The organism is Streptomyces sp. NPDC127092 (genome assembly GCF_042722475.1).
Classification (GTDB): domain Bacteria; phylum Actinomycetota; class Actinomycetes; order Streptomycetales; family Streptomycetaceae; genus Streptomyces.
In genome coordinates, this window is sequence record NZ_JBHXFE010000022.1 from 32,946 (window position 1) to 89,690 (window position 56,745).

The following is a 56,745-nucleotide window of genomic DNA, read 5'->3' on the forward strand; positions in this document are numbered from 1 at the left end:
TTTGGCGTGTGTGTAGATATGGAATTGCGGGTGTGCGTGGGGTGTGATTTCGCGCCGCGGGTCCCGCCGCCCTCTACCCCCCCCCCCCCCCCGCGGCCCGCGCCAGCGGGCCGCCTTGATCCAGTAAAGAAACTTTGGACAGCTCACCCCTTCGGCGACTTCGGCCGGTAGGGAGTGGGCTGTTTGCCATGCTTCGCCCCGATCACCTCGTAATCGGTCGCTTCATGCCGGTCTGTTCGCGGGATCGCCGAAAGATATCCACAGGCTGACCGTTGCATCGTTATGGCCTGCGGAAGAGTCAACGGCCCACCTGGCGAAATATGGCGCAGGTCACAACGTGGTGGTGTCACACCGGTAGGGCTTTTCGGCACCTGTCCCCAGTGCAGGGAGCGATTCGTCGCGGCGAAGGTGTCGGCTTTCGATGGCCTGCTGTCGCACGCCGTGGAGGGTTCGGAGGCACTAGCCGCGGAAGAGGTGAGAGGTGATCGGCGTCACATTCACTCGGGGTCACACACACCCCGGGAAACCGACCTCTATAGGCGATCCCTGAAACCGGGGCGGCGAAACATAGCCGACGATCGCCGGTTAGCCAAACCGGCGATTCTCCAGACCCTTGATGTGCGAGCCGGACGACTGGGAGGACAAGCGGCATGAGGGCACAGAAGAGGTCCACGCCCGTACGGCGGGACGTGAAGGAAGGTTTCTGCCCACCCGGCGGGAGCGTTGGGCCATGGCCCTCGCACCTGTCCGGTCCGGCCGGTAGACCTGGCTCAACGGCTGCGGTGACGGCTTGCGGCACGGCACGGGCAAGCCCTCATCCGCCGGCGGATCACCGCTGGGCAAACCTCCGGCGGTTGGCCGGCCTCGACACGCAACAACGGCACGACGACGAACGGGTGGAAATGAACGAGCGGGAGCAGCAGGAACTGGCCAGGTATCTGGCTCGGTTGGGCGAGCAAACGGAGCGCTTGGCCCAGTTGGCGGAAGAGGTGGCGAGCGTGCTGGGCGTTATGACGGGTCCGGCTTCTGCACTGCCTCAAGAACCTGCCGGAAAAGCTGCTCAAGCTGGCCGACCTGCTGCGTGAGAGTTTCCACCTGGCGGGCCAGGGCGTTGAACTCCGGGCTGGCGTCCGGGCGGGTCAGCGTTCCCGGTTCGCCGGTGGCCGGCAGTTCCGCTGGCTGCGTGGTCGACTCGGCCTCGCCGGTATCCGACTCGCGCCTGAACAGGTCGCGCAGTGAGGGCGGGCTTTCGGGACGGGCCCACACATCTTTGCGGCCGATCGGCGTCGTGTACCAGGCCGGCGGGGTGTAGCCGCTGGCGGGCTCGCTCGGGTGTTCGGCGTCGCCGGCCTCATCGGTTCGGGGGGAGAGGACGAAACTGCCCCGGCCCTGCACGGTGTGGATCAGGCCCTCGTCCCGCAGGACGCGCAGTGCGCTGCGGGCGGTCATGTTGGCGACCTCGAAGCGCTCTTGCAGTTCGCGGTGAGAGGGGAGCTGCTGGCCGGGCTTTAGGACACCCCGCTCGATCTCGTCGCGCAGCACGTCCGCCATCCGCCGGTAGGGCGGTCGCGTGTCGCTGGAGGGCCGTTTCGTCATGGTCCCAGGGTAGCGACCCCTAGCCCAGCTATCCCGTGTTCTACCGAGTCTGGCCAACCCACCTAGCTGGACATAGCTAAGTGGCTCATCCTTATTGCGTTGACCTAGCTAGCTGGGCGAGGTACTTTCTTACTCGTCGGGCCCACCAGGGGCCCCGAATCCCAGGAGTGAGCACATGGCTCGTATCCCGGTCCTCGTCAAGCCGACCGACATCTATATCACCGGCACCGGCAACACCCCGAAGATCAAGAACCCGGAGACGGGAGAGATCGCGACCGACCGCGACACGGGGGAGGCCCTCCACACGGTCACTGTGATGCAGATGTCGGAGGGCCGCGCCGAGATCCTCAAGATCACCGTGCCGGAGTCCGGTGTCCCGGCGGGTCTGCTGCCGGGCGTCATGGTCCGCCCGGTGGACCTGATCGCCACCCCGTGGGCCCGCATCTTCAACGGGAGCCTCTCCGACGGCGTCGCCTACCGGGTCACGCGCCTTGAGCTGGTCCAGGCCCCCGCCATGGCCGCTCCGGCCGAGACGGCCACCGAGCCGGCCGCTGCGGTCAAGAAGGCCGCGTAATGGGCGCCACTGCCGGGCGGGGTTCCATCACTCCGCCCGGCGGCGGCAAGGGGGCTTCGTCCCTCTCCGCTGACGTGCTGGCTGTGTTCACCGCCCACGGGATCGAACTGGACTGGATCGCCCAGGGGCACGTCTCCCGCGCGGTTCATGAGGCTCGGATGTCGGTCTACGGCTACGGGATCTGCGCGGACATCAAGGCGTCCATCGAGGACATGAACGAGCAACGGAAGGGGAGGGCACGATGACTCCGGAAGAGATCAACAGCGGCCCCGCTCGGAAGGCCGGTACCCCGGAGGTTCCCGGTTACCCGGTCCTTCTCCCTGAGGAGGGGGACCCCCGGTTCAGCGAGCGGCTGCTGATGGACGTGCACGCTGTGCTGCGGGCACACGGGTATCCCGAGCTCGGCGATGAGTGGGACCTGGAGCACCTGGAGCTGACGCTCCACTGGTTCCTGTACTCCGAACAGATCAGCGAGCGCACTCGCGCACTGTGGGACCTGATGCGGTCCGCGTCCGACGGGGCGGGGCTGCCACTGGGATCCAAGCGGCGGGCACTGGCCACCGCACTTCTGGCACGGCTTGAGGCCGGACAGGACATCAACATCCGTGACGGCAAGCTGGCCGTGGAGGGGGCGAAGTGAGCCCGGAAGAGATCATCGGGTGGCTGCCGGTGGTGATGGTGGTCTGCGTCGGGCTGCTGACGGCGTGGGCGATGGTCAAGACGGTCCGCTACGTGCAGGCGGACAAGGAGATGCGCCGGAGCATCCGGCAGGCCGTGAAGATCCGGATGACGTGGGCACGGCTGGCGAAGATGGCTGGCCTGTCGGTCACCGACCGCACCCCGCCCTGGCTGTCCTCCCTCAACACGAGCAAGGGCGCTCCGGAGCCCAAGCCGCGCGAACTGGTCCCGGTGATCAAGACGCAGCCGGACCAGTACGGAGTGATCGTCCACGTCAAGCTGCTGCCGAAGGTCGGGATCAAGGAACTCCAGGACAAGGCCCGGTTCCTGGCCGATGCCTGGGGCTGCGTCCGGGTCGCCGTCGAGGCGGGCAAGCCGGGCCTCGCAACCCTGCGAGCGATCCGTCGCGACCCGCTGACCGGCCACACCCAGTACGTGCCGACCGGGGAGCCGCCCGCTGACCTGACGGTGTGGCCGGTCGGCCGGGACGAGTACGGTGCCCCGGTCCACGTCGAGCTCAAGAACAAGTCGGGGGCGGTGGTCGCCGGTGGTGTCGGCGGCGGCAAGTCCAACCTGCTCACCGCGCTGGTCTCCTATTTCGGGCCGTCCCCGGCCGTGCAGTTCGCGGTGATCGACGGCAAGGTGTCCGACGCCGCCCACGGTGACTACGCGGACGTGCTGCCCCGTGTGTTCGCGCACGCCGGTCATGACCTGCGGGAGGCCAACGCGCTGTTGCGGCGGCTGGTCAAGCTGCTGCACGACCGCGCCACGATGGCCCGGACGGTGCTGGGCACGTCGAACATGTGGAACGTCGGCCCCAGCGAACAGTGGCCACTGGTGTTCGCCGTCATCGACGAGTCGCACACCTTCTTCCACGACCACAAGGGCAGCGACAAGGAGACCCGCGCACTGGCCGCCCTCGCGGCGGAGAACATCCGCCTGACGGGTCTGCTCGTCAAGGGCGGCCGGTCGGTCGGGATCTACACGGTGCCGGCCACCCAGAAGGCGACCGGCGACGCCATTCCCACCTCGATCCGGGACGTGTGCAGCGCCGCCCTGTCCTTCTACCAGCGCACCACCGAAGCGTCCGTCGCCGCGCTCGGGGACGACATCCGCAACTGGCCGGACATGGACCCGATCAACCTCCAGGGATCCCAGTACGTGGGTGTCGCATCCATGGCCGCCGAAGGACGCCCCGGCTTCGTCCGCGTCCGCACCCCCTACCTCGACCCCGCCCACGCCGCCGCCGTCGCCAAGCTCACCGCCCACCTCACCCAGGACCCGACCGTACTGCTGGCCAACCTGACCCCGCCCAGCCTGCGCAAGGACGAGCCTCTGGAGGACGACGCCCCCGCCGCGGCCTGAACTCCAAGCTCACAGCCGCACCCAACTCCCTCAGGAAAGGAGGTGAATTACGTTGACGGAAGACCGGACGACGCAGCGCACCATCACCGTGGTGATGATCTTGATCGCCGCCCTGGCGTTCGTGTTCTCCTTCGGGAACGTGTGGGCCCTGGCCCTGCGCCTCGGAGTCCCGGCCCCCATCGCTCCGCTGATCGCGCCCATGGTGGACCTGTCGGTGGTCGGGCTCCTGGTCGCACTGCGCTCCCTGTCCCTGCGCGGAGTCCCGGCCGGCGACCTGCGCTCGGCAACTCGCCTCATGCACCTGTCCGGCCTACTGACCCTCGCCCTCAACACCGCGCACCCGATTCTGGCCGGACACTACGGACGGGCCGCCCTCGACAGCGTGGCCCCGCTCCTCCTGCTCGGCTGGGGCGCGGTGGGCCCCACTCTGCTGCGGCACTTCCACTCCATCACCCCCGCCGCCCCGAGTCCCGCGCCGGCCCCGGTGCCCGAAACGGTCACGGCACCGACACCTGAGCCGGACATCCAGCCGGCCCCGGCCGTGATGGAACCCGTCGCCGAACCCCCGGCCCCCCTCGCCGACCCGGCCCCGGTCGCTACTGCCGCACCGGCCCCCATGGTGAAACCCGCACCGGCGCAGGCGTCCCCTGCGGTGCCGGAGCCGCTGATGAACGCGGCCCGCACCATCGCCGCATCCCACCTGGCCGCACACGGCGAACCCATCACCGCGGTCCAGCTCCGCACTCGGCTCGGCATCGCCCTGCCACTCGCCACCGCCGCGCACGCGGCCCTGTCGGCCTGACCCTCCGCCGGCCTCCCGGCACCTTCCCCACCCCTGGCCCCCTGGGCCTGACCCGTCATGCCCTCGGGCAGCACCACCGCCCCTCGCCCGGTGCTGCCCGAGGGCCCTTCCACCAGCGGAAAGGATCCTCCTGCCGATGCCCCGCGACCTCGACCTGCGGCACGTGATCAGCCCCGCTGTCCGGGACCTGATCGAACTGGCCAACCTGGGCGACTTCGACCGCACCCGCGAGCAGATCACCCGCCTGCGCGGCTGCGCCCGACCGATCAACCTCGTCGGCCACACCACCACCCGCGACCACACCACCGGCGAAACGATCCGCTCTTACTCCACCAGCGACGAACCGACCGGACGGCTCCTGACCCCCTGCGGCAACCGCCGCGCCTCCCGCTGCCCCGCCTGCTCCCGCACCTACGCCGCCGACACCTACCACCTCGTCCGCGCCGGACTCTGCGGCGGCAAGAACGTTCCCGAAACCGTCCGCACGCACCCCAGGGTGTTCCTCACTCTCACCGCCCCCTCCTTTGGCCCCGTCCACAACCGGACCACCGACAAGAACGGCAAGCCCCGCGCCTGCCGCTGCGGTACCCACCACCCTGAGGGAGCCCCCGAACTCGGTACCCCGCTGGACCCGAAGACGTACGACTACACCGGCGCCGTGCTGTGGAACGCCCACGCCGGAGCCCTCTGGGCACGCTTCACTCTCAACCTCCGCCGCGCCCTGGCCGCCCACTTCCTCATCACCCAGAAGGACATGAAGCAGCTCCTGCGCGTCTCCTTCGCCAAGGTCGCCGAGTACCAGCAGCGCGGCCTGGTCCACTTCCACGCCGTCGTCCGCTTCGACGGCCCCGACGGCCACAACAGCGCCCCGCCGGCCTGGGCAGGCGTGGACGACCTGCGCACCGCCATCGCCACCGCCGTCAAGAACACCACCCTCACCGTGGCCTCCGACACCATCGGCGACCAGGAGATCAAGTGGGGCAAGAAGTTCAGGGCCGACGAGATCACCGCCCTGGGCGACGGCGAACTCACCGACGCCGCCGTGGCCGGATACGTCGCCAAGTACGCCACCAAGAGCGCCGAGGACTCCGGCACCGTGGACCGGAGCCTGATCTGCCGGACCTGCTCCGGCCGAGGCACGATTGGCGGACGGGTGAAGGACCTCTGCCCCGACTGCGATGGCACCCGACAGGCCGAACCCCTCCGGGACCTGCCCGTGCACCGGCACGTCCGGCAGATGATCCGCACTGCCTGGGACCTGGGCGGCCTGCCCGAATTCGCGGACCTCAAGCTCTGCAAGTGGGCCCACATGCTCGGCTTCCGCGGCCACTTCTCCACCAAGTCCCGCGCCTACTCCACCACCCTCGGCGCCCTGCGCGACGTCCGCCGCGCCTGGCGGCTCGCCCAGGCCGACGCCGCCCGCGTCCGCGCCGGCCACCCCGTACCCGCCCCGGACACCGTGCTCGTCACCGAGTCCTCCTGGGCCTACCTCGCCTCCGGCTACCGCCCCGGCGAAGAACTCCTCGCCAACCAGACCCGCCACGACATCGACCAGGCCCGCGACGACAAGGAACGGGCCAAGACCGAAGGGGAGGTCTGGCAGTGACCGCCGCACCGACCACCCGCATGCTGACCCTGGGGGAGGCCCTGGCAGAGCTGCGCATGTCCCGGGCAGCCTTCTACCGGCTCCGCGCACGTGGAAGCGCGCCCCGCTGCCTCAAGCTCCCCAACGGTCAGCTCCGCATCCGCCGGGCCGACCTCGACGCCTGGTTCAAGGGCTGCGAGGTGCCCGCGTGCTGACGTACGACGTGAAGATCTGGAGCATCCGCAAGCGCCCCGACCGCGCTGCCGCCTACCAGCTCCGCTGGCGGGTCGGTGCTCAGCCGTTCTCCAAGAGCTACAAGCTCAAGGCCCAGGCGGATGGCCGACGCTCCGAACTGCTCACCGCGCTGCGCAACCGCGAGCAGTTCGACACCGAGACCGGCCTGCCGGCCTCGGAAGTGCTGGCGGCCCAGTCCCCGACGTGGTTCGCCCACGCGCGGGAGTACGTGGTGATGAAGTGGCCGAACGCCTCGGCCAAGCACCGTGCGAGCATCGCGGACGCCTTGGCCACTGTCACCCCGCGCCTGGTCAAGGACAACCGCGGGGCACCCGCCCCCCGGGTCCTGCGCGCCGCGCTCTACTCCTGGGCCTTCCGCCTCGTCCTCGACCAGGACGGCGAGCTCGTGGCCCGAGTCGACGCCGAGGAAGCGCCGGAACCCATCGTGGCGGCCCTCGACTGGATCGGACGCAAGTCCGTGGACATCTCGGCCTTGAACACACCGGCCGTCGTCCGGTCCGCCCTGGATGCGCTGGCCCGCAAGATGGACGGCACCGCTGCGGCGGACAACACGGTGAACCGCAAGGTGCCTGTGTTCAGTAACTGCCTCCGCTATGCCGTCGAGTTGGAACGCCTGCCGTCGCTGCCCCTGGCCAAGGTGGACTGGACTCCGCCCGAGACGGACGACGAGATCGATTTCCGATACGTGCCTGGCCCGGCTCTCGCCAGGAAGCTGATCGATGCCGTAGGAGCACAAGGTGATCGTGGACAGCATCTCAAGGCGTTCTTCGGGTGCATCTACTACGCGGCAACCCGCCCCGGCGAGGCCGTGACGCTCCAGGAGTCCGACTTCACCCTGCCCGAGGAGGGCTGGGGCCAAGTCGTCCTGTCGTCCAGCTCGGCGCGTGTCGGCTCCGGCTGGACCGATTCGGGCGAGTCGTACGACTCCCGCGGCCTCAAGAAGCGCGCCCGGCGCGCGACCCGCGAGGTGCCCATTCCCCCGGTCCTCGTCCGCCTGATCCGTGACCACATCAAGGAGTTTGGTACGGCCGAGGACAGACGGATCTTCCGAGCCGTCCGCAGCGGCGGCCTACTCAGCAAGGAGTACGGCGACATCTGGAAGGCTGCTCGGGAAGCCGTCCTCACCGAGCAGGAAGCCAAGACGCCGCTCGCAGAGGTCCCGTACGGACTCCGTGCCGCCTGCGTCTCCCTCTGGCTGGAGTCCGGCGTCTCCCCGGCCGAGGTCGCCCGCCGCGCCGGCCACAGCATCGCCGTGCTGTTCCGCTTCTACGCTAAGAGCCTCCACCGCAACCAGGACCACGCAAACCAGCGGATCGAGCAGGCGCTGTTGGCCCAAGAAGTAGATTCGACAGACTGAGCCGCGGCAACCGCAAAGGTGCAGCTGGTGTGGGTGGTACAGCCGTACTACTCACACCAGCACCCTGATGGTCGGCATAACTGATGACCCTCAGACAGCCAATGGCTAGGCTGAGTACATGGCAGCCAAGAAGCAACCCATCAACCCAGACGTGCTTGTCTGGGCGATGAAGCAGGCTGGCATCAGCCGGACGCAACTCGCAGGTGATCTTGGGGCAGACCCCACAACGGTCAACTCCTGGATGACTGGGGATGAGACCCCTGGTCTGACGCAGCTACGGCTAATCGCGAAGAGTCTCCGTCGTCCAACGTCTCTCTTCTTCTCACCCAACGTTCCTACGCAGCAACCACTACAGGCAGCGTTTCGCAAGCCTTTCGGTTCTCACGGCACCAGAACCCTGACGTCAGAGGAACGGGCAGAACTTCGACTCGCTGAGCGGCGACAGAAAATTGCCGTTTGGGCAGCCGAGAGGGTTGAAGAGCATCACCCTGTCACCTTGCCCGCACGACAGGGAACACCAGAGGCAACCGCCAAGAGTGCGCAGCATTGGCTTCACTGGAACGTCGACATCCAAGTCAAGTCGAGTAAGCCTGCCATCACCAAGATGGTGCGGAGATCCCTAGAGGATCAAGGCATTATGGTGCTTCAACTGTCACTGAATAGCGACGCCTGTCGAGGTTTTTCCTTGCGCAGCGAAACGGTGCCGTTGATTGCATACAACAGTAGTCAGGTAGCCGCCGCTCGCACTTTCACGATCCTCCACGAACTCGGGCACCTGATCTCTCACGAGCAAGCCGTATGTGACAAGCCGGAGGATTCCGAGGAGCGATGGTGCGATAGGTTCGCAGCAGCATTCTTGATCCCGGAAAAGCACCTACGCGAATACATCGCGAAGTACCTTAAAGTCACTCGCATTGAGAACGAGGACTTCGATTCCGTACGCCGGATCTCGAATCGCTACGGAGCGAGCTTCCAATGCGTCGCATTGCGGCTAATTCACCTCGGGCTTGCCCCTCAGTCGCTATATCGGGCCATATCTTCAGGTTCGCCAGAGGTGGATTCTCCTGGATTCGGTGGTGAGCCCCAGACTACCCACCTTGTCCGAATGCGCGAATACGGAGTCACCTACCCAAGGCTCCTTCTGGCTGCTCGCGAGCGGGGGAAGCTGCACGACATCGATGCCCGCAAGTATCTAAATGTCAATGGTGAGCAACTCAAGAGTCTCCAGCAGCGCATAGCGGAAGAGGTGTAATGCCGCCTCTGTACGTCATAGATGCGCATGCATTGATGACTCTTCCGGCACTCTGCTCATCCGAGGAGCGCATCTACCCGTTCTTTGACCGACTCACCGATCAAATGTCTGCCGGAAACCTCACTTTTCCGAATCAGGTACTGCAAGACTGCAAGAAGTTCACCGAAGGCGAGTTTCTCTACACCTGGATCAAGGCGGCATCGGCACACAGGAAGCACTACCGCGTAGACAACGGCTGGCAGGAAGAAGTGCTCGGGGCCTGTGAGGATCTTGCCGACTTCGACGACGATTGCGAACAGACACAGGTAATCGTAGCCTCGCTCGCTCTGATGATTTGCGAGACGGGAAGAGAATGTGTTGTCGTCACAGAGGATCGACTCGAACTTCCCAACCGCCGATGCCTGAGCGACGCGTGCATCACCCTGGGGCTCGAATCGATGGGTGCCACTGAAATGCTAGAGGCTATGGGCATGTCCGACTTCCTCTAGAGGTCGAAGAGCTCCAATGCCGGACCCTGCAAGTAGTGATGGAGCGTCGGTTCAGGCAAGCCGGCACGCTTGCTCAACTCAACGAGAATGATCGAGCAGAAAAGCAGGAGAGCCCGGCCAGGTTCTCCGATGATTCTATCTGCGGCCTTCATACTGGTGCGACCAACGGGATACGGGATCCCTCCCCGAAGCGCAACCCTTCCCCGTTCACTGGACTCCGGCCGCTGCCAAGATTTCGACTCTCTCCCTCCGGAAACATCGAGAGAATGCAGCGCGGCCAGACCGATTGCATAGTTTCCATTCCCTCCAGGGCTTCCGGGGAGCGACGCTCCGGCCAGAATTCCTGGGTTCACCACGCAGAGGGCATCAGCCCGGCCAGGTTCCTCAACCTTCCGCAACTGCTCGGCAACTGTCGACAGCATCGATGTGGCGTTATAGGCAAGAACCATCATCGGAGGCGCATCACTCCCCGCTGCTGAACGCAAACCCCTCTGCTTAACGGCCTTGGCTGCGCAGTCAGCAAGCTCATCTTCATCGAGGGTCGTCTTCACCTCGATAGTCATGAGCACGTTCTCTACTGGGTAAATCGCTTGCGTTGTCTGTGCGAGGATAGAGGGCTGGCTGGCAGAGCTGTAGATGATGATATCTGTCTGCTTCGAAACTCCACCGAAAGAGTCAATAATCATCCCGCTACCGACCCCTACGCTTGCAGGGAGAAGGTTTTCCATAAGTCGAACCAGAGAGAGTTCGTTTTCCCTCCCCTGTTCGCCAGCGTGACCAATCAGCTTATTGAATGTGTCCACTTCCTCTTGGAGGCGACGAGCTACACCGGACCAATACTGCTCAACGATTTTGCTCATCTTCCGCACCCTCGCTTCGTGTCACGCAGTCCACGCACTCTCGTGGGTTACAGAACCGCCTACGCATCCTGAACACGGTTCGATGCCGGCCACAAGGCACTGCGTAGATCTTACGGACGCCAACTGGTCGGCCTGAGGCCGTCGCCGAGGTTCCGCCACCGGTCCACGCCTGGTCCACACGCAGTGATCCAATGCGGCACACAGGCGGTGCAGGGTGAGACAGCTCCTACGACGAAAGGGTGCCCCTGGTCGGGACACCCCTTCTGATCAGCACGTTCTCTGACCTGCTGCGGTGGGTGTGGGATTTGAACCCACGGTGGCTTGCGCCACGACGGTTTTCAAGACCGTTCCCTTAGGCCGCTCGGGCAACCCACCCTCACCCCACGTCACCTGGCGTGGAGCGGCTACAGCCTACCGGCTCGCCGGGCCCCGACGTATGGCTGCCGTAAAGGGCGCGGTCGCCGTGATGTCGTCAGTTGTCGCCGGTGCGTTCGCCGAGGGTGACCGTGGTGGTGGCGGGCTTGCCGTCGCGCTCGTAGGTGATCTTGATGGAGTCGCCGGGCTGGTGGGTCCAGATCTCGCTGATCAGGGTCGGGCCGCTGTCGATCTGGCGGTCGTCGAAGGCGGTGATCACGTCGCCCGGCTTCAGGCCGGCCTTGGCCGCGGGGCCGTTCGGGGTGATGGAGGGGGTGCCACCGGTGCCCTGGTCGGCGATGGTCGCGCCCTCGCCGCGGTCCTGCATGTTCACCACCGCACCGATCACCGGGTAGACCGGCTTGCCCGTCTTGATCAGCTGCTCGGCGACGTTCTTGGCCTGGTTGACCGGGATCGCGAAGCCGAGGCCGATCGAGCCCGCCTGGGACTGGCCGAAGCCGCTGCCCGCCGACTGGATCGCCGAGTTGATGCCGATCACGGCGCCGCTCGCGTCGAGCAGCGGGCCGCCGGAGTTGCCCGGGTTGATCGAGGCGTCCGTCTGGAGGGCGCTCATGTACGAGTTCTTGCCGCCGGAGCCGTCGCCGGACGCGACCGGGCGGTTCTTGGCGCTGATGATGCCGGTGGTGACCGTGTTCGACAGGCCGAAGGGTGCGCCGATCGCGATGGTCGAGTCGCCGACCGCGACCTTGTCGGAGTCGCCCAGGGGCAGCGGCACGAGGTTCTCGGGCGCGTTCTTCAGCTTCAGGACGGCCACGTCGTAGCCCTCCGCGCGGCCGACGACTTCCGCGTCGTACGTCTTGCCGTTGGAGAAGGTCGCGGACAGCGTGCCGCCGTCCGCCGCCGACGCCACCACGTGGTTGTTGGTGACGATGTGGCCTTCCTTGTCGTAGACGAAGCCGGTGCCCGTACCGCCTTCGCCGTCCGAACCGCCGGACTTCGCCTGGATGGTGACCACGCTCGGCAGCGCCTTGCCGGCGACCGCCGCGACCGTGCCCGGGTCGCGCTTGAAGGAGGACGGCGCGTCGCCCGCCGAGACCGTGGTCGAGCTCCCGGAGTCACCGTCGCGCTGGGACGCCGCCCAGTAGCCGATGCCGCCGCCGACACCGCCGGCGACCAGGGCCGCGACGAGGACGGCCGCGACCAGACCGCCGGCGCGCTTGCGCGGGGCCTCCGGGGCGGGCGGGACGGGCGCACCCCAGGCCGGGGTCGCGGGCGGAGCGGGCGGCCATCCGCCGGCAGCCGCGGCCGGCGCCGGGGCGTGGGCGGGGGCGGGGGCAGATACGGCGGCCGGGGTGGTGTTGGGCGCCGGCGCCGCGGCGGTCACCGGTTCCTGGACCGCCGTGACGGGTTCCTGGACCGCCGTGACCGGCTCGGTGACCGGCTCGGTGACCGGCTTCTGGAGCGCCGTGGTCGGCTCGGCGGCCCCCGGCTCCTGGGCCGAGGCGACCGGCGGCGCCGGCTGCGGCGCCGGCTCGGCGGACGGGTGTGCGCCCTGCGCGGGCTGCGCCGGAGGCGTGGACGGCGGCGTGGCGGGAGCGGGCGGGGCGGGCGGAGGCGTGGGAGGCGTGGACGGGGCACTCTGGTCCGCCGGAACCGCCGCGCCCTCGTTCTCGGTGCTCACAGCTCTCTCCTCGCTCACTGTCCGACCGTCGCACGGTTTGCACGGTCGCTGCGGTCAGCTTTTCCCACAGCACGTCAGGCCACTGTAAGCCGGAGCTGTGTGTCCGCACCCCCTATCTTTATATGAGGCCATAACGGACACCCGTACCATGACGCGGTGACCCACGCACCACACCAGCCGAGCCGCCGAGCCTCCGTCCAGGTGGTCGCCCACCGCGGAGCCTCCGAGGACGCCCCCGAACACACCCTGGCCGCCTACGTGAAGGCCATCGAGGACGGCGCCGACGCCCTGGAGTGCGACGTCCGGCTCACTGCGGACGGCCACCTGGTCTGTGTCCACGACCGCCGCGTCAACCGCACCTCCAACGGCAAGGGCGCCGTCTCCGCCCTGGAGCTCGCGGACCTCGCCGCGCTCGACTTCGGCACCTGGAAGGGACGCGACGAGGCCGGCGAGAGCCCCGACTGGGGCGACCCCGGGGCCACCTCCGTCCTCACCCTGGAGCGCCTTCTGGAGCTGGTCTCCGACGCCGGCCGCCACATAGAGCTGGCCATCGAGACCAAGCACCCCACCCGCTGGGCCGGCCAGGTGGAGGAGAAGCTGCTGCAGCTCCTCGACCGGTTCGGTCTGGCCGCGCCCGCCGCGCCCGAGGAGTCGCCCGTGCGCGTCATGAGCTTCTCGCCGCGTTCGCTGCACCGCATCGCGAAGGCCGCGCCGACCCTGCCCACGGTCTCGCTCTCCCAGTTCGTCTCGCCGCGGCTGCGCGACGGACGGCTTCCGGCCGGCGCGCGGATCGCCGGTCCCTCGATCCGGATCGTGCGCCACCACCCCACCGTGATCCTGCGGCTCCAGAAGGCCGGCCACCAGGTCCACGTGTGGACCGTGGACGAGCCGGAGGACGTCGAGCTGTGCGAGCGGCTCGGCGTGGACGCGATCATCACGAACCGGCCGAAGCAGGTCCTGACCCAACTGGGCCGCCTCTGAAGCCCCCCTTTGCACCGCTCGTCACGGGTGTGCGGGGTGTGCACCGGCGCGTTCGGGACGTACGCGATCGTCACGAGTGCGTCACCGGAGGCGTACTGGCCGGTTTCCGGTCCAGGCCATTGGGGCATTCACCTCGTGGCGTGGGGCAAAGGAGGTCTCGGGGGTGGCGTTGGTGGTGGCACAGGAGGTGCCCACGTCGTCGAGCATGGCCGTTCCCCATGGCCCTGCGGGCGTGGGTGAGGCGCGGCACCGGATGCGGGAGCAGCTGAGCCGCAGCGGAATGGCCGAATCGGTCGTCGACGACGCGGTACTGATCCTTTCCGAACTGCTGAGCAATGCCTGTCGGCACGGCAGACCGCTGGGTTGCGCGGACATGGGCGACGGTGACGTCCGCGCGGCCTGGAGCATCGACCGGTCGGGCGGACTGCTGGTGGAGGTGACGGACGGCGGCGGTCCCACCCGTCCCGTTCCGGCCACGCCGTCGGTCACGGCGCGCGGCGGCCGCGGGCTGAACATCATCAGCGCGCTCGCCCAGGACTGGGGCGTACGGGACAGCGCGACCGGCGAGGTCACCGTCTGGGTGCAGGTCACCGGCGGCCACCGCCGCGAGGACTTCGCGGCCCGGGTCGGCGGCGGCTCCGGACTCGACTTCCTGGACGCGTACGACGAGCTGGAGTGACGTCCCCGGGTGCGGCGCCGCGCGGCGCATCCCGCGCGACCGGCGCTCCCGTACGGCGAGCTGGAGTGACGTCGCCGAGTGCGGCGCCGGGTGGCACCTCCCCGGGACCGGCGCTCCCGTACGACGAGCTGGAGTGACGTCGCCGGGAGCGGCGCCGCGCGGCGCATCCCGCGCGACCGGCGCTCCGTACGACGAGCCGGAGTGAGGTCCCCGGGTGCGGCGCCACGCGGCGCCTCACCGCGACCGGTGCTCCCGGAGGAACCGGCACCGCCCTACCCGCGCGCGGGACCGCGTACGGCTAGGCTCGCGCCCGAGACAGCACCGCCGCGATCGGGAGAAAGCCACACCATGGCCAAGAAGCGCCCCCAGACGAAGCCCGCCAAGGCCGGCACCACCGGCCAGGCACAGGTCACGAACGGGGAGATCCCGGTCGTCGGCGCGCGCGAGCCCTGCCCGTGCGGTTCGGGCCGCCGCTACAAGGCGTGTCACGGCCGCGCCGCCTCGCACGCGGTGACCGAGCACGTGCAGCGCCCCTTCGAGGGCCTGCCGGGCGAGTGCGACTGGGTCGCGCTGCGCGAGCTGGTGCCCGCGGCGACCGTGCCACTCACCCTGAAGGGCGGGCTGCCCGAGGGCGTGCCGTCCGTGGCCCTCGCGACCGTGCTGCCGATGGCCTGGCCGGCGCTGCGCCGCGACGACGGCTCGGTGCTCGTCGCGCTGCAGAACGACTCCTCGTCCGGCGACCTGGCCCGCGACCTGGCCGACACCCTGGAGCGCGCCCTGGTCGCCGAGCCCGGCACTCCGGTCGCCCCCCGGCGCGTACCGGCGGAGGGTCCGCGACTTCAGGATCTGCTCGACACCGACAGCGATTTTTCGCCGGTCGTGCACTCGGGATTCGAATTCTGGATTCCGGAGTCCGCGGACAATTCCAACCCGGAGGTCACCGCCTCCCTGGAGCGTGCCAACGCCGCCGCGATCCCCACCGTGAAGCTCACCGGTGTGGACTCCGCGTACTGGTGCGAGACGCCGGACAAGAACCACCTGCGCTGGGTCATGCCGCACCCGGAGGAGAAGCTGCTCGACGCGCTCGCCCGCCTGCAGGCCGCCGGCACCTCCTCGCTCGGCCCCGACACCCGCCTCGTCGGCTCCTTCCGGGCCCACGGGCTCATGGTGCCGGTCTGGGACCTGCCGACCTCGATGACCGCGGAGGACTGCGAGAAGCCGGCCGCCGAGTTCGCCGAGCGCCTTGCCGCGGCGCTCGCCTCGGACGCCCCGCTCACCCCGGAGGAGCGCCGTGCGCGCGGCGGCCTCACCAACCGTCAGGTGACGCTCAGCTGATACCCGGGGCGGTATCCGTGACTGACAGACCGACCGGTCGGTGACGTCCGCCACAAGCCCCCCTCGGAAGGGCTAAATCCCTGTCCGAATAACCGAGATCGAATTTGCGAACGGCAGATCTCTTGTTACCGTTCTGGAAGCCCGGTCGCTGGTGCATCCCCCGTCGCCAGCGATCGGGCGTTCTCATGTCCGGGATCCTTCCGGAGGGACGGGCGCGCGCCCGTCACGGAATCCTGGATTCCGCGTTCTTGGATCAACTGCCGTCCGGATCCGCCACGTTGCTTCCCGAGCGCAGCAGCAACGGCGTGTTGCCGCCCTCTCCCGCTCCGGCGAATTCCGCGACCGCCGTATAAGCGTCGGCTCCGCCCCGTACGGGTTCCTTCGGCGTCTCGCACGTGCCCGGTTCGTCCCGCGCCTCGACCGCGCACCGCACCTGTACGGTCCGCCCGCCGGGCGCCATCAGCGTGAGTACGGCGTCGAGCTCGCGGCCCGTCGTGTTGCGGTAGTAGGTACGGGCCCAGGTGCCGGCGCCCTCCGTCACCACACAGGTCTGCGCCTCGACCCCGTCGGGAGAGGCGAGTTCGGGTCCGCAGCGCGTGGCGGAGCGCGGCTCCCCGGGATCGGCGTCGGCCTCCGGGGCGGCCTCCGCGGCGGCGTCCGAGGAGGTGTCCGGCGCGGTACCGGCGGCGGCGTCACGGGCGGGCCCGAGGCTCAGCTCCGGGAACAGCCCGTTCCCCTTCCCGTCCCCAGCGGCCCCGGCGCCGCTGCCGGCGGCGGTCGCGCCCCGTGCCGGTCCTCCCGCGGGGCCGGCCGACGCGGCGATCGGCACCAGGACGGCGATCAGCACGGCGGCACCGAGCCCCAGTCCACGAAGCTGTGCCGGACTCATGCGCCCCATACGTCGGCTCACCTGCTTCTCGGGAACGGATCCCACGGGAACGGATCATCGGGAACGGATCCTTCCCGCGAAGATATCCGCGGCCGGTGGGCTCCCGGCCGGGCGCGCGCCCGTTTCGCCTGGATGACAGGGTGTTCCGCACCCGTTCGGGTGAACCCGGCGCGCGGCGCCCGAGCCCTCGGCCGGCACCGCTCCCCGTACGAGAGCTCAGTACGCGATCTCCGTACGAGAGCTCAGTGCGCGAACTCAGCACGCGAGCTCCGTACGCAAGCTCCTACGCGCGCTCAGTACGCGAGTCTGCTGCCGCCGCCCGGCATGCTCGTGCTCGCCTCGACCAGCGCGTCCACGACGGCCTCCACGTCGGGCAGCCACGGTCGCGCCGAGCCCTCCAGCGGCGCCCGCTCCCAGCGGACCTGTCCGGTGCCGGTGGTCGAGGGCGGCAGCGGCAGATAGCCGCCGTCGCCGTGGAAGCGCAGCGAACTGGGCACGCAGTCCTTCGTGTACAGCAGCTCGCCGAGCCGTTCCATGCCGTACGGGGCGACGAGGATCGCCCAGCGGGTGGGCGTGGCCACGACCGGGCCGAGCCGCATGCCCAGCGCGTCGAGCGCGGTCAGCGCGTGGGCGCCGGCGACGGCCGGCAGGCTGACCGCGCAAGGGGCGCGGCCGCCGGTGGCGAGGAGGACCGGGGCCTCGGGCCGGCGGCTCCACCACCAACGGATCATGCGGGCGTCGGTGGTGGCCGCGAGCAGGCCCGGGTCGAAGGGGTGCGCGCCGGGCACGACGCACTGGGGATCGGGGCAGGCACAGCCGACGACGGCGGGCAGCGGCCCGGCGCCGACAGTCCTGGACCGCATGCCCGTCCTGGACGTCAGGGCCGCCCACAGACCCGTGGTCGACACTCCCGTGGTCCACGGCCCGGCCGCCCACCACGGCGTCCTGCGGCGGTCGGTCTCGCGCCCGCCGGCGCCCGCTTCCGCACCGGGACCGCCCGCCTCGGCGCCGGAACCGCCCGCTTCCGCCTCCGCCCCGGCTCTCGCCGTGGTGCGCGTGTCGCCGGACGGCGACGTCTCGCCCGACGCTCCGCTCACGCGCAGGCCCACGCCGGGCAGGACCGGCCAGTCCCACTCCGTGGCGTACAGGAGCGCCGCGCCGAGCCGGTCGTCCGTCGTAGGCGCCGTGGACGCCGTGCGCGCCCGGCGCGCGCCCCTTGCGCCGCGCGCTGCCGGCGCCCAGCGACCCGCGCCCTGAACGTCCGCCGCTTCCGCTGCGTCCGCCGATTCCGCCGTGCTTACCAGGTCCGACGCGCCCGCCGGGCCCCCGCGCCTGCCGCGCCCGAACCGGAGCCTGCGTCGCCTTCCGAGGATCTCGCGCATGAGCGCTCGTTCCTTTCCGTTGAACGCCGAATCCACATCACACCACGTGCACGTCACCGTACGCACACATGTCTTCACCGTGCGTATCACTCGCGCCTCAGCGCATACGAGCCGCGCCCGGACTCGGCGGGCGCTCTCGGCGGGCGTTCCAGGCGGTCGATCCTGCCGGAACACGTTCCCCGCCACTCGGGGTAGGGGTGCGGCCTGCGGTGATGAGGACGCTCGGGTTCCGCGTCCGTATTCAGGGGCGTCTCCAACTGCCCCTGCCCGTCACCGATTACGTACCCGTCACGCTCAAAATGACGCGCTTTCAAACGACGCCAGTCGACCGCAAATGGTGCACACCGGGGGCAATTTTCGGCCAACTTCCCCTACTCTTCAACCCTCTCGCCAGATCTCACGGACACCAGAAGTCCCATGGTGACAATGCTGGACATCGATCCACATGTGCGTGTAGATGTGGATCGATGGATAGCGGCGCAGAATGACTTGGGGGTTTGCGATGCTATTGCATGAAACGCGCAGGTCGGAAAGCCGAGTGCGATGAGTACCCCACGCGCGCCGAAAGTGGCCGGAATCGATTCCACTGTTCCTTCTCCCCCGCACACTGCGGCCGCGATCGGCGCGCCGCTCTCCGCAATGTCCTCCGCGGTGTCCGCCGCCTCCGGTCCCGCCGGGCCTTCCGGCGGACCGCTCCAGGACCGTCTCGCCGGCTGGGTCTCCGACCTCACCCTGCTCCACGAACTCACCGAGTCCCTGATCAGGGCCGGCTCGCTCGACGACGCGCTGCGCGAGGTGCTGCGCGCCGGCGCCGCCCTCGTCGGGGCCCGCCGCGGCATGGCCGTCCTCGAACCCGCCGACGGCCTCGGCCCGGCGCTCACCGTCGGCCTCGGCCTCGCCCACGCCGAACTCGGCACCATCGAGACCGTGCCCCGCAGCGTCACCTCGTACGGCCGGATCCTCGACGGACTCGATCCGCTCCCCGAGGGCGCCCTGCCCCGCCCCGTCGCCATCCCCGACCTGCGCGGCGAGGAGGACCTCGACCCGCGCCACCGCGAGGTCGCCGCCCGCCTCGGCTACGCCGCCAGCTACGCCCTGCCGCTCGCCACCGAGCAGGCCGGGAAGCTCGGCGCCCTCGTCTGGCTGTACGACGAGCCGGCCGAGCCCGCCGAACGCCAGCGCCATCTCGTCGGCCTCTACGGCCGCTTCGCCACCGAGCACCTCGCCCGCCTCCTGGAGGTCGAGCGCGCGCGGGTCCGCGTCGCCACCGTCGCCGAGGAACTGCTGCCCAGCCGGCTGCCCCGGGTCCCCGGCGTCCAGCTCGCCGCCCGGCACCGCACCGGCCCGCGGGGCGGCGGCGACTGGTACGACGCGCTGCCGCTCCCCGAGGGCGCCCTCGGCCTCGCCGTCGGCTCCGTCACCGGGAGCGGGCCGAGCGCCCTGGCCGCCATGGGACGGCTGCGCGCCTCCCTCCGCGCGTACGCCGTCATGGAGGGCGAGGACCCGGTCGCCGTCCTCTCCGACCTGGAACTGCTGCTCCGCCTCACCGAGCCCGCCCGCTCCGCGACCGCCCTCTTCGCCTACTGCGAGCCGGCCGCACGCCGGATCGTCCTGGCCGGGGCCGGTCACACGCCGCCACTCGTCGTCGGCGAGCACCGCACCGAGTACGTGGAGACCTCGCTGTCCGCCCCGCTCGGCATGCTGTCCTGCTGGGAGGCGCCCAGCGTCGAACTGTCGCCCGCCCCCGGAGAAACGGTGCTGCTCTACACCGACGGGCTGCTCCGGCGCACCGGCGACCCTATGGACCGGGCCTTCGCCCGGCTGCACGCCGCTGCGGCAAGCGTGCCGAAGGCGGACCGGGCCGATCCGGGCGCGGTCGCCGACCACGTGCTGCGGACCGTACTCCCGGAAGGCCTCGACGCCCCCGCCGCCGACGGCGACGGCGACGGCGACGGCGAGGACGTGGTGCTGCTGGCCGCCCGCTTCGAGTGAGACGGCAGTGAGGATGCTCACCGCCCGGCGCGGGTGACCTGCCGGTAATGGGTCTTCCGCCTCTGGGACCCTTCCGCACGACCGTACGATGGTGAAGGTTCAGTGTCGTACCACTGTCGTACCCACAAGGAGGCAGACCCGTGGCCGAGGAGCTCACGCCGGAGAACCCGGAGACCCCGGAGGATTCCGAAGAGCAGCCGATCAAGCAGCGCAAGAACGGCCTTTACCAGGGCGTCTCCGACGAGCTCGCCGAGAACATGCGGTCCGGCTGGGCCGACACCGAGCTGCACGGCCTCGAGCCGATCGCGCAGGCCGCGCAGACCGCCGCCCGGCGTGCCGCGCTCTCCGCCCGCTTCCCGGGCGAGCGCCTGGTGATCCCGGCCGGCAACCTGAAGACCCGGTCGAACGACACCGAGTACGCCTTCCGCGCCTCCACCGAGTACGCGTACCTCACCGGCGACCAGACGCAGGACGGCGTGCTCGTCCTGGAGCCGGTCAAGGACGGCCACCAGGCCACGATCTACCTGCTGCCGCGCTCGAACCGCGAGAACGGCGAGTTCTGGCTCGACGGCCAGGGCGAGCTGTGGGTCGGCCGCCGTCACTCCCTCGCCGAGGCGGAGCAGCTGCTCGGCATCCCGGCGAAGGACGTCCGCGAGCTGCCCGAGTGGCTGAAGGAGGCCACCGGCCCGGTCCGCAACGTCCGCGGCCACGACGCCGGCATCGAGTCCGCGCTCGTCGACAAGGTCACCGCCGAGCGCGACGAGGAGCTGCGGGTCTTCCTCTCCGAGGCCCGCCTCGTGAAGGACGACTTCGAGATCGCCGAGCTGCAGAAGGCCTGCGACGCGACCGCCCGCGGCTTCGAGGACGTCGTCAGGGTCCTCGACAAGGCCGAGGCGACCAGCGAGCGCTACATCGAGGGCACCTTCTTCCTGCGCGCCCGCGTCGAGGGCAACGACGTCGGCTACGGCACCATCGCCGCCGCCGGTCCGCACGCCTGCACCCTGCACTGGGTACGCAACGACGGCCCGGTCCGCTCCGGCGACCTGCTGCTGCTCGACGCCGGCGTGGAGACCACCGAGCTCTACACCGCCGACGTGACCCGCACCCTGCCGATCAACGGCCGCTTCACGGACGTCCAGCGCAAGATCTACGACGCCGTGTACGAGGCGCAGGAGGCCGGCATCGCCGCGGTGAAGCCGGGCGCCGCCTACCGTGACTTCCACGACGCCGCCCAGCGCGTGCTCGCCGAGAAGCTCGTCGAGTGGGGCCTGGTCGAGGGCCCGGCGGACCGGGTCCTGGAGCTCGGCCTGCAGCGCCGCTGGACCCTGCACGGCACCGGTCACATGCTCGGCATGGACGTCCACGACTGCGCCGCCGCGCGCACCGAGGCGTACGTCGACACGACCCTGGAGCCGGGCATGTGCCTGACCGTGGAGCCGGGTCTCTACTTCCAGGCCGACGACCTGACCGTGCCGGAGGAATACCGGGGCATCGGCGTCCGGATCGAGGACGACATCCTCGTCACGGAGGACGGCAACCGGAACCTCTCGGAGGCGCTGCCGCGCCGTTCCGACGAGGTCGAGGCGTGGATGGCCGGCCTGAAGGGCTGATCCCGCAGTTTGTGAAGGGCCCCCGCCGATTCGGTTCGGCGGGGGCTCTTCTGTTGTCGCCGGTCGGCACCTCCGCCGGTTACGTCAGTGCCAGCGGCGCGTCCGGGCGCCACTTGATGATCTTGTCGAAGCTGACCAGCGCGCCGCCCCGGCCCGTGCGGCCGAAGTGGACGTGGTCGGCGAGCTCCTCGATCAGCCGGAGCCCGCGCCCGTTCTCGGCCTCGTCGGCCGCCACGGCCCGCTGCTCCGTCGGGGCTCCGGAGAACCCCGGGCCCGAGTCGGCCACCTCGATGCGACAGGTCTCGCCGTCGAGGTAGGCGGTCACGCGGTACGCCTCGGAGACCGGGCCGCCCAGGCCGGGGACGGCGCCGCCGTGCTCGACCGCGTTGGCGCAGGCCTCCGTGAGGGCCACCGACAGCTCGTACGAGACGTCCGGGTCGACCCCGGCCGTCTCCATCGTGCCGAGCAGCAGCCGCCGGGCGAGCGGGACGCTCGCGGCCTCGCGCCGCAGATGCAGGGACCACCAGATGCTCATGCTCCAGCCTCCTGGCTGCGGCTCGACATGCTGCGGCACGACATACCGATACGTATTGCCGTGGCGCGTGGTCCATAAGCCCCCTCCCACGGCAACAGCCCCCGTTCGGCGGATGCGCGATTCCGGACGCCGGTGTATGTCGGCCCGGTGGGGCGGTGCGCGGCGGCCGACGTGCCGGGCCATGTCGGCCGGAAGGACCCCAAGAGCGACCTTCCGGACCTGCCGCGTGGCAGGGGTGGGGCTGGTGCGATGATGGGCCCGCCATGTCTGCCCCCGCGCTCGCGCCACGCCTGCTGAGGGCCGCGGTGTTCACCGCGGTCTGCGTCGTGCTGTCCGCGCTCGGCCACGCGCTGGCCGCCTGTGCGGGGATCGCCGCGTGGTCGCTGGTCGCCGGGTTCCTCGGCGTCTTCGGGATCACGGTGCTGTTCGCCGGACGCGAGCGCTCGCTGCCCGCGATCGTCGGCGCGCTGGCGGTCGGACAGTTCGGCCTGCACGCCCTGTTCGGGCTCGGCCAGCGCCGGATCACCGTGCCGCCGCAGGGCGACGACACCCTGCTCCGGCTCGCCGCCAAGCTGGTCTGCGGCGGGACCTCCGCGCTGAACCCGGCCGACGCGGCCCGGATCGTCCGCGAGGCCGGCCTCGCGCCCGCGGTCGCCGGCGCGCCCGGGACCACCGCGGGCTCCGGGGCGCACGAGCACCTCGCCGGCGCGGTCGGCGCGACGGGTGCGACGGACGCGGCGACCGCGACCGCCCGCGCCGCCGAACTGGTGCCGAGCCTGCCGATGCTGCTCGGCCACCTCCTGGCCGCGCTCGCGACCGGCTGGCTGCTGCGCCGGGGCGACCTCGCCCTCGGCCGGCTGATGACGCTGTCCGTGCAGGGTGCCGTCGAGCTCGCCGAGTGCGCGCTCGTCCGCTCGCTGCGCGCGGCGCTCTCGCTCGTACGGACCCTGCTCGCGGGCCTGCCGGGCGCTCCGGCCACCGGGCCGCGCGGGCCCGCCCGTACCGCGGCCGACTCCTCGCCGCCGCCGGTGGCGGAGGCACTTCAGCACACGGTGATCAGGCGCGGCCCGCCGGCCGCCCACTGCGTCCTCGCAGCCTGACGCGGACCGCTCCCCCGGGGCGGCTCCGCGGCCGTCCGCGCCTGCCCGCCCGCCGACACCGTCGCCGAGACCGTCGCCGAGCCCGTCACCCCGTCCCCTGACCGGGACCGGGAACGGGCCCGTCGTCCGGACGCGTCTCCCGATGTCCGTCGGCGCCGGCGCAAGCGCGTGGACCGCCCGTACCTGTCTCGCGGATGTCTTCCGCATCGCCTCTCCGAGCTGGAGTGTCTTCTGCCATGAGCGTTTCCCGTACGCACCTGCCCCGTACGTTCCTGTCCCGCGCCGCCCTCGCCGGCGGTGTCGCCGCCGGCTCCGTGCTGCTGCTCTCCGGCACCGCCTTCGCCCACGTGAGCGTGCAGCCGCAGGGCGAGGCCGCCAAGGGCGGTTACGCCACCGTCAACGTGAAGGTGCCGAACGAGCGCGACAACGCCTCCACCGTCAAGGTCGAGGTGAACTTCCCGACCGACCACCCGCTGGCCTCCGTGATGCCGCAGCCCGTGCCCGGCTGGAAGGCCGAGGTCACCAAGGCGAAGCTCGCCAAGCCGCTGGAGCTGCACGGCAAGAAGATCAACGAGGCCGTCGCCAAGGTCACCTGGACCGCCGACGGCTCGAAGATCGGGCCCGGCCAGTTCCAGCAGTTCCCGCTCTCCCTCGGGCAGCTCCCCGAGGACACCGACCGCCTCGTCCTCAAGGCGATCCAGACCTACGACAACAACGAGGTCGTGCGCTGGATCGAGGAGCCCAAGGAAGGCGCGGCCGATCCCGAGAACCCGGCGCCGGTCCTGAAGCTGTCCGCCGCGACCGGCGACCACCACGGCGGCGGCGCCACGCCCGCCGCCGACGACAAGGCCGCCGACAAGGCCGGCCACGACGACCAGGGCGGCAAGCACGAGGAGGCCGCCGGCTCGACCGACACCGCGGCCCGCGTGCTCGGGGTGATCGGCATCCTCGTGGGTGTCGCCGGAATCGCCTTCGGCGTCCTGGCCGGGCGCCGCCGCTCGGCCTGACGGCCGTCCCCTCACCGAAAGACACACCCATGTCCGACAAGAAGACAGCTGTTCAGACCTCCGGTGCCGAGGGCGGGACGGACGGCGGCCGCCCCGGCCGCCGGGCCCCGCTGATCATCGCGACGGCGGCCATCGTCGCGGCGATCGGCGTCACGGCCGCGGTCGGCCTCGGCGGCGACGGCGACACCCCCGGTTCGCAGAGCGTCGCGCCGGTCGCCGAGATCTCCGGCGGCACCGACAACACCAAGGCCGCCACCGTCCTCGACCGGCCCTTCACCAAGCCCGACCTGGTCCTCACCGACACCAAGGGCCAGAAGTACGACCTGCGGGAGAAGACCAAGGGCAAGCCGACCCTGATCTACTTCGGCTACACGCACTGCCCGGACGTCTGCCCGCTGACCATGAGCAACATCGCCATCGCGCGCAAGCAGCTCCCCAAGGCCGACCAGGACAAGCTCCAGGTCGTCTTCGTCACGACCGACCCGGAGCGGGACACCGCCGCCGAGCTCGCCAAGTGGCTGCCGGCCGCCGGTGACCCGAGCTTCACCGGACTCACCGGCGACTTCTCGGCCATCCAGGCCGGTGCCCGCTCCATCGGCATCGGCATCGACCCGCCGAAGAAGGAGAAGGACGGCTCGGTCGTCTCCATGCACGGCGCCCAGGTGATCGCGTTCTCGCCGACCACCGACCAGGGCTACGTGCTGTACGGCGAGGACACCACCGCCGACGACTACGCCAAGGACCTGCCGAAGCTCATCAAGGGGGAGAACCCGTGAACCGCCGCACCACCGCCCTGTCCGCCGCCGTCGCACTCGCCGCCGCGCTCGCCCTGACCGGCTGCTCGTCCGAGGACGGCGGACCCGAACTCAAGGTGAGCGGCGCGTTCATGCCCCAGCCCGTGATGGACATGGCGGGCGGCTTCCTCACCATCACCAACAGCGGTGACACGGCCGACAAGCTCACCTCCGTCACCAGCGGCATCTCGGACGACGTCCAGATCCACGAGACGAAGAACCAGAAGATGCAGCGGGTCGACTCCTTCGACATCCCCGCGAACGGCGAGCTGAAGCTCGAACGCGGCGGCAGCCACATCATGTTCATGGGCCTGAAGAAGCAGCCCAAGCAGGGCGAGAAGGTCGCCATAGAGCTGCACTTCGAGAAGGCCGGCCCCATCAAGGTCGAGCTTCCCGTCGAGGCGCCCAACCACAACCCGAAGCAGCACTGAGCTCGCCCCAGGGAGTGACACACACCGTGACGACCACCGCCCCGCGCCTCGGGCCCGCCCTCACCAGGCTGCTGCTCGTCGCCGCCGCGCTGCTGGCCGCCCTGCTCGCCACGGCGGGCCCCGCGTCCGCGCACGCGGCGCTGACCGGCAGCGACCCGCAGGACGGGGCGGTGGTCGCCACCGCCCCCAAGGAGGTCAACCTGACCTTCTCGGAGCAGGTCGCCATGAGCGACGACTCGATCCGGGTCCTCGACCCCTCGGGCAAGCGGGTCGACACCGGGGAGATCCGCGACCTGTGCAGCGGCTCCGTCGTCCGCTACGGGGTCGCGCTGCTGCCGGGACTGCCCGACGGCACCTACACCGTGGCCTGGCAGACCGTCTCCGCCGACAGCCATCCCGTCGCCGGCGCCTTCACCTTCTCCATCGGCGCGCCGTCCACCACCTCCGTCGCGCTGCCCGACACCGCGGTCGGCGGCGGACTCGTCGGCACGCTCTACGGCATCGCGCGCTACCTCGCGTACGCCGGCTTCGTCGTCCTCGTCGGCGGCGGCGTCTTCGTCCTGGCCTGCTGGCCGCGCGGCGCCTCGGTGCGTCCGGTGCAGCGGCTCGTCGTGCGGGGCTGGCTCACGCTGACCGCCGCCACCCTCGCGCTGCTGCTGCTCCGTCACCCGTACACCAGGACCGGGAAGCTCGGGGACGTCTTCGACCTCGGCGGGCTGCGGGCCGTCCTGGAGACCAAGACCGGCGCCGCGCTCTCCTCGCGCCTGCTGCTGCTCGGCGCGGCGGCGCTCTTCGTGGCCGTGCTCTTCGGCGCGTACGCCCGGCGGACGGACGAGAAGGAGCACAAGGACCTCACCTTCGGCCTGGCCATCGGCGGCAGCGTGGTCGCGGCCGGCATCGCCGGTACGTGGGCGCTCGCCGAGCACGCCTCGACCGGGCTCCAGCCGGGCATCGCTATGCCGGTCGACATCCTGCACCTGCTGGCCGTGGCCACCTGGCTCGGCGGGCTCACCGCGCTGCTCGTGGCGCTCCACCGCGACCCGTCCGTCGAACGCCGGGCCGTGGAGCGCTACTCGAACCTCGCCTTCGGCTCCGTCGTCGTCCTCGCGGCCACCGGCGTCTACCAGTCCTGGCGGCAGGTCGGCACCTGGTCCGCGCTGACGGACACCCGCTACGGGCAGCTGCTCCTGGTCAAGATCGGGCTGGTCGCCGTCCTCGTGGGCATCGGCTGGGTGTCACGGCGGTGGGTGCGGCGGCTCGCGGAGCGGACGGCCGCGACCGCAGGGGCCGAGAGCGACGCGGACGCCGACGCGGACGCCGACGCGGATCACGTGGTCGCCGACGCCGACGAGCCGGCCGAGGAAGCGGCGGGGGAGGCGGCCGGGACCGAGGCCGACGCCGACGCCGACGCCGAGCGGGCCGCGCAGCTCGCGCGCCAGCGGGCCGCCGTCGCCACCGCGGCGCGCAAGAAGGCGCGGGACGCCGATCCCGAGCGGGCCGGGCTGCGCCGTTCGGTGCTCACCGAGGCCGCCGTCGCCGTCGTCCTCCTCGCCGTGACGACCGTGCTGACCTCGACCGAGCCCGCCCGTACGGAGGAGGAGGCGGGCCGAGGCCGGGCCGCCGCCGGCTCGGCGGCGGTGCCGAACCGCCCGATCGACGTACGGCTGCCCTTCGACACGGGCGGTGTGGACGGCAAGGGCACGGTGCAGCTCACCCTCGACCCCGGCCGCGTCGGCGCGAACGCCCTGCACATCTATGTGCTGCGCCCCAATGGCCGCGGTCTCGACGTACCCGAGGTGAAGGTCGCCTTCACCCTCAAGGAGAAGGACATCGGCCCCCTGCCGGTGCTGCCGGACCGCGTCCAGACCGGACACTGGACGGCGACCGGCGTCCAGCTGCCGATGCCGGGCGAATGGCTCATGCAGGTGACCGTCCGCACCTCCGACATCGACCAGACCACCATCGAGAAGAACGTGAAGATCGGCTGACCGTGAGCAAGTCCGAGAACAGACTCGTGAGCGAGCCCGCGAACGAGCCCGTGAGCGACTCCGAGAGCATGACCGTGAACAAGCCCGGGAGCGGCGACAACCTCGACATCTCCCGGCGCCGGCTCCTCGGCACCGTGGGGGCGGCGGGCGCGGCCGGCCTCGTGATCGGTGCGGCCGGCGGCGTGGGGATCTCCGCCGTCGGAGACGACTCCGGCTCCACCGGCTCGCCGGCCCTCACCACGGTCGGTTCGACCGAGGTGATGTTTCACGGGAAACATCAGGCGGGGATCACCACTCCGCTGCAGTCCCGGGGCCATCTGGTCGCCTTCGACCTCGCGCCCGGCGCGGGCCGCAAGGAGGCCGCCGCGCTGCTGCGCCGCTGGTCGGCCACGGCGAAGGCGCTGATGGCGGGCAGGCCGGCGGCCACCGGCCCCGACACCGGCATCGCGCTCGACGCCGGTCCGTCCTCCCTGACGGTGACCTTCGGCTTCGGGCGCACCTTCTTCGACCGGACCGGGCTCGCGGCGCGCCGCCCCACGCAGCTCGACCCGCTGCCGGCGTTCTCCTCCGACATGCTCGACCCGAAGCGCTCGGAGGGCGATCTGTGGGTGCAGATCGGCGCGGACGACGCGCTGGTCGCCTTCCACGCGCTGCGCGCGATCCAGAAGGACGCGGGTGACGCGGCCCGGGTGCGCTGGCAGATGAACGGCTTCAACCGCTCGGCCGGTGCCACCGCCCGCCCGATGACGGCACGCAACCTGATGGGGCAGATCGACGGCACGGGCAATCCGAAGCCGACGGACCCCGACTTCGACCGGCGGATCTTCGTGCCGCAGGACGCGGCCGGCGCCCAGGACTGGATGGCGGGCGGCTCGTACGCGGTCGTCCGACGGATCCGGATGCTGCTCGACGACTGGGAGAAGCTGCCGCTGGACAAGCAGGAGAAGGTGATCGGGCGGCGCAAGTCGGACGGTGCGCCGCTGACCGGCGGGACCGAGACGACCGAGCTCGATCTGCACAAGATCGGCCCGGACGGCAAGGTCGTCATCCCCGACAACGCCCACGCCCGGATCTCCGCCCCCGAACAGAACGGCGGCGCGGCGATGCTGCGCCGGCCGTTCTCCTTCCACGACGGGATCGCCGCGGACGGCACTCCGGACGCCGGACTGCTCTTCGTCTGCTGGCAGGCGGACCCGCTGCGGGGCTTCGTGCCGGTGCAGCGCAAGCTCGACCGGGGTGACGCGCTGTCGCCGTTCCTCCGGCACGAGGCGAGCGGTCTGTTCGCGGTGCCGGGCGGGCCGGCCGAGGGCGAGTACGTGGGCCAGCGACTGCTGGAGGCCTGAGAGGAGGGGCCTCCTGGGGCGCGGGGCCGTTAGGGTGACCGTATGTCCGCCACCCGGTATACGTATCTCGGTCCCGAAGGCACTTTCACGGAGGCCGCGCTGCGTACGCTGCCCGAGGCCGCGACGCGGGAGCTCGTTCCGATGGTCTCGGTCCCGGCCGCGCTGGACGCCGTGCGCAACGGCGAGGCGGCGGCGGCGCTGGTGCCGATCGAGAACTCGGTCGAGGGCGGGGTGACCGCGACACTCGACGAGCTGGCCTCGGGCGAGCCGCTGATGATCTACCGCGAGGTGCTGCTGCCCATCACCTTCGCCCTGCTCGTACGGCCCGGCACGAAGCTGTCGGAGATCAAGACGGTCACGGGGCACCCGGTGGCCCAGCCGCAGGTGCGGAACTGGCTGCGGGACAACCTTCCCGACGCGCTCTGGGAGTCGGCCGCCTCCAACGCGGACGGCGCCCGGCTGGTCCAGGAGGGTCGTTTCGACGCGGCCTTCGCGGGCGAGTTCGCGGCGGCGACGTACGGTCTCGAGGCCCTGGTGACCGAGATCCACGACGCGGCGAACGCGGAGACGCGCTTCGTGCTCGTGGGCCGGCCGGCCCGGCCGGCGGCGCCGACGGGCGCGGACAAGACCTCCGTCGTGCTGTGGCTGGGCGACGACCACCCGGGTGCCCTGCTGGAACTCCTGCAGGAATTCGCGGTGCGCGGCGTCAACCTGATGCTGATCCAGTCGCGGCCGACCGGCGCCGGAATCGGCAACTACTGCTTCGCCGTCGACGCCGAGGGCCACATCTCGGACCGGCGGGTCGGCGAGGCGCTGATGGGCTTGAAGCGCATCTGCCCGAACGTCCGCTTCCTCGGTTCCTATCCGCGGGCGGGCGTCTCGCGGGAAGACGTCCGGCCGCTGCGGCGCGGGACCTCGGACGTGGAATTCATGGACGCCTCCGACTGGCTGGCCCGCGCCCAGGACGGCCGGGCCTGACCGCAGCGGAAGCCCGGGCCTGAGTCGAACCGGCGGCCGGGCCTGACCCGGCCCGCGAGGCCTCCGGAGTTACCCACAGGAGTTATCCACAGGTGCGCTCCTCGACCTGGGGACAAGTCGACAAGGCGGGCGGGTCCGGTCGACAAATCCGCACCGGCCAGCCGTCAGCCCAGCTCCGGGACCCCACTCTTCGGAGTGTGCAATTCCCACTCGAAGGAGTGGGAAAATGAAAGCGATCTTCGTGGTCCACAGATCTTTCGCACAGCCTGTGGATAACTCACTCTCGCCGCGCATTGCTGTGGAGAACCCTCCCACGGGAATTCGGGAATACCAAAGCAATTCGGGCAAAGCGCGACGTATTGCTCTATCGGGTGGGGTCGTCCGGCGTCGCACCGGTAGCCTGGGGGGGTGATTGACCTTCGCCTGCTCCGTGAGGACCCCGACCGTGTTCGCGCCTCCCAGCGCGCCCGTGGAGAGGACGTCGGCCTCGTCGACGCCCTGCTCTCCGCCGATGAGCGGCGCAGGTCGTCCGGCGTCCGCTTCGACGAACTCCGCTCCGAGCAGAAGTCGCTCGGCAATCTGATCCGCAAGGCCTCCCCCGAGGAGCGCGCCGCGCTCCTGCAGAAGGCGGAGCAGCTCAAGACCGACGTCAAGGCCGCCGAGGCCGAGCAGAACGAGGCCGACGAGACGGCCCGCGCGCTGCTGCTCCAGCTCGGCAACATCGTCCACCCGGACGTTCCGGTCGGCGGCGAGGAGGACTTCGTCGTCCTCGAGACGCACGGCACCATCCGCGACTTCGCCGCCGAGGGCTTCGAGCCCAAGGACCACCTGGAGCTCGGCGAGGCGCTCGGCGCCATCGACGTCGAGCGCGGCGCCAAGGTCTCCGGCTCGCGCTTCTACTACCTGACGGGCGTCGGCGCGCTCCTGGAGCTCGCCCTGGTCAACGCGGCGATCGCGCAGGCCACCGAGGCCGGCTTCATCCCGATGCTCACCCCCGCGCTGGTCCGCCCGCGCGCCATGGAGGGCACCGGCTTCCTCGGCCAGGCCGCCGAGAACGTGTACCACCTGGAGAAGGACGACTACTACCTGGTCGGCACCTCCGAGGTCCCCCTCGCCGCGTACCACATGGACGAGATCATCGAGGCCGACAAGCTGCCGCTGCGGTACGCCGGCTTCTCGCCGTGCTTCCGCCGCGAGGCCGGCACGTACGGCAAGGACACCCGCGGCATCTTCCGCGTCCACCAGTTCGACAAGGTCGAGATGTTCTCGTACGTCGCTCCGGAGGACGCCGAGGCCGAGCACAAGCGGCTCCTCGAGTGGGAGAAGCAGTGGCTGAACTCCCTGGAGCTGCCGTTCCAGGTGATCGACGTCGCCACCGGCGACCTGGGCGCCTCCGCCTCCCGCAAGTTCGACTGCGAGGCCTGGATCCCGACCCAGGGCAAGTACCGCGAGCTGACCTCCGCCTCCAACTGCGACGGCTTCCAGGCCCGCCGCCTCTCCGTCCGCATGCGCGACGAGAAGGAGGGCAAGAAGACCGTGCAGCCGCTGGCCACCCTGAACGGCACGCTGTGCGCCGTACCGCGCACCATCGTGGCGATCCTGGAGAACCACCAGCTGGCCGACGGCTCGGTCCGCGTCCCCGGGGTGCTGCGTCCCTACCTCGGCGGCCGTGAGGTCCTGGAGCCGATCTCCAAGTGAGCACCTTCCCCTACCGCCTGGTCGCGACGGACCTCGACGGCACCCTGCTCAGGGCCGACGAGTCCGTCTCCGCCCGGACCCGCGACGCGCTCACCGCGGCGACGGAGGCCGGGGCGGCGCACATCGTCGTGACCGGGCGGGCCGTGCCCTGGACCCGCCACATCCTCGACGACCTCGGCTACGAGGGGATCGCGGTGTGCGGGCAGGGCGCGCAGGTCTACCACGCCGGTGAGCACCGGCTGCTGACCTCGCTGACCCTCGACCGGCAGCTGGCCGGCCTGGCGCTCTCCAAGATCGAGGCGGAGGTCGGACCGCTGGCGCTGGCCGCCAGCCGCGACGGCCTGGAGGGCGAGGTCCTCGTCGGCCCCGGCTACCGGACCCAGGAGGGCCCGCTGCCGTACGTGCCGTACGAGGACCCGGCGGAGATCTGGTCGGCGCCGCTGACCAAGCTCTACGTCCAGCACCCGACGCTGAGCGACGACGAGCTGACCCGGATCGCCAGGGAGACGGTCGGCGGGCTCGTCGACGTCGTCATGGCGGGTCCGGGCATCGTGGAGATCGTCCCGCTCGGCCTCAGCAAGGCGACCGGTCTGTCGCTGGCCGCGCGCCGGCTCGGCGTGAAGGCCGCGGAGACGATCGCCTTCGGCGACATGCCCAACGACATCCCGATGTTCGGCTGGGCGGCCCGGGGCGTGGCCATGGCCAACGCCCACGAGGAGCTGAAGGCGGTGGCGGACGAGGTGACCGCCTCGAACGAGAAGGACGGCATCGCCGTGGTCCTGGAGCGCCTGCTGGGCGCTTGACGGCACTCGGCCGTACGTCGTCGCGGTACGCGAGCGGCTCGGGAAGCGGTACGGGAGCGCCTCGGGAAGCGGTACGGGAGCGCCTCGGGAAGCGGTACGGAAAGCGGGGCGGCCCGCGCGGTTCGCCCCCGCGCGCTCGAAGCGGCCGCCCCGTTCCCGTACGGTCAGTGTGCGCTCGTCCGAGGCCTGCCGACCACCGGTTTATCGCGTGTGAGCGGCCAGAACGCCAGGCCGATCACGAGCGAGATCGCATGGCCGAGATCCGTGTACGTGCGGTCGGTGAGCAGCGGCACGGCGAAGAAGGCCACCGCGCCGGCGAGGTAGAACCAGCGCCAGGGGCGCGGCAGCCGGTAGGTGAGGATGCCGACCGCGGCGGCGAGGCCGTAGCTCACCCCGATGTCGACGACGTGCGCCATGCTGCGCGGCACGTCGTGGTCCTGGATCGCCTCCAGGACGACCTTCTGGCTGATGAGGGTGGCCGCGATGTGCGCCGTGGCGACGACGACGAGCCATTTCACCGTGCCGAGCCAGCGCTCGACCGGCGCGTGGAAGACCTCGAAGAGGACCGCGTAGAAAGGCAGGCTCGCCGGATCCTGGATCCAGAACGCGCTGCCGACGAGCGCCCGCATGGGGTGGCGGGACAGCTCGTACAGATTGCTGCTGTTGCGGTGCAGCAGATAGTGCTCGACGCCGTCGGAGGAAAGCGCGATGACCAGACTGGTGATCGCGATGACGAGCAGCCAGAGATGCGTACCGGGTGACGAACACACCCACGACCTGATCGGCCGGGACGGTTCGCCACCCGGAACAGCCTGCACTTGCGGTGAGGTTTTGCTCGGCACATATCAGTGCCTATCACCCGAAGCCGGGTGACCGCCGGGCGGTGTCCTCTGAAGGCCTCAGAAATTGATCATGTGGCCGGCGATGCCGTGAACCGCTTCCTTCACGGCCTCGCCCAGGGTCGGGTGGGCGTGGACGTTGCGGGCCACCTCGTGGACCGTGAGGTCCCACTGCTGGGCCAGGGTCAGCTCGGGCAGCAGCTCGGTGACGTCGGGGCCGATCAGGTGGGCACCGATGATCTCGCCGTACTTGGCGTCGGCGACGATCTTCACGAAGCCGGTCGAGTCGCCGAGGCCGTGCGCCTTGCCGTTCGCCATGAAGGGGAACTTGGCGACCTTGACGTCGTAGCCCTTCTCGCGGGCCTGCGCCTCGGTGTAGCCGAAGCTGGCGATCTGCGGCTGGCAGTAGGTCGCGCGCGGGATCATCACGTAGTCGAGTTCCATGGTCTCGGCGTCCGCGATGGTCTCGGCGGCGATGACGCCCATGGCCTCGGCGGTGTGCGCGAGCATCAGCTTCGCGGTGACGTCACCGATGGCGTAGATGTGCGGCACGGAGGTGCGGGCGCGGCCGTCGACCTCGATCGCGCCGCGCTCGGTGAGGGCGACACCGGTGTTCTCCAGGCCGTAGCCGGAGACGTTCGGCGCGAAGCCGATGGCCTGCAGGACCTTGTCGGCCTCCAGGACCTTCTGCGTGCCGTCCTTGGCGGTGACGGTGACGCGGACCTGCGGGCCGGACTCGTCGATCGCGTCGACCCGGGTGGAGGTGAGGACGTCGATGCCGAGCTTGCGGTACTGCTTCGCGAGCTCCTTGGACACCTCCTCGTCCTCCAGCGGGGCCATCCGGTCGAGGAACTCGACGATGGTGACCTTGGTGCCGTAGTTGTTCAGCACGTACGCGAACTCGATGCCGATCGCGCCGGCGCCGGCGATGACGATCGACTTCGGGGCGTCCTCGGCGAGGATCTGCTGCTCGTACGACACGACGCGGTCGCTGAGCGCGGTGCCGGGCAGCAGACGCGGGCTGGCGCCGGTGGCGATGATGCAGTTGTCGAAGGTGATCGTCTGCGTGGTGCCGTCGGACTTCGCCACCTGGAGGGTGTTCGCGTCGAGGAAGGTGCCCCGGCCGTCGAACTCGGTGATGCCGTTCTTCTTCATCAGGAAGTGGACGCCCTTGACGCGGCCGTCCGCGACCGTGCGGCTGCGGCGGAACGCCTCGCCGTAGTCGAAGGAGACGGTGCCGTCGACCTTGATGCCGAAGGTCTTCGCCTCGTGGTTGAAGATGTGGGCGAGTTCGGCGTTGCGCAGCAGCGCCTTGGTGGGGATGCAGCCGACGTTCAGGCAGACACCGCCCCAGTACTTCTCCTCGACGACCGCGACCCGCTTGCCCAGCTGGGCGGCGCGGATGGCGGCGACGTAGCCGCCGGGGCCAGCTCCGAGTACGACGACGTCGAAGCGGTCTGACATGACTGACTCCCGAGGGTGATGAGGGTGTTCGGTCCGCGTACGAGTCACACGTGCCCACGTACGAGGCCACAGTAGTCCGGTCGCTGCGGGCCGGCCGGGGAGGCGAGGGACGTCACTTGTAGGATGACTGGGCAACCGGGCGAATGTGGAATCGAGGAGTGCGATGGCGGCGCTGAAGGCGGCGGGGCGGATCTCGCTGGTGGACTCGGTGGTCGAGCAGCTGCGGGCGCAGCTCGCCGAGGGCGAGTGGGTCGTCGGCGACCGCCTCCCCACCGAACACGAGCTCGCCGAGCTCCTCGGCGTCGGCCGCAACACGGTCCGCGAGGCCGTCCGGGTCCTGGTCCACGCCGGGCTCCTGGAGTCCCGCCAGGGCAACGGCACCTTCGTCCGGTCCACCGCCGACCCGGCCGCCGTCCTCCGCGGCGTCCGGCACGCGGGCGCCCGGGACGTCCTGGAGCTGCGCGCCGCCCTGGAGGCCGAGGCGGCCCGGCTCGCGGCGGTGCGGCGGGACACCCACGACCTGCTGCGGCTGCGGGCGGCCCTGGCCACGCTGCGCGAGGAGGGCGACCGGGACGCCGACGCAGACCTCGCCTTCCACCTGGCGGTCGTCGAGGCCACCCACAACACCGCCTTCCGCGAGGTCTACCGCTTCTTCTCCGCTCAGGTGCACGAGGTCCTGGTGGAGGCGCTCGGCGACCGGGCGATGCCGCCGGTCGACATCGACGCCCACGAGGCCCTGGTCGCCGCGATCGAGGCCGGCGACGCGGAGGCGGCCGAGGCCGGGGCCCGCGAACTGCTGCGGGTCCCGCTGGAGACGGTCGCGGCCCTGGCGGAGGTTTCGCGGTGAGGGCGGGGGCGGAGAGCCTGGCGGGGGCGGAGACGGGGCCTCTGACCGGGGCGGAGAGCCTGGCGGGGGCGGAGAGGGGGCCTTTGGCCGGGGCGGAGAGCCTGGCGGGGACGGGGGCGGGGCCTCTGGCCGGGGCGGTTGGTGGGGCCGGGGCGGCGGGTGCGGCCGGGGCGGCGGGTGCGGCCGAGGCGGCTGGTGCGGCTAGTGCGACCGGCGCGGTCGCGGCGGCTGGTGCGGCCGGGGCCGGCGGGTGGCGACGGGCGCTGCTTGCGCACCCCGCGCTGCTCATGGTCGGCATCGTGCTCGCCTCGCTCAACATGCGGGCCGCACTAGCGAGCGTGTCACCGCTGGTGAGCGAGCTGGCGGAGACGTACGGGCTGTCCTCGGCGGCCAGCTCGCTGGTGACCTCGGTGCCGGTGCTCTTCCTGGGGCTCGGCGCGCTCGTGGCGCCGTGGCTCGGCCGGCGCCTCGGCGCCGAGCGGGTGCTGTTCGCGGCGCTGCTGCTGCTCGGTGCCGGGATCCTGGTGCGGGTGCTGCCCTCGGCGGCGGCGCTCTACGTCGGCGGGGTGCTCGTCGGCACGGCCATCGCCCTGCTGAACGTGCTGATGCCGAGCCTGATCAAGCGGGACTTCCCGGACCGGGCCGCGTCGATGACCTCCGTGTACACGGGCGCGATGATCGTGGGCGCCACGGTCGTCGCCGCCGCGTCGGTGCCGCTGGAGCGCGCGCTCGGCGGGTGGCAGGCCTCGCTCGGCGCCTGGTCGCTGCTGGCGGCGGTGGCGGCGCTCGCCTGGCTGCCGCAGGTGATCGTCGCCCGTGGCCGGACGGCGAGCGAGGCGCGGGGCGCGGCGGCGGCCGGCTCGGCGGCGGTCCCGGGCGCCGGAGGGGCCCGGTCGGTGTGGCGGTCTGCGCTCGCCTGGCAGGTGACCCTCTTCATGGGGCTGCAGTCGCTGTGGTCGTACGTGCTGATCGCCTGGATGCCGACGATCTTCACCGACCACGGGATGAGCCGGTCGACGGCCGGTGTGGTCTTCGCCTTCAACAACCTGATCCAGGTCGCGGGCGCCTTCGCGGTGCCGCTGCTCGCGGGCCGGATGCGAGGCCAGCGGCCGCTGATCGTGCTGGTGACGACCATGGTCGCCGCCGGGTACGCGGGCCTGATGGTGGCGCCGGTACAGGGCGCCTGGCTCTGGTCGGCGGTCCTCGGCCTCGGCCAGGGCGGGGCGGTGGGCCTCGCCCTGACCCTGATCGTGCTGCGCTCGGGCGACGCGGTGACCGCCGCCCGGCTCTCCGGCATGGCGCAGACGGTGGGCTATCTGCTCGCCGCCGCCGGTCCGCTGGCCGCCGGTGCCCTGCACCAGACGACCGGCTCGTGGACGCTGCCGATCGCCGCGGTCCTGGGCGTGTGCGCGACGGCGCTCGCGGTGGGACTGCTGGCGGCCCGGAACCGTACGGTCTGAGGACGCGTACGGCTCCGGGGCGCGACGGCCCGAGGAGGCCGGCGACCGCGCGGGCCTGAGCCGGGCGAGCCGGCGGGCTACTCCTCGCCCGCCAGGGTCAGCGTCCGCAGCTTGTGGCCGGCGAACCAGGTCGCGCCGACCGTGACGCCGGCCAGCAGCGCGACCGCCGTGGGCAGAGCCACGTCGGAGCTGATCAGGCTGTCCCCGGTGACCTTCTCGGCCAGTGCCAGCGCCCACTGCTGGACGCTCAGGGTGCGGGCACCCGCGATGAGGGAGCCGAACAGCGCCTCCCACACCAGGGCGTAGACCAGCCCGATGACGACGGCGTGGCGGCTGACCGTGCCCAGGAGCAGGAACAGCGCGCTGTACGCGATGGAGGCGACGAGGGCCGCCACCGTGTACGCCACGGCGACCTGCTGTCCGTTGCCGTTGAGGACGAAGCCGGCGATCAGCGTAGGCACGGCGGAGAAGACCATGGTCACGGCGATGGCGACGATCAGCTTGGTGAAGATGATCGTGGGCCGCTTCACGGGCTTGGAGAGGAGATAGACGATCGATCCGTCGTCGATCTCCGGTCCGATCGCGCCGGTACCGGCGATCACGCCGATCAGCGGCACCATCGTGGCGAGCGCGAAGCCGCCGAGGACATCGGCCGCGACCTGGTCGTCGGCGCCGTTGAACATGCGGACGGCGGCGGCGATCAGGATGAGCAGCGCGGGCAGCGCGAAGAGGATCAGCGCCCGCCGGCGGCCGAGGAGGGCCCGGTAGGTGAGCCGGGCGACGGTGGGGTTGTACATCGGTCGGGCTCCTTTCAGGCCGCTACGAGATACGAGAAGACGGATTCGAGGGACTCGTCCGAGGGCGAGACCGTGAGCAGCCGGATGCCGCGCTCCCTGGCCACCTGCGGCAGCAGTTCGGTGAACCGGCCGAAGTCCACGGCCTGGATGCGCAGTCCGCCCTCGGCGCCGTGGTCGACCTCGATGCCGGCCGTGGACGGGTCGGCGATCAGCGCCGCGGCCAGGGCCCGGTCGTCGCTGGAGCGGACCAGGTAGCGGTGCGGGCGGTCGGTCATCAGCCGGCGGATGCGGCGGAAGTCGCCGGAGGCCGCGTGCCGTCCGGCCACGATCACCTCGATGTGCGAGGCGAGCTGCTCGACCTCCTCCAGGATGTGCGAGGAGAACAGCACCGTGCGGCCCTCGGCGCCCATGCGGCGCAGCAGGTCCATCAACTGCATGCGCTGGCGCGGGTCCATGCCGTTGAAGGGCTCGTCGAGCAGCAGCACCGACGGCTCGTGGACGAGGGCCGAGGCCATCTTCACGCGCTGCCGCATGCCCTTGCTGTACGTGGCGATCTTGCGGTCCTGCGCGTACTCCATCTCCACAGTGGCGAGGGCCCGTTGCGCCTCGGCGTCGCCGAGGCCGTGCAACTCGGCGTTGGCGACGACGAATTCGCGGCCGGTGAGGAAGTCGTACATCGCCTCCCGCTCGGGGACGACGCCGATCTGCCGGTAGACCGACTCGTTGCGCCAGATCGCTTCGCCGTCGAGGGTGACGGTGCCGGTGGAGGGCGCGAGGAAGCCGCCCATCATGTTGATGAGGGTGGACTTCCCGGCGCCGTTGGGGCCGAGGAGACCGGTGACGCCCGGGCCGATGGTCATGGTGACGTCGTTGACGGCCACGACGTTGCCGAACCAGCGCGAGGCGTGGTCGATGGAAAGAGTGCTCATGGGCGCGGCCCATTCTTTGGAAGGGTGGTGGTGGGCGACGGGAGGGCCATCACAGCCCGACCTTTCGGTAGCGGCGCATCAGCACGCCGTACGAGCCGGCGACGAGTGCGAGGACGACCAGCAGATAGACCGCGCCGACGCCGGCGCCGGGCGCCGCGGCCTCCCCGCCGGGGAAGGGGGTGGGTGCGCCGAGGAAGGCCGACTGCACACCGCCGATGAGGGTGATCGGCGAGAACAGGCCGATCCACTTGACGGCGCCGATGTTGTCCGTGCTGTAGGCGATGCCCTGGAGGGTGGTGACCGCGCCGTAGGAGATGACCAGGGTGGCGATCACGGCGGCGACGCCGAAGCCGCGGCGCGGCGTGAGGGCCGCCATGACGAGGCCGATGCCGCCGAAGAGCAGCGACAGCAGCGCCACCGAGAGGAGTCCCTGTCCGAACATCTGGGTCTGGTCCCCGAAGTCCATCTTGGCGAGCAGCGAGCCGATCCAGAGGATCAGCAGCGGGGAGGCCGTGAGCAGGAAGAGCGCCGAGGCCATCGCCCCGTACTTCGCGAGGACGTAGTCCGTGCGCTCGATCGGGCGGGCGAAGTACAGCGGCACGGTGCGGAAGCGGAGGTCACGGGAGACGGACTGCGGGGCCTGGGCGGCCACGTAGATGCCGATGACCATCTGGAGGTAGATCGCGTACTGCGTGTACTCGATCGCCAGCTTCGAGGACTTGGTGACGACGGCGACCGCGACGATGATCAGCGCGGGCACGCACATCACGGCGAACAGCAGCATCGGCAGCACCTTGGACTTGGCGCTGCGGCCGAGTCCGTACGCCCCGCGCAGGGACTGCGAGAACAGCGCCTGGCGGGCGGCGCCGCGGCCGAGCCGCGGACCGTCGTAGCTGCGGTAGCCGATGTTGTGGATCCGGCTGTTCTCGGGGGCCTGGACGGGCCCGGGGGCCTGCGAGCTCATCGCGCCGGCACCTCCTCCTGCTGCTGCGTCTTGAAGACCTCGGCGATGTGGTGGCGGCGCTGCTCCATGCGCACCAAGCCGAGGCCGAGGCCGGCGACGGTGTCCCGGACGAGGTCGTAGGTGTCCTCGCCGGAGGCCTCCAGGAGCAGGATGTGGCCGGCGCCCGGCAGACCGTCCTCCACACCGGGGTGCAGGGTGACGCCGGCGGCGGTCAGGGCGGCGCGCAGCGCCTCGGTGCCGTCGGGGTGCGCGTCGGAGTCGGTGACCTCGACCGCGAGGGTCGTGGTGGTGCGGGTGAAGTCCGTGGTGGAGCTGGAGCGGAGCAGCCGGCCGCCGTCGATGACGACGACGTGGTCGCAGGTGCGCTCCAGCTCGCCGAGCAGGTGCGAGGTGACGAGGACCGAGATGCCGAAGTCGGTCCACACCCGGCGGATCAGGCCGAGCATGTCGTCGCGGCCGACCGGGTCGAGGCCGTTGGTCGGCTCGTCGAGCAGCACCAGCTGCGGGTCGTGCACCAGCGCCTGCGCGAGCTTCACGCGCTGCTTCATGCCGGTCGAGTAGCCGCCCATGGGGCGGTAGCGCTCCTCGTACAGGCCGACGTGGCGCAGGGTGTCCGCGGTCCGCTCGCGGGCGGCGGTGGCGGGCAGGCCGGACATGCGCGCCATGTGGACGACGAACTCGGTGGCCGAGACGTCGGGCGGCAGGCAGTCGTGCTCCGGCATGTAGCCGACGCGCTCGCGGATCCGGGCGCCGGAGGTCGCGACGTCGAGTCCGAGGACTTCGGCGCGGCCCTCCGTGGCCGGGGACAGACCGAGCAGGATCTTGATCATGGTGGACTTGCCGGCTCCGTTGGCACCCACAAGTCCGGTCACACCGGGCCCGATGTCCAGGGAGAGCCGGTCGAGAGCGGTCACCCGGGGGAACCGCTTGCTGAGGCTTTCGGTCGCGATCACAGTCACGCGTTCGACGGTAGTGGCGTGGGCCACAGCAGTCGTCAGCCCAACGGCTCGATCCATGTCCGACTCCAGGCGTACAGGCCCGTAAGGGAGTCGCGACCAAGGTCTCGTTTTCCACAGGCCGCTGCACGCCTCTTGACGCAGCCGCCGGGCATTGTCACATTCATCGATGTCAAGTTACGGACGCGTAGCGCAGTCGGGCGCTCACACGGGACGGGCGGGTGGCCATGGCATCGGCAGGTACGGGAGTGACGCGCGAACTGACCGGGGAGCTGCGCGGTTTCAGAGAGGTCCAGCGGCTCGCGTACGAGTGCGCCGAGGCCGTCGCGGCGCAGCTCAGGCCCGGCGTCACCGAGCGCGAGGCGGCGCGGATGCAGCGGCAGTGGCTGTACGCGCGGGGCGTGCGGGACTGGTTCCACCGGCCGTTCGCCTGGTTCGGGGACCGCACGGCCTTCGTCGACTTCCGGATCCCGCTCCAGTTCTTCCCGACGAACCGGCGTCTGGAGCCCGGCATGCCGTTCATCCTCGACATGGCACCGGTGTACAAGGGCCACACGGCGGACGTCGGCTACTCGGGCTGCCTGGGCCTCAACCCGGTCCACGACAAGCTGCTCGCCGACCTGCGGGAGCACCGCGAGCTGATCCTGCGCGAGGTGCGCGAGCGCCGCTCGCTGCGGGAGATCTACGAGGACGTGGACCGGCTCATGGTCCGCCAGGGATACGCGAACCGGCACCGGGCGTATCCCTTCGGCGTGATCGCCCACAAGATCGACCGGGTGAAGGAGCGCCGCTGGTCGCCGACCCTGTTCGGCTTCGGCACCCAGGCGCTCAAGGGCCTGGCGAGCGACGCCCTGCACGGCCACCGCGAGGGCTGGTCGCCGCTGTGGTCCCCGTACACGTTCTCCGACCACCCGCCCAAGCCCGGCCTGTGGGCGGTCGAGCCGCACCTCGGATTCCGGGGGACGGGCGCCAAGTTCGAGGAGATCCTGGTCGTCACCGACTCCAGGGACCCCGAGCAGAGCGCGTTCTGGCTGGACGACGACCTGCCGCACGTGCGGCGCTGGAACGAGGAAGGGAAGGCGGCCTGATGGCGGGGAAGACGGGACTCGACGGGGCCCGGGAGCGCTGGGTCCGCACCGGCGGGATCGAGCTGTGCGTGGCCGAGCTGGGTGACGAGAGCCGCCCCACGGTGCTGCTCGTGCACGGCTATCCGGACTCCAAGGAGGTCTGGTCGGAGGTCGCGGTCCGGCTCGCCGACCGCTTCCACGTCGTGCTGTACGACGTCCGGGGCCACGGCCGGTCGACGGCGCCGGCACCGCTGCGCGGCGGCTTCACCCTGGAGAAGCTGACCGACGACTTCCTGGCCGTCGCGGACGCGGTCAGCCCGGACCGTCCGGTCCACCTCGTCGGGCACGACTGGGGCTCGGTGCAGTCCTGGGAGTTCGTGACGGTGCCCCGCACCGAGGGCAGGATCGCCTCCTTCACCTCGATGTCCGGGCCGTCGCTCGACCACTTCGGGCACTGGATCAAGACCCGCGTGGCCCGGCCCACCCCGCGCCGCGTCGGTCAGCTCCTCGGCCAGGGCGCCAAGTCCTGGTACGTGTACCTGCTGCACACGCCGGTGCTGCCCGAGCTCGCCTGGCGCGGACCGCTCGGCAGGAGCTGGCCGCGGATCCTGGAGCGGTTCGAGCGGGTCCCCGCCGGCGACTACCCGACGCCCTCCCTGCCGGTCGACGCGGCGCACGGCGCCTGGCTCTACCGGGACAACGTGCGGTCCCGGCTGGCCCGGCCGCGGGCCGACGCCTTCGCCCACGCGCCCGTGCAGCTGATCACGCCCACCGGCGACGCCTTCCTGTCGGAGCGGCTCTACGACGACCTGGCCGACTGGGTGCCGGACCTCACCCGCCGCACCCTGCCCGCCAAGCACTGGGTGCCGCGCACCCGGCCGGACCGACTGGCGGCGTGGATAGCCGAGTTCGTCGAGGCGAACGAGGACCCGGCGACCAGGGCGCCGAAGCCGGCGGCGAAGAGCGGGGTCCGCCCCGAGTACGCGGAGCGGTTCGGCGGCCAGCTGGTCCTGGTGACCGGCGCGGCCAGCGGCATCGGCCGGGCCACCGCCTTCGCCTTCGCGGAGGCCGGCGCCCGGGTCGTGGCCGTGGACCGGGACGCCGAGGGCGCGGCCCGCACGGCGGAGATGTCCCGGCTCATCGGCGCGCCCGAGGCCTGGGGCGAGACCGCCGACGTCGCCGACGAGCAGGCGATGGAGAAGCTCGCCGCGAAGGTCGCGAGCGAGTACGGCGTGGTGGACGTGCTGGTCAACAACGCGGGCATCGGGCTGACCGGTGCGTTCCTGGAGACCACGACCGAGGAGTGGAAGCGGGTCCTCGACGTCAACCTGTGGGGCGTGATCCACGGCTGCCGGGTCTTCGGGGCGCAGATGGCCGAGCGCGGCCAGGGCGGCCACATCGTCAACACGGCCTCGGCTGCGGCCTTCCAGCCGTCCCGCGCGCTGCCCGCGTACAGCACGTCGAAGGCGGCGGTGCTGATGCTCAGCGAGTGCCTGCGGGCCGAGCTCGCGGACCAGGGCATCGGCGTCTCGGCGATCTGCCCGGGCATCGTGAACACCAACATCACGGCGACCGCGCGGTTCGCCGGAGTGACGGACGAGGCCGAGGAGAAGCGGCGGCAGCAGAAGGTCTCGCGGCTGTACGGGCTGCGCAACTACCCGCCGGAGAAGGTCGCGGACGCGATCCTGCGCGCGGTGCTCCTCGACCAGGCGGTCGTCCCGGTGACCCCGGAGGCCCGCGGCGCCCACCTGTTGTCGCGGCTCTCGCCGCGCGCGCTGCGGGCCCTGGCCCGCGTGAAGCCTCCGGCGTAGCGAGACGGCGAGGCCCGGGGGCCGGGCCGGGACCTGGTCCGGACGTTGGGCGGGGCGGGGCAGGGGCGGGCCGCGGGGCAGGGGCGGGGCGGGGCAGGACCGGACGGTCGTACCATCCCTCGACGGGCGAAAGGAGCGAGCGGTGGGAACGGGATTGTCCGAGCAGTCGGCGGCGGCACAGCCGGAGTACCGGATCGAGGATCTGGCCCATCGCAGCGGGGCCACCGTCCGGACGATCCGCGCCTACCAGGACCGCGGTCTGCTGCCCCGGCCGGAGCGCCGCGGCCGGTCGAACGTGTACGGGGACACCCACCTGGCCCGGCTGCGGCAGATCGCGGACCTGCTCGACCGCGGCTACACCCTGGCCTCCATCAAGGAGCTCCTGGAGGCCTGGGACGCCGGCCGCGGGCTCGGCGGGGTGCTCGGTCTGGTCGCCGAGGTCGACGGCCCGTGGACGGACGAGGAGGCCGACCGGATCTCCCGCGCCGAGCTCGACGCCCGCTTCGGCGGCACTCCCGACGAGGACGCCGTGCGCGAGGCGATCGAGCTCGGCGTCCTGGAGCGCATACCGGACCGGGAGACCGAGGAGTACCTCGTCCCCAGTCCCCAAGAACTCGCGGTGGCGGCCGAGTTGCACGCGGCGGGCGTCCCGCTGTCTGCGATCACCGGTCATCTGAGGGAACTTCGCGGCCAGGTCGAGCACATCGCCGCCCGCTTCCTGGAGTTCACCGCCGAGCACGTCTTCGCCCGCTATCTGGAGCACCGGCCGCCGACGGACGCCGACGCGGCCGAAGCGGCGACCCTGGTGCGCCGGCTCCGGCCGCTCGCGCAGCAGACGGTCGACGCGGAACTGGCGCGCGCGATGCGGATGTTCGCGACCCGTCACCTCCAGTACCACCTCTCGCCCGACGCGGCCGTCCTGGGCGACCGTGAGCCGCGTTCGGTGCCGCTGCCGCCGGAGACGATTCGCGCCGTGGAGCGGCTCGTTGGCCGGGAGAACGTGGCGGCTTTCGTCACGGCGGCGGCCGAACGAGAGGTGCAGACAAGGACATTGGACGCCCTTGCCTCAAACACCGCAAATACCAAGCAAGTCGGTCAATAGGCTTGCAACCCAAGGGTCGTTGTCCACAGATTCGTCAACTAGCCTGTGGATAAAACCACTTGGCTGTGGAACAAACCTGCGGCTTCAATGGATTCATGAATGACGAGAAACGCACCGTGAAGGTGTCGAAATACCTCTCGAAGCACCTCCGCCACCAGCCCGAACGCATCGGCCTCGTCCTCGACCCGAACGGCTGGACCGAGATCGACGCCCTCCTGAAGGCCGCCGCCGACCACGGCTTCCCGATCACCCGCGCCGAGCTCGACCACGTGGTCGCCGCCAACGACAAGAAGCGCTTCGCGATCGAGGGCACCCGGATCCGTGCCAGCCAGGGCCACACCGTCCCGGTCGACCTCGACCTGCCGCCCGCCGAACCGCCCGCGTACCTCTACCACGGTACGGTCGCCGCCCGGCTCCCCGCCATCCGGACCGAGGGCCTGCGCCCCATGGCCCGCCACCACGTGCACCTCTCGCCCGACCGGGAGACCGCCACCCGGGTCGGCGCCCGCCGCGGCCGTCCCGTGGTGCTGAGCATCGACGCCGGCGCCATGCACCGGGCCGGCCATGTCTTCCACGTCAGCGCCAACGGCGTCTGGCTCACCGACGCCGTACCGCCGGCGTTCATCCGCTTCCCCGGCTGATCCCGGCCGCGATCCCGGCTGGTCCCGACGGCGATTCCGGCCGCGATTCCGGCTGTCCCGACGGCGATTCCGGCCGCGATTCCGGCCGCGCCCCCGGCCCCGACCGCTGCTGCGGCATGATCGTTCCCATGGGACGACACCAGCACCCGCACCTGCCCACGACCGAATCGGCCGTGCGGGCGATCCGCGCCGTCGCCGAGGAGTTCGGCCTGGAGATGACGGTCACCGACGACATCGGCGCCGACCAGACCTCCCGCCGCACCTCCGCCGGTGCCTTCACCGTGCTCGACCCGGACGGTTCCCTCCCCCACGAGGCCCACGTCGAACTCGGCGGCTCCCCCGCCGTCAGCGTCCGGCTCTTCCCCGAGGACGACGCGAAGATCACCGTGGAAGGGGTCGTCTTCGAGGACGTGCCCCGCGACTCCGTCCCCGCCTTCCTCCGCTCCGCGTACGGCGGCCTCGCCCACGTGAAGGGCCGCTTCTTCCCTCCCGGCTGGTGGCTGGTCGTCCCGCTCCCCGGCGACGAGTCCTACAAGGAGCTCGTCCTCGGCGACCTCCTCAGCCCCTGGCTCTCCCGTAACGTCCGCTGACCTCTCCCCGTACGCTCGGGGGCATGACCTTGCGCCTGAGCACCGTGATCCTTCCCGTCGACCGCTGGCACGAGGGCGGGCGTGCCGCGTGGCAGCGGGCCGAAGAGCTGGGCTTCCACACCGGCTACACCTACGACCACCTGACCTGGCGCTCGTTCCGCGACCGCACCTGGTTCGGTGCCCTGCCGACCCTCACCGCGGCCGCCACGGCCACCGAGCGGCTGCGGCTGGGCACCCTCGTCACCTCGCCGAACTTCCGGCACCCGGTGACCCTCGCCAAGGAACTGATGTCGCTCGACGACATCTCCGGCGGCCGGGTCACCCTCGGCATCGGCGCCGGCGGCAACGGCTTCGACGCCACCGCGCTGGGCCAGGAGGCCTGGACGCCCAAGGAGCGCGCCGACCGCTTCGGCGAGTTCGTGCCGCTGCTCGACCGGCTGCTCACCGAGGAGTCCGTGACCCAGCGGGGCACCTTCTACTCGGCGGACGAGTCCCGCAACATCCCCGGCTGCGTCCAGCGGCCCCGGCTGCCGTTCGCGGTCGCCGCGACCGGCCCGCGCGGACTGCGCCTCGCGGCCCGCCACGGCCAGGCCTGGGTGACGACCGGCGACCCGAAGCTGTACGAGACGGGCACCCCGGAGCAGTCCCTCGAGGCCGTCCGCGGCCAGGTCGAGAAGCTCGGCAAGGCCTGCGCGGACACCGGACGGGACGTGGCGGACCTGGACAAGATCCTGCTGACCGGCTTCACGCCGGAGCGGAACACCGTCCTGGGCTCGCTCGACGCCTTCGTCGACTTCGCCGGCCGCCACCAGGAGCTCGGCTTCACCGAGATCGTCGTCCACTGGCCGATCCCCGACTCCGACTTCGCCGCCGACCCGGCGGTCTTCGAGAAGATCGCCACGGAGGCCCTCTCCCAGCTCGGCTGACGGGACCCCGCACGCGGGAGTGCTGACGCGGGGCGCACATCCGGTCACTCAGATGTGCGCTCCCTCGCACGCCCGTGCACGTTGTGCGGAAGAATGGTGCGGTGACCTCACCTCGCTCCGCACTCCCCGAAGTCCCGGCCATCCGGCTGATCGCCACCGATCTCGACGGCACCCTGCTGCGGGACGACAAGTCCGTGTCGGAGCGCACCATCGCCGCGCTCGCCGCCGCCGAGCGGGCCGGCATCGAGGTCTTCTTCGTCACCGGCCGCCCGGCCCGCTGGATGGACGTCGTCAGCGCGCACGTCCACGGCCACGGCCTCGCCATCTGCGCCAACGGCGCCGCGGTCGTCGACCTGCACGCGGGCGGGACCTTCCTGGAGGTACGGCCCCTGGAGCGGACCGTCGCCCTCGCCGTCGTCCAGGCCCTGCGCACCGCCGCGCCCGGCACCAGCTTCGCCGTCGAACTCACCACCGGCATCCACTACGAGCCGGAGTACCCGCCCTTCTTCCTCGACCCGGGCGCCACCGTCGCCACCGCCGAGAAGCTGCTGTTCGAGGAGACACCGGGGGCCGCGGCACCCGTCCTGAAGCTGCTCGCCCAGCACCCGGAGCTCGACCCGGACGTCTTCCTCGCCACCGCCCGCGAGGCCGCGGGCGACCTGGCCTCCTTCACCCGCTCCAGCCCGACCGCGCTCATCGAGATCAGCGGCCTCGGCGTCTCCAAGGCCTCCACCCTGGCGCACTGCTGTGCCGAGCGCGGCATCACGCCCGCCGAGGTCGCGGCCTTCGGCGACATGCCGAACGACATCGAGATGCTGAGCTGGGCGGGCCGCTCCTTCGCGATGGGCAACGCCCACCCGGACGTGATCGCCGCCGCCTCCGGCCGTACCACCGGGAACAACGAGGACGGCGTCGCCGTCGTCATCGAGCGCCTGGTCGCCGAGGCCGAAGCCAAGGCCGGGACCGCGGGCGGCCGCTGACGCAGCCCCCGCTCCGCGGGCAGGATCCACAGCCGGGCAGGCCCCTACAGCGGGGCCTCCCACACCACCGTGGTGCCGCCGCCGTCCTCGCCGATCCCCGGGGCGCACCAGCTCGCGCCGCCGAGCGACTCGGCGCGGCGGGCCAGGTTGCGCAGACCGCTGCGCCGGCCGCCCTCGGGGATGCCGACGCCGTCGTCCGCGACCGAGAGCCGCACGCCCTGCGTGCCGTCCGGGAGGGTCACGGTGGCGTCCACGACCACCTCGATCCGGGTGGCGCCGGCGTGCCGGAAGGCATTCGACAGCGCCTCGCGCAGCGCGGCGATGAGGTTCTTGCCGGTGAGGTCGCCGACCGTGGCGTCGATCACGCCGACGAAGCGGTGGGCCGGCTTGAAGCCGAGCGGCACGGCCGCCATGTTGATCTCCCGCAGCACCCGGGTGCGCAGCCCCGAGGGCGCCTCGGCGGGCCCCTGCTGGAGCGCGAAGATCGCGGTGCGGATCTCCTGGATGGTCACGTCCAGCTCGTCCACCGCCTTGCCGACGCCTTCCTGCACGGCCGGGACGATCGACTTGCGCTGGGCGCTCTCCAGCATCATCCCGGTGGCGAACAGCCGCTGGATGACCAGGTCGTGCAGGTCGCGGGCGATCCGGTCGCGGTCCTCGTACACCGCGAGCCGCTCCCGGTCCCGCTGCGCCTCGGCCATCATCAGGGCCAGCGCCGCCTGCGAGGCGAACTGCGTGGCCAGCGTCCGCTCGGCCTCCGTGAACTGCCGTTCGCCCCGCGCCCGCGGGGTGGCGAGCGCGCCGAGCACCCGCCCGCCGCTCTGCAGCGGCAGCAGCATCGCGGGCCCGTACTGGGCGGACATCTTGTGCACCATCCGCGGGTCGGTCGAGGCGTCCGCGATGAACACCGCCTCGCCCTCCATCAGCAGCTCCACCACCGCGCTCTCCGGCGGGATCACCACGCCGAGCGACGTGGTGGTCCGGGGCGCGGCGACCGCGACGATCTCCAGGCCGCCCTCCTCGGCCGGCAGCAGCACGATGCCCGCCGCCGCGTCGGCGAGCCGGCGGGCCTGCTCGGCGACCACCGAGAGCGCGTCGTCGGCGTCGCCGCCGGAGAGCAGGGCGGTGGTCACGGCGACCGAGCCGTCGATCCACCGCTCGCGCTGCCGTGCGGCCTCGTAGAGGCGGGCGTTGCCGATGGCGATCCCGGCCTCGGTGGCGAGCACCCTGACCATGTGGACGTCGTAGTCGTTGAACTCGCCGCCGCCGTTCTTCTCGGCGAGGTAGAGGTTGCCGAAGATCTCGCCCTGCACCCGGATGGGGACGCCGAGGAAGGTCTTCATGGGCGGGTGGCCGGGCGGGAAGCCGGCCGAGCGCGGGTCCGTCGACAGGTCGGCCAGCCGGATCGTCTGCGGTTCGCGGATCAGCGCCCCGAGCAGCCCGGCGTGCCCGTCCGGCCGGTGCCCGATCCGGCGGACCACCTCGTCCCCGACGCCGTACGTGACGAAGTCGGAGAGCCCGTCGCCCTCCTCGTCCACGACGCCGATGGCGGCGTAGCGGGCGTCGGCGAGCTCCGCCGCGGTCTCGCAGATCCGGTCGAGCGTGGAGTGCAGTTCGAGGCCGGTGCCGACGGAGCGCATCGCCTCCAGGAGCTGGGGCACCCGTGCGGTGAGTTCGGTGGAGAGGCCGTGCAGGCCGCGCGTGGCCTGGGTCGCGGCTTCGAGCGGGTCCGGGGAGGCGAGCGGTTCCGGGGCGTCGGGCACGGCGGCGGTCATGGGCTGAGCCTAGTTAGTCCTATTTCGAGAGAAAAGTCGGGTCGTGCGGGGCCGGGCCGTCCGTACCGGCGGGGACCAGCAGCAGATCGGACTCCCGCTCCTGCTCCAGCATCCGCCGGAGCGGCCCCTCGGCCACCGCGAGCTCGGCGTACGGCCCGCGCTGCACGGTGCGGCCGCGGTCCAGGACCACCACCTCGTCGACGGCGTCGAGCCCCCGCAGCCGGTGGGTGATGAGGACGGTCGTGCGGCCCTCCGTGACCCGCAGCAGGTCGTCCGTGAGCGCGTCGGCCGTCGCCAGGTCCAGGTGCTCGGCGGGCTCGTCGAGGACGAGCACCGGGAAGTCGGCGAGCAGCGCGCGGGCCAGCGCGAGGCGCTGGCGCTGGCCGCCGGAGAGCCGCGAGCCGTGCTCGCCGACGAGCGTGTCGAGCCCGGCGGGCAGCGAGTCCACCCAGTCGAGGAGCCGGGCCCGGCGCAGCACCTCGCGCAGCTCCTGGTCGCTCGCGCCGGTCCTGGCGAGCCGCAGGTTCTCCCGGAGCGTGCTGTCGAAGAGGTGGGCGTCCTGCGCGCACAGACCGACGAAACGGCGCACGTCGTCGCCGTCGAGCTCCGGCGCGGACGTCCCGCCGATCCGGTACGTGCCGGACTCGGCGTCCAGGAAGCGCAGCAGCACCTGGGCCAGCGTCGTCTTGCCGGAGCCCGAGGCGCCGACGACGGCCACCCGGCGCCCGGCCTCCAGCCTGAGCCCGAAGTCCACGAGCGCGGGCCGGTCCTGTCCGGCGTGCCGCGCCGAGAGCCCGGCCAGTTCGAGCGGGAACGGGTCGGCCGGGGGAGCGGCGGGCGTCGCCGGCTCGTGTACGGGGACGGGCGCGTCGAGCACGTCGAAGACCCGCTCGGCGCTGCGGCGCACCCGCTGGCGGTACTGGACGGCGAGCGGCAGTCCCGTGACGGCCTCGAAGGCGGCGAGCGGGGTGAGCACGACGACCGCGAGCGCGACCCCGTCCAGGCGCCCGTCCCGGACGCCCTGCACACCGACGAGCGCGGCGGCGGCGACCGTCAGACCGCAGACCAGGGCGGAGAGCCCGGCCCCGAGCGCGGTGGCGGCGGACTGCCGGGACGCGATGCCGGTGAGCGTACGGTCGGCCGCCCCGGCCCGTTCGACGCGGCCCTTCAGGGCCCCGGCCACGGTGAGTTCGGCACAGCCGCGCAGCAGATCGACGACGGCTGTGGTGAGCGCGCCGCGCGCGGGCGCCAGCTGCCGCTCGGCCCGCCGGGCCAGCGCGCCGCCGGCCACCGGCACGACGACCCCGGCGACCAGCAGGCCCACGGCCAGCACGGCACCGGCCTCGGGCAGCAGCCAGGCGGTGAACCCGACCGATCCGGCGCCCACGACGAGCGCGGCTCCCGCGGGCAGCAGCCAGCGCAGCCAGTAGTCCTGGAGGGCGTCGACGTCCTGCACGAGCCGGGCCAGCAGGTCGCCGCGCCGGGTGCGGCGCAGCCCGGCCGGCGCGATCCGCTCGAGGCGCCGGTAGACGGCGACCCGCAGGTCGGCGAGCATCCGCAGCACGGCGTCGTGCGAGACCAGCCGCTCGGCGTAGCGGAAGACGGCCCGTCCGATGCCGAAGGCGCGCGTCGCGGTGACGGCGACCATCAGATAGAGGACGGGCGGCTGTTCGGAGGCCCGCGAGATGAGCCAGCCGGACACGGCCATGAGCCCGACAGCGGACCCCAGCGCGAGGCTCCCGAGCAGCAGCGCGAGCACCATCCGGCCCCGCAGTTCCCCTGCCATGGCACGCACCCGCGCGAAGACGGACCCCGTGGCGGAGCCCCGGTCCGCGGCCGTCCCCGACGCGGCCCCGCCCTCGGCACCGGCACCGGCACCGGCACCGGCACCGGCCACAGCCTCGCGAAGCTCACCCTGTACACCCGTGGTGTCCCCTGGACCGGCGGCCCGGGCCGGGTCCTCGGTCGGCGCGGGCGAGCCGTCCGGCAGCAGGCCGGCCACGTGTGGGCTGCCCGCGGCGACCGCCGGCGCGGCCGGCTCGGTCGGCGCGGCCCCGTCCGCCCGGCTCCCGGCCGGAGCGAGGCGCACCACCCGGTCCGCGACGGCGAGCAGCGCCGGGCGGTGGACGACCAGGAGGACGGTGCGGCCCGCGGAGAGGCGGCGGACCGCCTCGACGACGGCGGCCTCGGTCTCGCCGTCGAGTGCGGCGGTCGGCTCGTCGAGGAGCAGCAGCGGCCGGTCGGCCAGGAACGCCCGGGCCAGGGCGAGCCGCTGCCGCTGCCCCGCCGAGAGCCCGGCGCCGTCCTCACCCAGCAGGGTGTCGGCGCCGTCCGGCAGTTCGGCGACGAAGTCGTCCGCGCCCGCGTCCCGCAGGGCCCGGCGCACGGCCGCGTCGGAGGCGTCGGGGCGGGCCAGGCGGACGTTCTCGGCGATCGTCCCGGCGAAGAGATAGGGCCGCTGCGGCACCCAGGCGATCCGGGAGCGCCACTCGTCCAGGTCGAGCGAGGAGAGGTCCACCCCGCCGACCCGGACAACGCCGCCCTCCGGCCCGTTCCCCGCGCCGCTGTTCTCCGGTGCCGTGAAGCCGAGCACCACGTCGAGCAGCGTGGACTTGCCGACGCCGCTGGGTCCGACTAGGGCCACGGTCTCGCCCGGCTCCACGGTGAGCGTGGCGGCGTCCAGGGAGGGTTCGGACCGGCCCGCGTGGCGTACCGTCACCCGGTCGAGCTCAAGCCGTACGGACGCGGGCACGGGCTCCGCACCGCCGGCCGGCAGCGGGCGCTCCAGGACCTCGAAGATCTCCTCGGCGGCGGCGAGCCCCTCGGCCGCCGCGTGGTACTGCGTGCCCACCTGCCGCAGCGGAAGGTACGCCTCGGGCGCCAGGACCAGGATGACGAGACCGGTGTAGAGGTCGAGACTGCCGTGGACCAGGCGCATGCCGATGCCGACCGCGACCAGCGCCACCGACAGGGTCGACAGCAGCTCCAGGGCGAAGGAGGACAGGAAGGCGATCCGCAGCGTCCGCATGGTCGCCCGCCGGTAGTCGGCGGTGATCGACCGGATGTTCTCGGCCTGGGCCTTGGCCCGGCCGAAGACCTTGAGGGTCGGAAGCCCGGCCACCACGTCGAGGAAGTGTCCCGAGAGCCGGGAGAGCAGCTTCCACTGGCGGTCCATCCGGGCCTGGGTGTACCAGCCGATGAGGATCATGAAGACCGGGATGAGCGGCAGCGTCATCACGATGACCGCCGCCGAGATCCAGTCCTCCGTCACGATCCTGGCGAGCACCGCCACCGGCACCACGACCGCCAGCCCGAGCTGGGGCAGATAGCGGGCGAAGTAGTCGTCCAGGGCGTCCACGCCCCGGGTCGCGAGCGCCGCCAGCGAACCGGCCCTCTGCCCGCTGAGCCAGCCCGGTCCGAGCCGCGCCGCCTGCTGGAGCAGCCGGCCGCGCAGCTCGGACTTGACCGCCGCGCTCGCCCGGTGGGCGGCGAGCTCGGTGAGCCAGGAGACCAGCCCCCGGCCCACCGCCACCGCGGCGAGCAGCAGCAGGGGCGTGGTGAGCCCGGAAACCGACAGATCCTTCTGGAAGGCCCCGACCACCACCTCGGCGATGAGCATCGCCTGGGCGACGATCAGTGCCGCTCCGACGAGGCCGAGGCCGACCACCGCCAGGAGGAAGAAGCGGGTGGCCCCGGCGTAGCGCAGCAGTCGTGGATCGATCGGTTTCACGTGAAACATGCTCCCCTGCTGAGGGGCGGCTAGTGGGCCGCTTCCGCGATGTGCTGGGTCCCGATCCGCTTACGGAACACCCAGTAGGTCCAGCTCTGGTAGAGCAGCACCAGCGGGGTCGCGACGGCGGCACACCACGTCATGATCTTGAGCGTGTACGGGCTCGACGAGGCGTTGGTCACCGTCAGGCTCCACTCAGGGTTCAGCGTGGAGGGCATGACGTTCGGGAAGAGCGTCAGGAAGAGCATCGCCACCGCGGCGGCGATCGTGACGCCCGAGAGCGCGAACGACCAGCCCTCGCGCCCGATCCGGATCGCACCGATCGCGCCGACCAGCGCCACCGCGGCGACCACCATCGCGGCCAGGCTCCAGCTGTCACCCTTGTCCGCCTGGGTCCAGACGAGGAAGACGAGCGCGAGCACCGCCGTGACGATCCCCAGGCGGAGCGCGAGCGAACGTGCCCGGACGCGGATGTCCCCGACCGTCTTGAGCGCCGCGAACACCGCGCCGTGGAAGGTGAAGAGGGTCAGCGTGACCAGTCCGCCGAGGAGGGCGTACGGGTTGAGCAGGTCCCAGAGGCTGCCGACGTACTCCATCTCCCGGTCGATCTTCACACCGCGCACGATGTTGCCGAAGGCCACACCCCACAGGAACGCGGGGACGAGGGAGGTCCAGAAGATGGCCTGCTCCCAGTTGCGCTGCCAGTTCTCCTCGGGCCGCTTCGCCCGGTACTCGAAGGCGACACCGCGGACGATCAGGCAGACCAGGATGATCAGCAGCGGCAGGTAGAAGCCGGAGAAGAGCGTCGCGTACCACTCGGGGAAGGCGGCGAAGGTCGCGCCGCCCGCCGTGAGCAGCCACACCTCGTTGCCGTCCCAGACCGGGCCGATGGTGTTGATGAGCACCCGCTTCTCGGACCGGTCGCGGGCGAGCAGCTTGGTGAGGACGCCGACCCCGAAGTCGAAGCCTTCGAGGAAGAAGTAGCCGATCCAGAGGACGGCGATGAGTACGAACCAGACGTCGTGGAGTTCCATGCCTCGATCTCCTGAGCCTCAGTACGAGAAGGCCATGGGGCGGTCGGCGTCGCGGTCCCCGCCGATCCGGGTGGGCGGGTTGAGGTCGTCCTCGGTGAGCTCGGGCGGGCCGGCCTTCACGTACTTGACGAGCAGCCTGACCTCGATCACGGCGAGGACGGCGTAGAGCAGCGTGAAGACGATCATCGAGGTCAGCACCTCGCCCGGGGACACACCGGGGGAGACGGCGTCACGGGTGCGCAGCACGCCGTAGACGACCCACGGCTGCCGGCCCATCTCGGTGAAGATCCAGCCCCAGGAGTTGGCGATCAGCGGGAAGGCCATGGTCCAGAGGGCGACGATCCAGTACCACCGGCCCAGGCGGGGGCTGAGCGCCTTCCGCTTGAACAGGACCAGATGCGGCACTTCGTCCTCACCGGTCCGCAGCCCCGGCGCCAGCATGAACTTCTTGCGGGTCAGCCAGAGCCCGACGACGCCGATGGCCAGCGAGGCCATGCCGAAGCCGATCATCCAGCGGAAGCCCCAGTAGGCGACCGGGATGTTGGGCCGGTAGTCGCCGGGCCCGAACCTCTCCTGCTCCGCCTTGTTGACGTCGTTGATGCCGGGCACGTACGAGTCGAAGTCGTCGTTCGCGAGGAAGGACAGCAGGCCCGGGATCTCTATGGCGACCTTGTTGTGGCCCTTCTCGACGTCGCCGTAGGCGAAGACGGAGAAGGGGGCCGGTGCCTCGCCGTCCCACAGCGCCTCGGCCGCGGCCATCTTCATGGGCTGCTGCTTGAACATGACCTTGCCGAGCAGGTCACCGCTGATCGCGGTGCCGAGGCCGGCGATGATCAGGGTGATCAGGCCGAGCCGCAGCGAGGTCCGCATGACCGGGATGTGCTTCTTGCGGGCCAGGTGGAAGGCCGAGATGCCGACCATGAAGGCGCCGCCGACCAGGAAGGCCGCGGTCATGGTGTGGAAGAACTGGGTGAGCGCGGTGTTCTGCGTGAGGACGTGCCAGAAGTCCGTGAGCTCGGCCCGGCCCCGCTCGGCGTTGATCCGGTAGCCGACCGGGTGCTGCATCCACGAGTTGGCCGCCAGGATGAAGTACGCGGACAGGATGGTGCCGACCGAGACCATCCAGATGCAGGCGAGGTGGATCTTCTTCGGCAGCTTGTCCCAGCCGAAGATCCACAGGCCGATGAAGGTCGACTCGAAGAAGAACGCGATCAGCGCCTCGAAGGCCAGGGGCGCTCCGAAGATGTCACCGACGAACCGGGAGTAGTCGGACCAGTTCATGCCGAACTGGAACTCCTGCACGATGCCGGTGACGACACCCATGGCGATGTTGATCAGGAAGAGCTTGCCCCAGAACTTGGTCGCCCTGAGGTACTTCTCCTTCTCCGTGCGCACCCACGCCGTCTGGAGACCGGCGGTGAGGGCCGCAAGGGAGATCGTCAGCGGAACGAACAGGAAGTGGTAGACGGTCGTGATACCGAACTGCCAGCGCGCCAGAGTCTCCGGCGCCAACGCTAGATCCACGTCGTCTCTCCTTACATCGCCGTGGTCACATCGGCAGTCTGCCCCTTTGATCCCACCCATTACGGGAGGAAGGTGACACGCTTGTGAACGCGTTCACATTCACAAGCATTATTGCTCATACGAAATCCGTAGGCATAGGGGGGGTGCCTGTACCGAAGGTCACCCCTTCCCAAGACCTTCAACATATTGTTGAATCCGGGCCATGACCCTTCGGATACGTCTCTCCTGGCCCGCCGGCCACACCACGGCCACCATCGACGAAACCCCCACGAGCAAGGCGCTCGCGGGGGTTCTCCCGATCTCCTCCACCGCCCGGACCTGGGGCGAGGAGGTCTACTTCGACACTCCGGTCTCCGTCCCCGTCGAGCCCGACGCCCGGCAGGTCGTCGCGCCGGGCACGGTGGCCTTCTGGACGGAGGGCGACGCGCTCGCCCTTCCCTACGGCCCGACGCCCATCTCGCGCGGGGACGAGCCGCGGCTCGCGAGCCCGTGCAACATCCTGGGCACGCTGGACGGCGACCCGAGGATCCTCGCCACCGTCAGGGACGGCGACCCGATCCGCGTGGAACTCGTCGACTGACGGGACCGTCCGACGACGCGCCCCGTCAGCCCGTCCGAGACCGACCTGACGGACTAGGCGTCCTTGCGGAAGCCCTCCGCCGCCTTCAGGAACAGGTCGTTCGCCTCGCACTCACCGATCGTGACGCGGACGCCCTCCCCCGCGAACGGCCGCACCACCACGCCGTGCCGCTCGCACTCCGCCGCGAAGTCCATGGTCCGCTCGCCGAGCCGCAGCCAGACGAAGTTCGCCTGGGTGTCCGGCACGGTCCAGCCCTGGGCCACGAGCCCCGCATGGACCCGCTCGCGCTCGGCCACCAGCGATCCGACCCGCCCGA

Annotated in this window: 51 protein-coding genes and 1 tRNA gene (1 of these 52 cut by a window edge); 34 read left to right on the forward strand and 18 right to left on the reverse strand. The window is 71.2% G+C overall.

Features of this window, described 5'->3' with window-relative positions:
• Positions 1-1,008 precede the first annotated feature (1,008 nt).
• A complete protein-coding gene (locus ACFWJO_RS19555; RefSeq protein WP_386866713.1) occupies positions 1,009-1,596 on the reverse strand; it encodes a GntR family transcriptional regulator in 588 nt (195 codons plus the stop codon).
• A 175-nt stretch (positions 1,597-1,771) separates the two neighbouring features.
• Here ACFWJO_RS19555 and ACFWJO_RS19560 point away from each other — a divergent pair, with 175 nt between their 5' ends.
• The 10 genes from ACFWJO_RS19560 (at position 1,772) to ACFWJO_RS19605 (ending at position 9,952) form a co-directional block, all read left to right on the forward strand.
• Entirely contained in the window at positions 1,772-2,170 is a 399-nt protein-coding gene (locus ACFWJO_RS19560) for a hypothetical protein (protein ID WP_386866715.1), read from the forward strand.
• Positions 2,170-2,415 carry a hypothetical protein gene (locus ACFWJO_RS19565; protein WP_386866717.1) on the forward strand — a complete coding sequence of 82 codons (246 nt, stop codon included), beginning with the start codon at positions 2,170-2,172 and terminating at the stop codon, positions 2,413-2,415. Before ACFWJO_RS19560 ends, ACFWJO_RS19565 begins: the two co-directional genes overlap by 1 nt.
• Positions 2,412-2,810, forward strand: coding sequence for a hypothetical protein (locus tag ACFWJO_RS19570; protein ID WP_386257453.1), 399 nt, complete (start codon positions 2,412-2,414; stop codon positions 2,808-2,810). Before ACFWJO_RS19565 ends, ACFWJO_RS19570 begins: the two co-directional genes overlap by 4 nt.
• Positions 2,807-4,213 carry a cell division protein FtsK gene (locus ACFWJO_RS19575; protein ID WP_386866719.1) on the forward strand — a complete coding sequence of 469 codons (1,407 nt, stop codon included), beginning with the start codon at positions 2,807-2,809 and terminating at the stop codon, positions 4,211-4,213. The genes ACFWJO_RS19570 and ACFWJO_RS19575 overlap by 4 nt, the downstream gene beginning before the upstream one ends.
• Before the next feature lie 52 nt (positions 4,214-4,265).
• Entirely contained in the window at positions 4,266-5,015 is a 750-nt protein-coding gene (locus ACFWJO_RS19580) for a DUF2637 domain-containing protein (RefSeq protein WP_386866721.1), read from the forward strand.
• Between the two features lie 136 nt (positions 5,016-5,151).
• Positions 5,152-6,621, forward strand: coding sequence for a replication initiator (locus ACFWJO_RS19585; protein ID WP_386866723.1), 1,470 nt, complete (start codon positions 5,152-5,154; stop codon positions 6,619-6,621).
• Between the two features lie 20 nt (positions 6,622-6,641).
• Positions 6,642-6,815: an AlpA family transcriptional regulator gene (locus ACFWJO_RS19590; protein ID WP_075268430.1), complete on the forward strand. Its 174-nt coding sequence runs from the start codon at positions 6,642-6,644 to the stop codon at positions 6,813-6,815.
• Positions 6,809-8,212, forward strand: a complete 1,404-nt coding sequence (locus tag ACFWJO_RS19595) for a tyrosine-type recombinase/integrase (protein ID WP_386866725.1) — start codon at positions 6,809-6,811, stop codon at positions 8,210-8,212. Before ACFWJO_RS19590 ends, ACFWJO_RS19595 begins: the two co-directional genes overlap by 7 nt.
• 118 nt (positions 8,213-8,330) lie before the next feature.
• Positions 8,331-9,464, forward strand: a complete 1,134-nt coding sequence (locus ACFWJO_RS19600; RefSeq protein ID WP_386866727.1) for an ImmA/IrrE family metallo-endopeptidase — start codon at positions 8,331-8,333, stop codon at positions 9,462-9,464.
• Entirely contained in the window at positions 9,464-9,952 is a 489-nt protein-coding gene (locus ACFWJO_RS19605; protein WP_386866729.1) for a DUF4411 family protein, read from the forward strand. The genes ACFWJO_RS19600 and ACFWJO_RS19605 overlap by 1 nt, the downstream gene beginning before the upstream one ends.
• Here the strand turns inward: ACFWJO_RS19605 and ACFWJO_RS19610 are convergent.
• From ACFWJO_RS19610 to ACFWJO_RS19620, 3 genes are all read right to left on the reverse strand, one after another.
• Positions 9,949-10,812, reverse strand: coding sequence for a DUF6602 domain-containing protein (locus ACFWJO_RS19610; RefSeq protein ID WP_386866731.1), 864 nt, complete (start codon positions 10,810-10,812; stop codon positions 9,949-9,951). The genes ACFWJO_RS19605 and ACFWJO_RS19610 overlap by 4 nt on opposite strands.
• A 290-nt stretch (positions 10,813-11,102) precedes the next feature.
• A tRNA-Ser gene (locus tag ACFWJO_RS19615) sits at positions 11,103-11,187 on the reverse strand.
• Positions 11,188-11,284: 97 nt separating this feature from the next.
• On the reverse strand, positions 11,285-12,868 hold the full coding sequence (locus ACFWJO_RS19620) for a S1C family serine protease (protein ID WP_386866733.1): 1,584 nt from the start codon (positions 12,866-12,868) through the stop codon (positions 11,285-11,287).
• A gap of 156 nt (positions 12,869-13,024) precedes the next feature.
• On the opposite strand from ACFWJO_RS19620, the gene ACFWJO_RS19625 reads away from it, so the two are divergent.
• From ACFWJO_RS19625 to ACFWJO_RS19635, 3 genes are all read left to right on the forward strand, one after another.
• The gene (locus ACFWJO_RS19625) at positions 13,025-13,849 is read left to right on the forward strand and encodes a glycerophosphodiester phosphodiesterase (RefSeq protein ID WP_386866735.1); all 825 of its coding nucleotides are present in this window, start codon (positions 13,025-13,027) and stop codon (positions 13,847-13,849) included.
• A 76-nt stretch (positions 13,850-13,925) separates the two neighbouring features.
• Positions 13,926-14,528: an ATP-binding protein gene (locus ACFWJO_RS19630; RefSeq protein ID WP_384407544.1), complete on the forward strand. Its 603-nt coding sequence runs from the start codon at positions 13,926-13,928 to the stop codon at positions 14,526-14,528.
• A 348-nt stretch (positions 14,529-14,876) separates the two neighbouring features.
• Positions 14,877-15,863: a DUF5926 family protein gene (locus tag ACFWJO_RS19635; RefSeq protein ID WP_386866737.1), complete on the forward strand. Its 987-nt coding sequence runs from the start codon at positions 14,877-14,879 to the stop codon at positions 15,861-15,863.
• A 253-nt stretch (positions 15,864-16,116) separates the two neighbouring features.
• On the opposite strand, the gene ACFWJO_RS19640 is transcribed toward ACFWJO_RS19635, so the two are convergent.
• Together ACFWJO_RS19640 and ACFWJO_RS19645 are read right to left on the reverse strand one after the other, a co-directional pair.
• Complete coding sequence (locus ACFWJO_RS19640; RefSeq protein WP_386866739.1) at positions 16,117-16,752, reverse strand: hypothetical protein; 636 nt, start codon at positions 16,750-16,752, stop codon at positions 16,117-16,119.
• Between the two features lie 293 nt (positions 16,753-17,045).
• Complete coding sequence (locus ACFWJO_RS19645) at positions 17,046-17,615, reverse strand: bifunctional DNA primase/polymerase (protein ID WP_386866858.1); 570 nt, start codon at positions 17,613-17,615, stop codon at positions 17,046-17,048.
• 1,062 nt (positions 17,616-18,677) lie between these two features.
• On the opposite strand from ACFWJO_RS19645, the gene ACFWJO_RS19650 reads away from it, so the two are divergent.
• Both ACFWJO_RS19650 and ACFWJO_RS19655 read left to right on the forward strand, forming a co-directional pair.
• On the forward strand, positions 18,678-20,126 hold the full coding sequence (locus ACFWJO_RS19650) for a PP2C family protein-serine/threonine phosphatase (RefSeq protein WP_386866740.1): 1,449 nt from the start codon (positions 18,678-18,680) through the stop codon (positions 20,124-20,126).
• A gap of 140 nt (positions 20,127-20,266) precedes the next feature.
• The gene (locus ACFWJO_RS19655) at positions 20,267-21,736 is read left to right on the forward strand and encodes an aminopeptidase P family protein (RefSeq protein ID WP_386866742.1); all 1,470 of its coding nucleotides are present in this window, start codon (positions 20,267-20,269) and stop codon (positions 21,734-21,736) included.
• A 79-nt stretch (positions 21,737-21,815) separates the two neighbouring features.
• Here the strand turns inward: ACFWJO_RS19655 and ACFWJO_RS19660 are convergent, their stop codons facing one another.
• On the reverse strand, positions 21,816-22,271 hold the full coding sequence (locus ACFWJO_RS19660) for an ATP-binding protein (RefSeq protein WP_384407554.1): 456 nt from the start codon (positions 22,269-22,271) through the stop codon (positions 21,816-21,818).
• Positions 22,272-22,534: 263 nt separating this feature from the next.
• Here ACFWJO_RS19660 and ACFWJO_RS19665 point away from each other — a divergent pair, with 263 nt between their 5' ends.
• The 9 genes from ACFWJO_RS19665 to ACFWJO_RS19705 all read left to right on the forward strand — a co-directional run bounded on the left by ACFWJO_RS19665 (position 22,535) and on the right by ACFWJO_RS19705 (position 32,413).
• Positions 22,535-23,371 carry a hypothetical protein gene (locus tag ACFWJO_RS19665; RefSeq protein WP_386866744.1) on the forward strand — a complete coding sequence of 279 codons (837 nt, stop codon included), beginning with the start codon at positions 22,535-22,537 and terminating at the stop codon, positions 23,369-23,371.
• Between the two features lie 236 nt (positions 23,372-23,607).
• On the forward strand, positions 23,608-24,378 hold the full coding sequence (locus tag ACFWJO_RS19670; RefSeq protein ID WP_386866746.1) for a YcnI family protein: 771 nt from the start codon (positions 23,608-23,610) through the stop codon (positions 24,376-24,378).
• Between the two features lie 29 nt (positions 24,379-24,407).
• Positions 24,408-25,154 carry an SCO family protein gene (locus ACFWJO_RS19675; RefSeq protein WP_386866748.1) on the forward strand — a complete coding sequence of 249 codons (747 nt, stop codon included), beginning with the start codon at positions 24,408-24,410 and terminating at the stop codon, positions 25,152-25,154.
• Complete coding sequence (locus tag ACFWJO_RS19680) at positions 25,151-25,603, forward strand: copper chaperone PCu(A)C (protein WP_386866750.1); 453 nt, start codon at positions 25,151-25,153, stop codon at positions 25,601-25,603. The genes ACFWJO_RS19675 and ACFWJO_RS19680 overlap by 4 nt, the downstream gene beginning before the upstream one ends.
• A 26-nt stretch (positions 25,604-25,629) precedes the next feature.
• Entirely contained in the window at positions 25,630-27,591 is a 1,962-nt protein-coding gene (locus ACFWJO_RS19685) for a copper resistance CopC/CopD family protein (protein ID WP_386866752.1), read from the forward strand.
• Between the two features lie 68 nt (positions 27,592-27,659).
• On the forward strand, positions 27,660-28,934 hold the full coding sequence (gene efeB, locus ACFWJO_RS19690) for an iron uptake transporter deferrochelatase/peroxidase subunit (RefSeq protein ID WP_386866860.1): 1,275 nt from the start codon (positions 27,660-27,662) through the stop codon (positions 28,932-28,934).
• Positions 28,935-28,976: 42 nt separating this feature from the next.
• Positions 28,977-29,912 carry a prephenate dehydratase gene (gene pheA / locus ACFWJO_RS19695; RefSeq protein WP_384407568.1) on the forward strand — a complete coding sequence of 312 codons (936 nt, stop codon included), beginning with the start codon at positions 28,977-28,979 and terminating at the stop codon, positions 29,910-29,912.
• A 408-nt stretch (positions 29,913-30,320) separates the two neighbouring features.
• Positions 30,321-31,610 (forward strand): serine--tRNA ligase, encoded by a 1,290-nt coding sequence (gene serS / locus ACFWJO_RS19700; RefSeq protein ID WP_386866755.1) that lies wholly within the window; start codon positions 30,321-30,323, stop codon positions 31,608-31,610.
• Positions 31,607-32,413: an HAD family hydrolase gene (locus ACFWJO_RS19705; RefSeq protein ID WP_386866757.1), complete on the forward strand. Its 807-nt coding sequence runs from the start codon at positions 31,607-31,609 to the stop codon at positions 32,411-32,413. Before serS ends, ACFWJO_RS19705 begins: the two co-directional genes overlap by 4 nt.
• 164 nt (positions 32,414-32,577) lie before the next feature.
• On the opposite strand, the gene ACFWJO_RS19710 is transcribed toward ACFWJO_RS19705, so the two are convergent.
• Complete coding sequence (locus ACFWJO_RS19710) at positions 32,578-33,255, reverse strand: rhomboid-like protein (protein ID WP_386866759.1); 678 nt, start codon at positions 33,253-33,255, stop codon at positions 32,578-32,580.
• A 57-nt stretch (positions 33,256-33,312) separates the two neighbouring features.
• A complete protein-coding gene (lpdA, locus tag ACFWJO_RS19715; protein ID WP_386866761.1) occupies positions 33,313-34,716 on the reverse strand; it encodes a dihydrolipoyl dehydrogenase in 1,404 nt (467 codons plus the stop codon).
• Between the two features lie 163 nt (positions 34,717-34,879).
• Here lpdA and ACFWJO_RS19720 point away from each other — a divergent pair, with 163 nt between their 5' ends.
• Complete coding sequence (locus ACFWJO_RS19720; protein WP_386866763.1) at positions 34,880-35,563, forward strand: FadR/GntR family transcriptional regulator; 684 nt, start codon at positions 34,880-34,882, stop codon at positions 35,561-35,563.
• A 263-nt stretch (positions 35,564-35,826) separates the two neighbouring features.
• Positions 35,827-37,023, forward strand: a complete 1,197-nt coding sequence (locus ACFWJO_RS19725) for an MFS transporter (RefSeq protein ID WP_386866862.1) — start codon at positions 35,827-35,829, stop codon at positions 37,021-37,023.
• Between the two features lie 77 nt (positions 37,024-37,100).
• On the opposite strand, the gene ACFWJO_RS19730 is transcribed toward ACFWJO_RS19725, so the two are convergent.
• The 4 genes from ACFWJO_RS19730 to ACFWJO_RS19745 are packed head-to-tail and all read right to left on the reverse strand — an operon-like array spanning position 37,101 to position 40,666.
• A complete protein-coding gene (locus ACFWJO_RS19730) occupies positions 37,101-37,820 on the reverse strand; it encodes an ABC transporter permease (RefSeq protein WP_386866765.1) in 720 nt (239 codons plus the stop codon).
• A 14-nt stretch (positions 37,821-37,834) separates the two neighbouring features.
• Positions 37,835-38,749: an ABC transporter ATP-binding protein gene (locus tag ACFWJO_RS19735; protein ID WP_386866767.1), complete on the reverse strand. Its 915-nt coding sequence runs from the start codon at positions 38,747-38,749 to the stop codon at positions 37,835-37,837.
• Between the two features lie 49 nt (positions 38,750-38,798).
• The gene (locus ACFWJO_RS19740) at positions 38,799-39,713 is read right to left on the reverse strand and encodes an ABC transporter permease (RefSeq protein ID WP_386866769.1); all 915 of its coding nucleotides are present in this window, start codon (positions 39,711-39,713) and stop codon (positions 38,799-38,801) included.
• Complete coding sequence (locus tag ACFWJO_RS19745; RefSeq protein ID WP_386866864.1) at positions 39,710-40,666, reverse strand: ABC transporter ATP-binding protein; 957 nt, start codon at positions 40,664-40,666, stop codon at positions 39,710-39,712. Before ACFWJO_RS19745 ends, ACFWJO_RS19740 begins: the two co-directional genes overlap by 4 nt.
• Positions 40,667-40,896: 230 nt before the next feature.
• On the opposite strand from ACFWJO_RS19745, the gene ACFWJO_RS19750 reads away from it, so the two are divergent.
• The 7 genes from ACFWJO_RS19750 to ACFWJO_RS19780 all read left to right on the forward strand — a co-directional run bounded on the left by ACFWJO_RS19750 (position 40,897) and on the right by ACFWJO_RS19780 (position 47,786).
• On the forward strand, positions 40,897-41,757 hold the full coding sequence (locus ACFWJO_RS19750) for a M24 family metallopeptidase (protein ID WP_386866771.1): 861 nt from the start codon (positions 40,897-40,899) through the stop codon (positions 41,755-41,757).
• Positions 41,757-43,547, forward strand: a complete 1,791-nt coding sequence (locus tag ACFWJO_RS19755) for an SDR family oxidoreductase (protein ID WP_386866773.1) — start codon at positions 41,757-41,759, stop codon at positions 43,545-43,547. Before ACFWJO_RS19750 ends, ACFWJO_RS19755 begins: the two co-directional genes overlap by 1 nt.
• Positions 43,548-43,689: 142 nt before the next feature.
• Positions 43,690-44,649: a MerR family transcriptional regulator gene (locus ACFWJO_RS19760; protein WP_386866775.1), complete on the forward strand. Its 960-nt coding sequence runs from the start codon at positions 43,690-43,692 to the stop codon at positions 44,647-44,649.
• 95 nt (positions 44,650-44,744) lie between these two features.
• Positions 44,745-45,290 (forward strand): RNA 2'-phosphotransferase, encoded by a 546-nt coding sequence (locus ACFWJO_RS19765; protein WP_386866777.1) that lies wholly within the window; start codon positions 44,745-44,747, stop codon positions 45,288-45,290.
• A 128-nt stretch (positions 45,291-45,418) separates the two neighbouring features.
• Positions 45,419-45,880, forward strand: a complete 462-nt coding sequence (locus tag ACFWJO_RS19770) for a hypothetical protein (protein ID WP_386866778.1) — start codon at positions 45,419-45,421, stop codon at positions 45,878-45,880.
• A gap of 23 nt (positions 45,881-45,903) precedes the next feature.
• Positions 45,904-46,806, forward strand: a complete 903-nt coding sequence (locus tag ACFWJO_RS19775; protein ID WP_386866779.1) for an LLM class flavin-dependent oxidoreductase — start codon at positions 45,904-45,906, stop codon at positions 46,804-46,806.
• Between the two features lie 101 nt (positions 46,807-46,907).
• The gene (locus ACFWJO_RS19780) at positions 46,908-47,786 is read left to right on the forward strand and encodes a Cof-type HAD-IIB family hydrolase (RefSeq protein ID WP_386866780.1); all 879 of its coding nucleotides are present in this window, start codon (positions 46,908-46,910) and stop codon (positions 47,784-47,786) included.
• A gap of 44 nt (positions 47,787-47,830) precedes the next feature.
• Here ACFWJO_RS19780 and ACFWJO_RS19785 read toward each other — a convergent pair whose 3' ends face one another.
• Genes ACFWJO_RS19785 through ACFWJO_RS19800 form a run of 4 tightly spaced genes read right to left on the reverse strand, consistent with a single transcriptional unit; the run spans position 47,831 to position 55,849 of the window.
• Positions 47,831-49,561 (reverse strand): GAF domain-containing protein, encoded by a 1,731-nt coding sequence (locus tag ACFWJO_RS19785; protein WP_386866781.1) that lies wholly within the window; start codon positions 49,559-49,561, stop codon positions 47,831-47,833.
• 19 nt (positions 49,562-49,580) lie between these two features.
• Entirely contained in the window at positions 49,581-53,300 is a 3,720-nt protein-coding gene (cydD, locus tag ACFWJO_RS19790; protein WP_386866782.1) for a thiol reductant ABC exporter subunit CydD, read from the reverse strand.
• Between the two features lie 20 nt (positions 53,301-53,320).
• Positions 53,321-54,325: a cytochrome d ubiquinol oxidase subunit II gene (gene cydB / locus ACFWJO_RS19795; RefSeq protein ID WP_386866784.1), complete on the reverse strand. Its 1,005-nt coding sequence runs from the start codon at positions 54,323-54,325 to the stop codon at positions 53,321-53,323.
• A gap of 18 nt (positions 54,326-54,343) precedes the next feature.
• Positions 54,344-55,849 (reverse strand): cytochrome ubiquinol oxidase subunit I, encoded by a 1,506-nt coding sequence (locus ACFWJO_RS19800; RefSeq protein WP_386866785.1) that lies wholly within the window; start codon positions 55,847-55,849, stop codon positions 54,344-54,346.
• A 202-nt stretch (positions 55,850-56,051) separates the two neighbouring features.
• On the opposite strand from ACFWJO_RS19800, the gene ACFWJO_RS19805 reads away from it, so the two are divergent.
• On the forward strand, positions 56,052-56,429 hold the full coding sequence (locus ACFWJO_RS19805; RefSeq protein WP_386866787.1) for a cyclophilin-like fold protein: 378 nt from the start codon (positions 56,052-56,054) through the stop codon (positions 56,427-56,429).
• Positions 56,430-56,482: 53 nt separating this feature from the next.
• On the opposite strand, the gene hisC is transcribed toward ACFWJO_RS19805, so the two are convergent.
• A protein-coding gene (hisC, locus tag ACFWJO_RS19810; protein WP_386866788.1) for a histidinol-phosphate transaminase crosses the window boundary here: on the reverse strand, positions 56,483-56,745 show its 3' end. It continues 844 nt past the right edge of the window; only the last 263 of its 1,107 coding nucleotides appear in the window; its start codon lies beyond the right edge, outside the window — the gene reads right to left on this strand; its stop codon occupies positions 56,483-56,485.

Excerpts from the sequence above, each read along its gene's own strand:
- efeB (WP_386866860.1), top strand. The coding sequence starts at position 27,660 with ATGACCGTGAACAAGCCCGGGAGCGGCGACAACCTCGACATCTCCCGG.
- ACFWJO_RS19560 (WP_386866715.1), top strand. The coding sequence starts at position 1,772 with ATGGCTCGTATCCCGGTCCTCGTCAAGCCGACCGACATCTATATCACC.
- ACFWJO_RS19750 (WP_386866771.1), top strand. The coding sequence starts at position 40,897 with ATGGCATCGGCAGGTACGGGAGTGACGCGCGAACTGACCGGGGAGCTG.
- ACFWJO_RS19735 (WP_386866767.1), bottom strand. The coding sequence starts at position 38,749 with ATGAGCACTCTTTCCATCGACCACGCCTCGCGCTGGTTCGGCAACGTC.
- ACFWJO_RS19805 (WP_386866787.1), top strand. The coding sequence starts at position 56,052 with ATGACCCTTCGGATACGTCTCTCCTGGCCCGCCGGCCACACCACGGCC.
- ACFWJO_RS19645 (WP_386866858.1), bottom strand. The coding sequence starts at position 17,615 with ATGCGGTCCAGGACTGTCGGCGCCGGGCCGCTGCCCGCCGTCGTCGGC.
- ACFWJO_RS19635 (WP_386866737.1), top strand. The coding sequence starts at position 14,877 with ATGGCCAAGAAGCGCCCCCAGACGAAGCCCGCCAAGGCCGGCACCACC.
- ACFWJO_RS19730 (WP_386866765.1), bottom strand. The coding sequence starts at position 37,820 with ATGTACAACCCCACCGTCGCCCGGCTCACCTACCGGGCCCTCCTCGGC.
- ACFWJO_RS19720 (WP_386866763.1), top strand. The coding sequence starts at position 34,880 with ATGGCGGCGCTGAAGGCGGCGGGGCGGATCTCGCTGGTGGACTCGGTG.
- ACFWJO_RS19740 (WP_386866769.1), bottom strand. The coding sequence starts at position 39,713 with ATGAGCTCGCAGGCCCCCGGGCCCGTCCAGGCCCCCGAGAACAGCCGG.
- ACFWJO_RS19590 (WP_075268430.1), top strand. The coding sequence starts at position 6,642 with ATGCTGACCCTGGGGGAGGCCCTGGCAGAGCTGCGCATGTCCCGGGCA.
- ACFWJO_RS19600 (WP_386866727.1), top strand. The coding sequence starts at position 8,331 with ATGGCAGCCAAGAAGCAACCCATCAACCCAGACGTGCTTGTCTGGGCG.
- pheA (WP_384407568.1), top strand. The coding sequence starts at position 28,977 with ATGTCCGCCACCCGGTATACGTATCTCGGTCCCGAAGGCACTTTCACG.
- ACFWJO_RS19755 (WP_386866773.1), top strand. The coding sequence starts at position 41,757 with ATGGCGGGGAAGACGGGACTCGACGGGGCCCGGGAGCGCTGGGTCCGC.
- ACFWJO_RS19640 (WP_386866739.1), bottom strand. The coding sequence starts at position 16,752 with ATGAGTCCGGCACAGCTTCGTGGACTGGGGCTCGGTGCCGCCGTGCTG.
- ACFWJO_RS19570 (WP_386257453.1), top strand. The coding sequence starts at position 2,412 with ATGACTCCGGAAGAGATCAACAGCGGCCCCGCTCGGAAGGCCGGTACC.
- ACFWJO_RS19610 (WP_386866731.1), bottom strand. The coding sequence starts at position 10,812 with ATGAGCAAAATCGTTGAGCAGTATTGGTCCGGTGTAGCTCGTCGCCTC.
- ACFWJO_RS19650 (WP_386866740.1), top strand. The coding sequence starts at position 18,678 with ATGAGTACCCCACGCGCGCCGAAAGTGGCCGGAATCGATTCCACTGTT.
- ACFWJO_RS19585 (WP_386866723.1), top strand. The coding sequence starts at position 5,152 with ATGCCCCGCGACCTCGACCTGCGGCACGTGATCAGCCCCGCTGTCCGG.
- ACFWJO_RS19770 (WP_386866778.1), top strand. The coding sequence starts at position 45,419 with ATGGGACGACACCAGCACCCGCACCTGCCCACGACCGAATCGGCCGTG.
- ACFWJO_RS19665 (WP_386866744.1), top strand. The coding sequence starts at position 22,535 with ATGTCTGCCCCCGCGCTCGCGCCACGCCTGCTGAGGGCCGCGGTGTTC.
- cydB (WP_386866784.1), bottom strand. The coding sequence starts at position 54,325 with ATGGAACTCCACGACGTCTGGTTCGTACTCATCGCCGTCCTCTGGATC.
- ACFWJO_RS19670 (WP_386866746.1), top strand. The coding sequence starts at position 23,608 with ATGAGCGTTTCCCGTACGCACCTGCCCCGTACGTTCCTGTCCCGCGCC.
- ACFWJO_RS19555 (WP_386866713.1), bottom strand. The coding sequence starts at position 1,596 with ATGACGAAACGGCCCTCCAGCGACACGCGACCGCCCTACCGGCGGATG.
- ACFWJO_RS19660 (WP_384407554.1), bottom strand. The coding sequence starts at position 22,271 with ATGAGCATCTGGTGGTCCCTGCATCTGCGGCGCGAGGCCGCGAGCGTC.
- lpdA (WP_386866761.1), bottom strand. The coding sequence starts at position 34,716 with ATGTCAGACCGCTTCGACGTCGTCGTACTCGGAGCTGGCCCCGGCGGC.
- ACFWJO_RS19775 (WP_386866779.1), top strand. The coding sequence starts at position 45,904 with ATGACCTTGCGCCTGAGCACCGTGATCCTTCCCGTCGACCGCTGGCAC.
- ACFWJO_RS19765 (WP_386866777.1), top strand. The coding sequence starts at position 44,745 with ATGAATGACGAGAAACGCACCGTGAAGGTGTCGAAATACCTCTCGAAG.
- ACFWJO_RS19675 (WP_386866748.1), top strand. The coding sequence starts at position 24,408 with ATGTCCGACAAGAAGACAGCTGTTCAGACCTCCGGTGCCGAGGGCGGG.
- cydD (WP_386866782.1), bottom strand. The coding sequence starts at position 53,300 with ATGTTTCACGTGAAACCGATCGATCCACGACTGCTGCGCTACGCCGGG.
- ACFWJO_RS19565 (WP_386866717.1), top strand. The coding sequence starts at position 2,170 with ATGGGCGCCACTGCCGGGCGGGGTTCCATCACTCCGCCCGGCGGCGGC.
- ACFWJO_RS19785 (WP_386866781.1), bottom strand. The coding sequence starts at position 49,561 with ATGACCGCCGCCGTGCCCGACGCCCCGGAACCGCTCGCCTCCCCGGAC.
- ACFWJO_RS19605 (WP_386866729.1), top strand. The coding sequence starts at position 9,464 with ATGCCGCCTCTGTACGTCATAGATGCGCATGCATTGATGACTCTTCCG.